At 62.2% G+C, this 55,398-nt stretch carries 58 protein-coding genes and 3 tRNA genes (1 of these 61 cut by a window edge); 44 read left to right on the forward strand and 17 right to left on the reverse strand.

Annotation, left to right across the window (positions count from 1 at the left end):
• Positions 1–128 precede the first annotated feature (128 nt).
• Both BUA36_RS09255 and BUA36_RS09260 read left to right on the forward strand, forming a co-directional pair.
• Positions 129–1,088, forward strand: coding sequence for a 23S rRNA (adenine(2030)-N(6))-methyltransferase RlmJ (locus tag BUA36_RS09255; protein WP_072783795.1), 960 nt, complete (start codon positions 129–131; stop codon positions 1,086–1,088).
• 46 nt (positions 1,089–1,134) lie between these two features.
• Complete coding sequence (locus BUA36_RS09260; protein ID WP_072783797.1) at positions 1,135–2,403, forward strand: EAL and HDOD domain-containing protein; 1,269 nt, start codon at positions 1,135–1,137, stop codon at positions 2,401–2,403.
• Here BUA36_RS09260 and BUA36_RS09265 read toward each other — a convergent pair whose 3' ends face one another.
• The 3 genes from BUA36_RS09265 to BUA36_RS09275 are packed head-to-tail and all read right to left on the reverse strand — an operon-like array spanning position 2,404 to position 4,980.
• The gene (locus tag BUA36_RS09265; protein ID WP_072783799.1) at positions 2,404–3,657 is read right to left on the reverse strand and encodes a lipoprotein-releasing ABC transporter permease subunit; all 1,254 of its coding nucleotides are present in this window, start codon (positions 3,655–3,657) and stop codon (positions 2,404–2,406) included. It lies immediately after the preceding gene.
• Positions 3,658–3,660: 3 nt separating this feature from the next.
• Positions 3,661–4,386 (reverse strand): SAM-dependent methyltransferase, encoded by a 726-nt coding sequence (locus BUA36_RS09270; RefSeq protein ID WP_072783801.1) that lies wholly within the window; start codon positions 4,384–4,386, stop codon positions 3,661–3,663.
• Between the two features lie 3 nt (positions 4,387–4,389).
• Complete coding sequence (locus BUA36_RS09275; protein ID WP_072783802.1) at positions 4,390–4,980, reverse strand: Maf-like protein; 591 nt, start codon at positions 4,978–4,980, stop codon at positions 4,390–4,392.
• Between the two features lie 124 nt (positions 4,981–5,104).
• Here BUA36_RS09275 and BUA36_RS09280 point away from each other — a divergent pair, with 124 nt between their 5' ends.
• The 28 genes from BUA36_RS09280 to BUA36_RS09415 all read left to right on the forward strand — a co-directional run bounded on the left by BUA36_RS09280 (position 5,105) and on the right by BUA36_RS09415 (position 27,625).
• Entirely contained in the window at positions 5,105–5,602 is a 498-nt protein-coding gene (locus tag BUA36_RS09280) for a YceD family protein (RefSeq protein WP_084560077.1), read from the forward strand.
• Between the two features lie 144 nt (positions 5,603–5,746).
• Complete coding sequence (gene rpmF, locus BUA36_RS09285; protein ID WP_072783806.1) at positions 5,747–5,929, forward strand: 50S ribosomal protein L32; 183 nt, start codon at positions 5,747–5,749, stop codon at positions 5,927–5,929.
• Positions 5,930–6,075: 146 nt separating this feature from the next.
• Entirely contained in the window at positions 6,076–7,137 is a 1,062-nt protein-coding gene (plsX, locus tag BUA36_RS09290) for a phosphate acyltransferase PlsX (protein WP_072783808.1), read from the forward strand.
• A gap of 16 nt (positions 7,138–7,153) precedes the next feature.
• Positions 7,154–8,137: a beta-ketoacyl-ACP synthase III gene (locus BUA36_RS09295; RefSeq protein WP_072783810.1), complete on the forward strand. Its 984-nt coding sequence runs from the start codon at positions 7,154–7,156 to the stop codon at positions 8,135–8,137.
• Positions 8,138–8,236: 99 nt separating this feature from the next.
• Entirely contained in the window at positions 8,237–9,172 is a 936-nt protein-coding gene (fabD, locus tag BUA36_RS09300) for an ACP S-malonyltransferase (protein WP_072783812.1), read from the forward strand.
• Between the two features lie 48 nt (positions 9,173–9,220).
• Entirely contained in the window at positions 9,221–9,967 is a 747-nt protein-coding gene (gene fabG, locus BUA36_RS09305) for a 3-oxoacyl-ACP reductase FabG (RefSeq protein WP_072783814.1), read from the forward strand.
• A 141-nt stretch (positions 9,968–10,108) separates the two neighbouring features.
• Positions 10,109–10,348, forward strand: coding sequence for an acyl carrier protein (gene acpP, locus BUA36_RS09310; protein WP_055936274.1), 240 nt, complete (start codon positions 10,109–10,111; stop codon positions 10,346–10,348).
• Between the two features lie 30 nt (positions 10,349–10,378).
• Complete coding sequence (fabF, locus tag BUA36_RS09315) at positions 10,379–11,632, forward strand: beta-ketoacyl-ACP synthase II (protein ID WP_072783816.1); 1,254 nt, start codon at positions 10,379–10,381, stop codon at positions 11,630–11,632.
• A 163-nt stretch (positions 11,633–11,795) separates the two neighbouring features.
• Positions 11,796–12,221, forward strand: coding sequence for a protein YgfX (locus tag BUA36_RS09320; RefSeq protein WP_167544271.1), 426 nt, complete (start codon positions 11,796–11,798; stop codon positions 12,219–12,221).
• A gap of 82 nt (positions 12,222–12,303) precedes the next feature.
• The gene (rpoE, locus tag BUA36_RS09325) at positions 12,304–12,903 is read left to right on the forward strand and encodes an RNA polymerase sigma factor RpoE (protein WP_202413562.1); all 600 of its coding nucleotides are present in this window, start codon (positions 12,304–12,306) and stop codon (positions 12,901–12,903) included.
• Positions 12,904–12,912: 9 nt separating this feature from the next.
• Entirely contained in the window at positions 12,913–13,185 is a 273-nt protein-coding gene (locus BUA36_RS09330) for a sigma-E factor negative regulatory protein (protein ID WP_072783822.1), read from the forward strand.
• Between the two features lie 114 nt (positions 13,186–13,299).
• Positions 13,300–14,784 carry a DegQ family serine endoprotease gene (locus tag BUA36_RS09335; RefSeq protein WP_371851432.1) on the forward strand — a complete coding sequence of 495 codons (1,485 nt, stop codon included), beginning with the start codon at positions 13,300–13,302 and terminating at the stop codon, positions 14,782–14,784.
• Positions 14,785–14,865: 81 nt separating this feature from the next.
• On the forward strand, positions 14,866–15,114 hold the full coding sequence (locus tag BUA36_RS09340; RefSeq protein WP_072784609.1) for a glutaredoxin family protein: 249 nt from the start codon (positions 14,866–14,868) through the stop codon (positions 15,112–15,114).
• A gap of 193 nt (positions 15,115–15,307) precedes the next feature.
• Entirely contained in the window at positions 15,308–17,101 is a 1,794-nt protein-coding gene (lepA, locus tag BUA36_RS09345) for a translation elongation factor 4 (RefSeq protein ID WP_072783827.1), read from the forward strand.
• A complete protein-coding gene (lepB, locus tag BUA36_RS09350; protein ID WP_072783829.1) occupies positions 17,098–18,015 on the forward strand; it encodes a signal peptidase I in 918 nt (305 codons plus the stop codon). Before lepA ends, lepB begins: the two co-directional genes overlap by 4 nt.
• A gap of 26 nt (positions 18,016–18,041) precedes the next feature.
• Positions 18,042–18,416 carry a DUF4845 domain-containing protein gene (locus tag BUA36_RS09355; protein ID WP_072783831.1) on the forward strand — a complete coding sequence of 125 codons (375 nt, stop codon included), beginning with the start codon at positions 18,042–18,044 and terminating at the stop codon, positions 18,414–18,416.
• 8 nt (positions 18,417–18,424) lie between these two features.
• The gene (gene rnc / locus BUA36_RS09360) at positions 18,425–19,225 is read left to right on the forward strand and encodes a ribonuclease III (protein WP_072783834.1); all 801 of its coding nucleotides are present in this window, start codon (positions 18,425–18,427) and stop codon (positions 19,223–19,225) included.
• A 12-nt stretch (positions 19,226–19,237) separates the two neighbouring features.
• Positions 19,238–20,143 carry a GTPase Era gene (gene era / locus BUA36_RS09365; RefSeq protein WP_072783835.1) on the forward strand — a complete coding sequence of 302 codons (906 nt, stop codon included), beginning with the start codon at positions 19,238–19,240 and terminating at the stop codon, positions 20,141–20,143.
• Positions 20,144–20,162: 19 nt separating this feature from the next.
• Entirely contained in the window at positions 20,163–20,993 is an 831-nt protein-coding gene (gene recO, locus BUA36_RS09370) for a DNA repair protein RecO (RefSeq protein ID WP_072783836.1), read from the forward strand.
• A gap of 15 nt (positions 20,994–21,008) precedes the next feature.
• Positions 21,009–21,770, forward strand: a complete 762-nt coding sequence (pdxJ, locus tag BUA36_RS09375) for a pyridoxine 5'-phosphate synthase (RefSeq protein WP_072783837.1) — start codon at positions 21,009–21,011, stop codon at positions 21,768–21,770.
• Complete coding sequence (gene acpS / locus BUA36_RS09380; RefSeq protein WP_072783838.1) at positions 21,767–22,162, forward strand: holo-ACP synthase; 396 nt, start codon at positions 21,767–21,769, stop codon at positions 22,160–22,162. The genes pdxJ and acpS overlap by 4 nt, the downstream gene beginning before the upstream one ends.
• 9 nt (positions 22,163–22,171) lie before the next feature.
• A complete protein-coding gene (uvrC, locus tag BUA36_RS09385; RefSeq protein WP_072783839.1) occupies positions 22,172–24,031 on the forward strand; it encodes an excinuclease ABC subunit UvrC in 1,860 nt (619 codons plus the stop codon).
• Between the two features lie 96 nt (positions 24,032–24,127).
• Positions 24,128–24,709, forward strand: coding sequence for a CDP-diacylglycerol--glycerol-3-phosphate 3-phosphatidyltransferase (gene pgsA, locus BUA36_RS09390; protein ID WP_072783841.1), 582 nt, complete (start codon positions 24,128–24,130; stop codon positions 24,707–24,709).
• A gap of 98 nt (positions 24,710–24,807) precedes the next feature.
• Positions 24,808–24,883 (forward strand) — tRNA-Gly (locus BUA36_RS09395).
• Between the two features lie 47 nt (positions 24,884–24,930).
• Positions 24,931–25,006, forward strand: a tRNA-Gly gene (locus tag BUA36_RS09400).
• A gap of 216 nt (positions 25,007–25,222) precedes the next feature.
• The gene (locus tag BUA36_RS09405) at positions 25,223–25,660 is read left to right on the forward strand and encodes a DUF305 domain-containing protein (protein WP_072783843.1); all 438 of its coding nucleotides are present in this window, start codon (positions 25,223–25,225) and stop codon (positions 25,658–25,660) included.
• A gap of 115 nt (positions 25,661–25,775) precedes the next feature.
• Entirely contained in the window at positions 25,776–26,300 is a 525-nt protein-coding gene (locus tag BUA36_RS09410; protein ID WP_229255652.1) for a DUF2231 domain-containing protein, read from the forward strand.
• Positions 26,300–27,625: a PQQ-dependent sugar dehydrogenase gene (locus BUA36_RS09415; protein WP_072784611.1), complete on the forward strand. Its 1,326-nt coding sequence runs from the start codon at positions 26,300–26,302 to the stop codon at positions 27,623–27,625. The genes BUA36_RS09410 and BUA36_RS09415 overlap by 1 nt, the downstream gene beginning before the upstream one ends.
• A 3-nt stretch (positions 27,626–27,628) precedes the next feature.
• Here the strand turns inward: BUA36_RS09415 and nhaA are convergent, their stop codons facing one another.
• Complete coding sequence (nhaA, locus tag BUA36_RS09420; RefSeq protein ID WP_072783845.1) at positions 27,629–28,792, reverse strand: Na+/H+ antiporter NhaA; 1,164 nt, start codon at positions 28,790–28,792, stop codon at positions 27,629–27,631.
• A gap of 78 nt (positions 28,793–28,870) precedes the next feature.
• Positions 28,871–30,190: a chloride channel protein gene (locus BUA36_RS09425; RefSeq protein WP_072783847.1), complete on the reverse strand. Its 1,320-nt coding sequence runs from the start codon at positions 30,188–30,190 to the stop codon at positions 28,871–28,873.
• Positions 30,191–30,268: 78 nt separating this feature from the next.
• Here BUA36_RS09425 and BUA36_RS09430 point away from each other — a divergent pair, with 78 nt between their 5' ends.
• From BUA36_RS09430 to BUA36_RS09460, 7 genes are all read left to right on the forward strand, one after another.
• Positions 30,269–31,336 (forward strand): hypothetical protein, encoded by a 1,068-nt coding sequence (locus BUA36_RS09430; protein ID WP_139260446.1) that lies wholly within the window; start codon positions 30,269–30,271, stop codon positions 31,334–31,336.
• Positions 31,326–32,540, forward strand: coding sequence for a cation:proton antiporter domain-containing protein (locus BUA36_RS09435; protein WP_072783852.1), 1,215 nt, complete (start codon positions 31,326–31,328; stop codon positions 32,538–32,540). Before BUA36_RS09430 ends, BUA36_RS09435 begins: the two co-directional genes overlap by 11 nt.
• Positions 32,533–33,561, forward strand: coding sequence for a YbdK family carboxylate-amine ligase (locus BUA36_RS09440; RefSeq protein ID WP_072783854.1), 1,029 nt, complete (start codon positions 32,533–32,535; stop codon positions 33,559–33,561). The genes BUA36_RS09435 and BUA36_RS09440 overlap by 8 nt, the downstream gene beginning before the upstream one ends.
• A 106-nt stretch (positions 33,562–33,667) precedes the next feature.
• On the forward strand, positions 33,668–33,970 hold the full coding sequence (locus BUA36_RS09445) for a hypothetical protein (RefSeq protein WP_072783856.1): 303 nt from the start codon (positions 33,668–33,670) through the stop codon (positions 33,968–33,970).
• Between the two features lie 56 nt (positions 33,971–34,026).
• The gene (locus BUA36_RS09450) at positions 34,027–34,227 is read left to right on the forward strand and encodes a DUF5985 family protein (RefSeq protein ID WP_229255653.1); all 201 of its coding nucleotides are present in this window, start codon (positions 34,027–34,029) and stop codon (positions 34,225–34,227) included.
• A gap of 7 nt (positions 34,228–34,234) precedes the next feature.
• Positions 34,235–34,504, forward strand: coding sequence for a DUF5985 family protein (locus BUA36_RS09455; protein ID WP_072783858.1), 270 nt, complete (start codon positions 34,235–34,237; stop codon positions 34,502–34,504).
• A gap of 29 nt (positions 34,505–34,533) precedes the next feature.
• Complete coding sequence (locus BUA36_RS09460) at positions 34,534–35,055, forward strand: MarR family winged helix-turn-helix transcriptional regulator (protein WP_072783860.1); 522 nt, start codon at positions 34,534–34,536, stop codon at positions 35,053–35,055.
• A gap of 18 nt (positions 35,056–35,073) precedes the next feature.
• Here the strand turns inward: BUA36_RS09460 and BUA36_RS09465 are convergent, their stop codons facing one another.
• The 5 genes from BUA36_RS09465 to BUA36_RS09485 form a co-directional block, all read right to left on the reverse strand.
• Complete coding sequence (locus BUA36_RS09465; RefSeq protein ID WP_072783862.1) at positions 35,074–35,847, reverse strand: transporter substrate-binding domain-containing protein; 774 nt, start codon at positions 35,845–35,847, stop codon at positions 35,074–35,076.
• Positions 35,848–36,029: 182 nt separating this feature from the next.
• On the reverse strand, positions 36,030–38,261 hold the full coding sequence (locus BUA36_RS09470; protein ID WP_084560078.1) for a patatin-like phospholipase family protein: 2,232 nt from the start codon (positions 38,259–38,261) through the stop codon (positions 36,030–36,032).
• A complete protein-coding gene (locus BUA36_RS09475) occupies positions 38,258–39,004 on the reverse strand; it encodes a CPBP family intramembrane glutamic endopeptidase (RefSeq protein ID WP_072783865.1) in 747 nt (248 codons plus the stop codon). The genes BUA36_RS09470 and BUA36_RS09475 overlap by 4 nt, the downstream gene beginning before the upstream one ends.
• Positions 39,005–39,018: 14 nt before the next feature.
• Positions 39,019–40,488, reverse strand: a complete 1,470-nt coding sequence (locus BUA36_RS09480; protein WP_072783867.1) for an acyl-CoA-binding protein — start codon at positions 40,486–40,488, stop codon at positions 39,019–39,021.
• Positions 40,481–41,779, reverse strand: a complete 1,299-nt coding sequence (locus tag BUA36_RS09485) for an MASE1 domain-containing protein (RefSeq protein ID WP_084560079.1) — start codon at positions 41,777–41,779, stop codon at positions 40,481–40,483. The genes BUA36_RS09480 and BUA36_RS09485 overlap by 8 nt, the downstream gene beginning before the upstream one ends.
• A 175-nt stretch (positions 41,780–41,954) precedes the next feature.
• On the opposite strand from BUA36_RS09485, the gene BUA36_RS09490 reads away from it, so the two are divergent.
• Together BUA36_RS09490 and BUA36_RS09495 are read left to right on the forward strand one after the other, a co-directional pair.
• Entirely contained in the window at positions 41,955–42,452 is a 498-nt protein-coding gene (locus BUA36_RS09490) for a hypothetical protein (RefSeq protein ID WP_072783871.1), read from the forward strand.
• Positions 42,453–42,493: 41 nt separating this feature from the next.
• Complete coding sequence (locus BUA36_RS09495; RefSeq protein WP_139260448.1) at positions 42,494–43,345, forward strand: hypothetical protein; 852 nt, start codon at positions 42,494–42,496, stop codon at positions 43,343–43,345.
• A 4-nt stretch (positions 43,346–43,349) separates the two neighbouring features.
• Here the strand turns inward: BUA36_RS09495 and BUA36_RS09500 are convergent, their stop codons facing one another.
• Genes BUA36_RS09500 through BUA36_RS09510 form a run of 3 tightly spaced genes read right to left on the reverse strand, consistent with a single transcriptional unit; the run spans position 43,350 to position 46,640 of the window.
• A complete protein-coding gene (locus BUA36_RS09500; RefSeq protein WP_072783875.1) occupies positions 43,350–43,766 on the reverse strand; it encodes a hypothetical protein in 417 nt (138 codons plus the stop codon).
• Positions 43,759–46,209: a mechanosensitive ion channel domain-containing protein gene (locus tag BUA36_RS09505; protein WP_139260449.1), complete on the reverse strand. Its 2,451-nt coding sequence runs from the start codon at positions 46,207–46,209 to the stop codon at positions 43,759–43,761. The genes BUA36_RS09500 and BUA36_RS09505 overlap by 8 nt, the downstream gene beginning before the upstream one ends.
• On the reverse strand, positions 46,188–46,640 hold the full coding sequence (locus BUA36_RS09510) for an META domain-containing protein (protein WP_084560080.1): 453 nt from the start codon (positions 46,638–46,640) through the stop codon (positions 46,188–46,190). Before BUA36_RS09510 ends, BUA36_RS09505 begins: the two co-directional genes overlap by 22 nt.
• 509 nt (positions 46,641–47,149) lie before the next feature.
• On the opposite strand from BUA36_RS09510, the gene BUA36_RS09515 reads away from it, so the two are divergent.
• Positions 47,150–47,225, forward strand: a tRNA-Gly gene (locus BUA36_RS09515).
• Positions 47,226–47,315: 90 nt separating this feature from the next.
• On the opposite strand, the gene BUA36_RS30950 is transcribed toward BUA36_RS09515, so the two are convergent.
• The gene (locus BUA36_RS30950; protein WP_139260451.1) at positions 47,316–47,567 is read right to left on the reverse strand and encodes a hypothetical protein; all 252 of its coding nucleotides are present in this window, start codon (positions 47,565–47,567) and stop codon (positions 47,316–47,318) included.
• A 943-nt stretch (positions 47,568–48,510) separates the two neighbouring features.
• On the opposite strand from BUA36_RS30950, the gene mqo reads away from it, so the two are divergent.
• Together mqo and BUA36_RS09525 are read left to right on the forward strand one after the other, a co-directional pair.
• Positions 48,511–50,229 (forward strand): malate dehydrogenase (quinone), encoded by a 1,719-nt coding sequence (mqo, locus tag BUA36_RS09520; protein ID WP_072783881.1) that lies wholly within the window; start codon positions 48,511–48,513, stop codon positions 50,227–50,229.
• A gap of 113 nt (positions 50,230–50,342) precedes the next feature.
• A complete protein-coding gene (locus BUA36_RS09525) occupies positions 50,343–51,338 on the forward strand; it encodes a 2-hydroxyacid dehydrogenase (RefSeq protein WP_072783883.1) in 996 nt (331 codons plus the stop codon).
• A 38-nt stretch (positions 51,339–51,376) separates the two neighbouring features.
• On the opposite strand, the gene BUA36_RS09530 is transcribed toward BUA36_RS09525, so the two are convergent.
• Positions 51,377–51,778 carry a hypothetical protein gene (locus BUA36_RS09530; protein WP_072783886.1) on the reverse strand — a complete coding sequence of 134 codons (402 nt, stop codon included), beginning with the start codon at positions 51,776–51,778 and terminating at the stop codon, positions 51,377–51,379.
• Positions 51,779–51,957: 179 nt separating this feature from the next.
• Between BUA36_RS09530 and BUA36_RS09535 the strand changes: the two genes are divergently transcribed.
• A complete protein-coding gene (locus BUA36_RS09535) occupies positions 51,958–52,416 on the forward strand; it encodes a nuclear transport factor 2 family protein (protein ID WP_072783888.1) in 459 nt (152 codons plus the stop codon).
• A 26-nt stretch (positions 52,417–52,442) separates the two neighbouring features.
• Here the strand turns inward: BUA36_RS09535 and BUA36_RS09540 are convergent, their stop codons facing one another.
• Together BUA36_RS09540 and BUA36_RS09545 are read right to left on the reverse strand one after the other, a co-directional pair.
• Positions 52,443–53,318, reverse strand: coding sequence for a hypothetical protein (locus BUA36_RS09540; protein WP_072783890.1), 876 nt, complete (start codon positions 53,316–53,318; stop codon positions 52,443–52,445).
• A 19-nt stretch (positions 53,319–53,337) separates the two neighbouring features.
• Positions 53,338–53,817: a hypothetical protein gene (locus BUA36_RS09545; RefSeq protein WP_072783892.1), complete on the reverse strand. Its 480-nt coding sequence runs from the start codon at positions 53,815–53,817 to the stop codon at positions 53,338–53,340.
• A gap of 258 nt (positions 53,818–54,075) precedes the next feature.
• Here BUA36_RS09545 and bcaP point away from each other — a divergent pair, with 258 nt between their 5' ends.
• Positions 54,076–55,398, forward strand: partial view of a branched-chain amino acid transporter BcaP gene (gene bcaP / locus BUA36_RS09550; RefSeq protein WP_072783894.1) — the 5' portion only. Its footprint extends 69 nt past the window's final position; only the first 1,323 of its 1,392 coding nucleotides appear in the window; the start codon lies at positions 54,076–54,078; its stop codon lies off the right edge, out of view.

Raw genomic sequence — 55,398 nt, forward strand, 5'->3', positions numbered from 1 at the left:
GTACGCGGCTGTACCATCTTAGACAGCACGCACGCGGGCGCTTTGATGCAAACGAGATGTGGGCTTTTTTGGCGGCCGGCGCGATCTGAGGGATAATGCGGGATTGAATCACTCAGGATCACCAGCTTATGTTCTCTTACCGCCATGCCTTCCACGCGGGTAACCACGCCGACGTGCTGAAGCACTTCATCACCATCCAGCTGCTGCAGTATCTGAACCAGAAAGACGTGGCGTACAGCTACATCGATACGCACTCGGGCGCTGGTGTCTATGAGCTGGATGGCGCGTTTGCGTCCAAAAATGCCGAATACGACACCGGCATTGGTCCGCTATGGAACCTGAGCGACCTGCCGGCGCCGATCAAGGAGTATGTGGACCTGATCAAGGCCATGAACCCGAGCGGCAAGATGCGCTACTACCCGGGCTCGCCGTACATTGCCGACCAGGTAGCGCGCGAACAGGACCGTTTGCGCCTGTTCGAGCTGCATCCGGCCGATTCCAAGCTGCTGGCCGATAACTTCCGCAAGCTCGATGAGCACGCGGCGGCGCAGGGTATCCGCTCCACCGTGCGCGGCAAGCGTGTGCTGATTACCCGTGGCGATGGCTTTGCCTCGCTCAAGGCGCTGCTGCCGCCGCCATCGCGCCGCGCGCTGGTGCTGATCGACCCGCCGTATGAAGACAAGCAGGACTACAAAAAGACCAAGGACGTGCTGGCCGAAGCGCTGGGCCGCTTCCCGAGTGGCACCTACGCGGTCTGGTATCCGCTGTTGCAGCGCATGGAATCGCGCCAGTTTGCCGACAAGCTCAAGCAGCTGCCCGCTGCCAACTGGCTCAACGTGACCCTGACCATCAAGACGCCGATGCCGGATGGTATTGGTGGTCTGCACAGCAGCGGCATGTTCATTTTGAACCCGCCTTACACGCTGGAGCCGATGCTGAAACAGGTCATGCCGTGGCTGGTGAAAGCGCTGGGACAGGACGCCGGCGCGCGCTTTACGCTGGAAAGCGGCACCCAGACGACGGGTACGCGCAACAGTAGCGAGCGCCGCCCACCGGTTCGTCAGAAAAATATTGTCAAGTCTGCATAGTTGGGTATAGTCTGGACGTAAGCAGATTGACAATGGGAGCAGCCCCATGATGTTAGCCTCTTCACCAGCGTCATCCAGACTAGCGGACAACTTCTTCCTTGCGCGCCAGCCCATCCTCAACCGGGGACAGCGGCTGGTGGCTTACGAACTTCTCTTCCGTGACGCCGGCTCGTACAACGGCGCGCACATCACCGACGACACCGAAGCCACTGCCACCGTCATTGCGCACGCCTCCGAGCTGGGCATGGGCCATGTGGTGGGCGACCAGATGGCGTTCGTGAACGTCGATGCGGTCGGGCTCATGAGCGATTTCATCCGCTTCCTGCCTAACGACAAGGTCATCCTCGAAATCCTGGAAACCGTCAAAGCCACGCCCGAGGTGCTGGAGCGCATACGCGAACTCAAGCAGGCCGGCTTCAAGTTTGCGCTGGATGATGTGATCGGCCATTCGGAAGATGTGCAGAAGTTCACGCCGCTGTGCGATGTGATCAAGGTGGATATCAAGGACATGCAGCCCGGTACGCTGCCGGCGCTGGCCAAGGTGCTTAAAAATCCCAAACAGAAGCTGCTGGCGGAAAAGGTGGAAACGGTCGAGGAGTTCCAGCAGTGCATGGAACTCGGCTTCGAATACTTCCAGGGCTATTATTTCGCGCGGCCGGTGATCCTGAGCGGCAAGAAGATCTCGCCATCGCAGTTGAGCGTGCTGAATCTGCTGGACCTGCTGGACCGCGACGCCAGCAATCAGGAAATCGAAGCCAGCGTCAAGCATGACGCCCTCATCACGCTGAACCTGCTGCGGCTGGTGAACACGCCAGCGGTGGGCGCGCGGCAACGCATCAACTCGGTCGGCCACGCGCTGATGGTGCTGGGACGGCGGCAACTGCGGCGCTGGCTGCAGATCCTGCTGTATGTGAAGAATGGCGGCACACAGGAATTCACTTCACCGCTGCTGCAACTGGCCACCACGCGCGGCAAAACCATGGAATTGATCGTTGAGCAGCGCAAGCCGGGGCAACGCGTGAGCGCCGACATCGGCTTCACGGTCGGCGTGATGTCATTGATGGACACCTTGTTCTCCATCCACATGCGCGACGTGCTGGAAAGCGTCAACGTGCTGGACGAGGTGAGGGCGGCGCTGCTGCACCGCAGCGGCGACTACGGCGCCATGCTGAGCCTGATCGAACACGTCGAGCGCGGCCGTGATGGCAAGGTGCTGGCGCAGATGCTGCATCAGCTGGACCTGCGCCCAGCCGAGCTTTACGCCATCCAGCTGGCCGCCATCGAGTGGGTGACGGAATACACCCGCGGCATCTGATTACTCGTAGCGCAGCGCTTCAGCCGGGTTGGTGCGGGTAGCCCACCAGCTCGGGTAGAGCGTGGACAGGAAGGACAGCAACACCGCCACGCCCACCACGCCACCCACATCGCTCCACAGCAGCTGCGATGGCACGGAAGTGATGAAGTAGATGTTTTTGTCCAGGATCTGCACGCCCAGCACATGCTCAATGCCACTGGCGATGCCGGGCAGGTTCCACGCCACCAGCACGCCAAACACGGTGCCGGCCAGCACGCCCAGCAGGCCGGACAGTAAGCCCTGCACCACAAATATCTTCATGATGGACGGCGGACTCGCGCCCAGCGTGCGCAGGATGGCGATATCGGCGCGCTTGTCGGTCACCGACATCACCAGCATGGCCACCACGTTGAAGGCAGCCACCGCCACAATCAGCGTCAGGATAATGAACATCATGTGCTTCTGGCTCTGCACGGCCGCAAACCAGGTGGCGTTGCGCTGGGTCCAGTCCCGCACCAGGTAGTTGCCATTGAGGCTGAATTTGAGTTCGCGCGCCACTTGCGGCGCCTGGTTGGCGTCGGCAATGCGCAGGCGCAGGCCGATGGGCGCGTCGACATGCAGCACCTGTTCGGCGTCTGCCAGATGGACGAAGGCCATGCCGGAGTCGAACTCGAAGTGACCCACGTCAAACGTGCCGGCCACAGTGAAACGGCGCGTCTGCGGCATCGCGCTGCTCAGCGAGGCTTGCTGCGACGGGATGGCCAGCACCACGTTGTCGCCGGTTTTGACGTGCAGCGCCTTGGCCAGTTCCGCCCCCAGCACGATCTGGAACGCGCCGGGCTTGAGCGCGGCCAGTGCGGCAGCGTTCTTGCCTTGCATGAAGTCGGCCACCCTGGTTTCCTGCTCGGGCAGGATGCCGCGCAGCAGGGCCGGTTTCATCTCGCCTTCCTGCAGCAGCATGCCGGGCAGCTCGACGAAGGGCGCGGCGGCTTGCACGGCCGGATTGCGTGCGGCATCGCGCGCGGTGGCCTGCCAGTCGTTGAGGATGCCGCGCGCGTCATAGATTTCAATGTGCGACAGCACAGCCACCATGCGTGCACCAACATCGCGCTGGAAGCCATTCATGATCGACAGCACCACGATCAGCGCCGCCACACCGAGGCCGACACCGGCGATCGACACCAGCGACATGAACGAGATGAAGCTGTTGCGGCCGCTTCGGCGACCCGCGCGCAGATAACGCAGGCCGATCTGACATTCGTAAGGGAGCTGCATCGCTTACTGGCCCAGCAGCAGGAACACGGTGGGCTTTTTATGGAAGTCCGGCGCGGACGCGGTTTTCCATTGTGCCGCCGTCATGGTGCGGATGGTTTCGCTCGGCAGGCTGAGGTCGGTAGCGACGCAGAGCAGCGTACCCGGCGCGCAGGCGGCCACCATGGCTTCCAGCAGCGCTGCGTTGCGGTAAGGCGTTTCGATGAACAGCTGGGTCTGCTTTTCCTTGCGCGAGCGCTGTTCCAGCTCCTTGAGGCGCTTGTCGCGCTGTGCTGCGTCGGTTGGCAGATAGCCGTTGAAGGCAAAGCTCTGGCCGTTCAGGCCGCTTGCCATCACGGCCAGCAGCAGCGACGACGGGCCGACCAGCGGCCGTACCGGAATCTTGTGCTGATGCGCCAGACGCACCAGGTCGGCGCCGGGATCGGCCACGGCCGGCACGCCGGCTTCCGACACCAGGCCGCCATCCCGGCCTGCCAGCAGCGGCGCCAGCAGGTCGTTGAGTGCGGCAGCCGGGGTATTCACGTTGAGTTCGGCGATGTTGATGTCCTGCATCGGCTTGCACAGCGGATGCTGGGCGCCCACCAGCTTCAGGAAGGCGCGCGCGGTCTTGGCGTTTTCCGCCACGAAGTAGTCCAGCTGCGAGGTGATGCGCTGGACCTGCTCGGGCAGTACGTTGGCAAGCGCTTCGGTCTCGCCCAGGGTGTTCGGAATTAAAAAGAGGGTGCCGGTCATTGTTTAGTTTTTGAAAAAAGTGACGCCAAGGTTGCGCAGCATGCCTGTCAGGGCGATTAATGGCAAGCCGGTGAGGGCGGTGGGATCATTGCTGTCGATGCGTTCCAGAATGGCGATGCCCAGCGCCTCGTTCTTGGCGCTGCCCGCACAGTCGTAGGGCTGCTCGATGCGCAGATAGGCGTCCAGCTCGTCATCCGGCAGATCGCGGAACTTCACCACGGTCTGGATGTCTTCTACCTGGGCCGTGTTGTTGCGGCCGTCCCACACGCACAGCGCGGTGTGAAAGATGACTTCGCGGCCGCGCATTTTCTGCAATTGCGCCAGCGCGTTGGCATGGTTGCCAGGTTTGCCGATTTGTTCATCGTCCAGTGTGGCGACCTGGTCGGAGCCGATGACGATGGCGCCGGGCATCTTGGCGGCGACGGCGGCGGCTTTTTCCCTTGCCAGGCGCAGCGCGGTGGCGCTTGGCGTTTCGCCCGCCAGCGGGGTTTCGTCGATATCGGGCACGGCCACCTCGAAAGGCAGTTGCAGGCGCGACAATAATTCCTTGCGGTAGGCGGAACTGGAGGCCAGTACGAGTAAACTTGATGTCATGAGGGGAATGTTATATGCTCTGTCGCCGATGTAGCCAGCGGCAAAAACGACGAGAAAATCGCTAAGGCTTTGACTTGAATGCGAAAACCCTGCTATTATCGCAGGTTTTCGGGGAAACTCTGTAATGAATGCTCTTGTGATCGACACCTTTGAATTCTGTCGGACCAACAGCAGCAAGGCAGGCGTGACGCCTGTCGCTGACATGACCCGCTTGGCCAAGGAGTGTGCAAATCCCTCCGGCGAGATTTCCTGGAAAGCAGTAGGAAGCACCCACAAACTGGGTTTCCCGCAGATGACACTGTCGGTCAACGGCACTGTGCAACTGGTCTGCCAGCGCTGCCTGCAGCCTTACGCTCACGACCTCGATTCGTCGACCGTGCTGATGCTGGGTAAGGATGATGAACAGGCGGACGAAATTGAAGAAACGATAGACGACGAATCGATCGATGTGATCGTCGGCAGTCGCAGTATGGAACTGATGTACCTGGTAGAAGATGAAGCGCTGCTGGCCTTGCCGCAATCGCCGCGTCATGATGTCTGCCCGGATGCCAGCCTGCTGGACAAGGCAAAAAGCGAGAAGATCTCGCCGTTCGACGCTCTGAAGAGCCTTAAATCCGAATAAGTAGTAGTAAAGAACGTGTCAATACGCGGCGAGTAAATCGAGTCTTGGCAAGTTAGCAGTGCAAAGTAGTAGGGCTCGATTCGCATGTTTTATGCCGGTCGATTGTGTTAGAATTTTAGAACTTAAGTATTAGGAGTCATTAACATGGCAGTTCAACAGAACAAAAAATCCCCATCGAAGCGCGGTATGCACCGTTCGCACGATTTCCTGGTTGCTCCGCAACTGGCAATCGAGCCAACCACCGGTGAAACCCATCTGCGTCACCACATCAGCCCTAACGGCTTTTACCGTGGTCGTAAAGTCCTGAAAACCAAAAACGACGAGTAATCGACGCTTTTGCTGGACCCAGAAACAGGCGGTGCTGACTTGTGTAGCATCGCTTTTTCTTTTTTCATCGGCTGCAATTTAGTTTTGCACACCGTCATGTTCCAACGCGGAGTCCGGCTGTTACGGTCCCGCTGCTTGCCATAACAATGACAATCAAAATTTCTATCGACTGCATGGGTGGCGATCATGGCCCGTCGGTCACTATTCCCGCAGCTGTTTCCTTCGTCAAACGCGAACCTGATGCCGAGCTGATCCTTGTTGGTCTCGAAGACGTCATCCGCGCTGAACTGAAGAAGCACCACGCCGACGCGCACCCGCGTCTGAGCGTCGTACACGCCTCCGAACAAGTTACCATGGACGATCCGCTGGAAGTGGCCCTGCGCCGCAAGAAGGATTCGTCGATGCGCGTCGCCATCGAGCAAGTCAAGGACGGCAACGCCCAGGCTTCCGTCTCCGCCGGCAATACCGGCGCGCTGATGGCAGTCGCCCGCTATGTGCTGAAGACCATGAGCGGCGTCGACCGCCCGGCGATCTGCAGCATCATGCCGAATCGAAAAGGCGGCCCGACCTATATGCTGGACCTGGGCGCCAACGTCGATTGCGAACCGCACCACCTGCACCAGTTCGCCATCATGGGTTCGGTGCTGGTGTCGGCCATGGAAAACATCGAACGCCCGACCATCGGCCTGCTCAACGTGGGCACCGAGGACATCAAGGGCAACGATGTGGTCAAGGCCACCAGCAAGCTGCTGCAAGCCGACCATGAGCGCGGCGCACTCAACTTCTACGGCAACGTCGAAGGCAACGACATCTTCAAAGGCACCACCGACATCGTGGTGTGCGACGGTTTCACCGGCAATGTCACGCTCAAGGCCGTGGAGGGTGTTGCCCGTTTCTTTGCCGACACCGTCAAGTCCGAATTCACCCGCAACCCGCTGACCATGCTGAGCGCACTGATCGGCCGCGGCGCACTGAACAACATCAAAAAACGTCTTTCGCCATCGCGTTATAACGGCGCCAGTCTGCTGGGCCTGCGCGGCCTGGTATTCAAGAGTCATGGCGGCGCTGACGCATATTCCTTTGAATGGGCGATCCGACGCGCGTATGATGCTGCAAAAAATGATGTGTTGCCGCATATCTCGACGTTGATCACCGAGTTGATGCCGCGTAGCACCGAAACTCCGGAAGTACCCAGCTCAACTATTTAGTGGACGGTAGAACGGCATGACCTTGTATAGCAAAATTATCGGCACCGGCAGTTATCTGCCGGCCAAGCGCGTGACCAATCAGGAACTGGCCGATCAACTCGCCGCCAAAGGCATCGAGACTTCGGACGAATGGATCACGAGCCGCAGCGGTATCAGCGCGCGCCACTTTGCCGCGCCAGATGAGAAGTCGTCGGACCTGGCGGTGAAGGCCGCCAGACAGGCGCTGGACATGGCGGACATGCAGCCCAACGATATCGACCTGATCATCGTTGCCAGCTCGACGCCGGATTTCTTCGGCAGCTTCCCAAGCACGGCCTGCATCGTGCAGCAAAAACTCGGCATCACCAACCACGGCGCTGCCGTTGACGTACAGGCCGTGTGCAGCGGCTTTGTGTACGCATTGTCCACGGCCGATGCGTTTATCCGCGCTGGCGTGCACAAGAATGTGCTGGTGGTTGGCGCCGAAGTCTTCTCCCGCATTCTCGATTTCAGTGACCGTACCACTTGCGTGCTGTTTGGCGATGGCGCCGGCGCCGTGGTGCTGGGTCCGTCGCAAGAGCCGGGCCTGCTGGCCAGCGCGCTGCATGCGGACGGCCGTCACTCCGACATCCTGTGCATGCCCAACACCTTTGCGGGCGCCACCGCTGGCGAGGCTTATCTGTACATGGATGGCCCGGCCGTATTCAAGATGGCGGTCTCGGTGCTGGAAAAAGTGGCCAATGAAACGTTGAAAAAAGCCGGTATGCAGCAAGACCAGATCGACTGGCTGATTCCGCATCAGGCCAATCTGCGCATCATGAGCGGCACCGCCAAAAAGCTGGGCCTGCCCATGGAAAAAATGGTGGTCACTGTCGATCAGCATGGCAATACCTCGGCAGCGTCGATCCCGCTGGCGCTGGACGCTGCGGTGCGCGATGGCCGTATCCAGCGCGGTCAAAATATCATGATGGAAGGCGTGGGCGGCGGCTTTACCTGGGGCGCTGTGCTGGCGCGTTTTTGACCTGAATTAGAATTAGAGTTCTAACGGACTCAACGGTAGTAGTGCTGTCATGTTTGCATGTTAGCTTTGCAGCCAATAATAAAAGAGATGGAAGAAGTTATGACTAAATTTGCTTTTGTATTCCCAGGCCAGGGTTCGCAAGCGATTGCGATGATGGACGGCTTTGCCGGTAATCCGGTGGTGGCGCAAACCATTGCGGAAGCGTCGGACGCGCTGCAGTTCGATATCGGCAAGCTGATGGCCGAAGGTCCCAAGGAAGAACTGGACCTGACCACCAACACCCAGCCGGTCATGTTGACTGCGGGCGTGGCCGCTTATCGCGCCTGGATCGCTGCGGGCGGCGCTGTGCCGTCGGTGGTGGCGGGCCATAGCCTGGGTGAATACTCGGCGCTGGTGGCCGCCGGCGTGATCGCGTTCAAGGATGCGGTGCCGCTGGTGCGCTTCCGCGCGCAAGCCATGCAGGAAGCGGTGCCGGTTGGTCAAGGCACGATGGCGGTGGTGCTGGGTCTGTCGGACGATGATGTGCGTGCTGCCTGCGCCGAAGCCACTGCGGCTGGCGGCGTGGTGGAAGCCGTCAATTTCAACGCGCCAGCGCAAGTGGTGATTGCCGGTGAAACCGCTGCCGTTGAGCGCGCCTGTGAGATCGCCAAGGGCAAGGGCGCCAAGCGCGCCATGAAGCTGCCGGTGTCGGCGCCGTTCCACTCGTCGCTGCTGAAGCCGGCGTCGGACCGTCTGCGCGACTACCTGGCTGGCATCACGTTCTCGGCGCCGCAGATCCAGCTCATCAACAACGTCGATGTGGCGGTGCTGAGCGACCCGGCCTCGATCAAGGATGCACTGGTGCGCCAGGCCGCCGCGCCGGTGCGCTGGGTGGAAACCGTGCAGAAAATCGCTGCCGATGGCATCACCAAAGTGGTAGAGTGCGGCCCGGGCAAGGTGTTGATGGGCCTGACCAAGCGTATCGATGGCAATCTGGTGGGCGATGCCATCTACGATCAGGCTACGCTGGAACGCGTATTGAGCGAGCTCAAGTAAGCGCTTGCGCTTTCAGGCACACTCCGTATTTACTGTAGAAGGACATACATGACTTTAGCAAATCAAGTCGCCCTGGTAACGGGCGCATCGCGCGGCATCGGCAAGGCCATTGCCCAGGAACTGGCGCGCCAGGGAGCGAAAGTGATCGGCACCGCCACCACGGAAGCAGGCGCGGAAGCGATTTCCGCCTACCTGGCCGAGATCGGCGCCGAAGCCGGCAAGGGCATGGTGCTCAACGTCACCAACGCGGAAGCCTGCACGGCGATTATCGACGACATCAGCAAGACCTATGGCGCGGTTGGCATTCTGGTCAACAACGCCGGCATCACGCAAGACCAGCTGGCCATGCGGATGAAGGATGAGGAGTGGGACAACGTCATTGCCACCAACCTGAGTTCGGTAGGCCGCCTGTCGCGTGCCGTGCTGCGCGGCATGATGAAGGCCAAGACCGGCCGCATCATCAACATCACCTCGGTGGTGGCATCGTCCGGCAATCCGGGCCAGATCAACTACGCTGCCGCCAAGGCCGGCGTGGAAGGCATGACGCGCGCGCTGGCGCGTGAAATCGGCAGCCGCAACATCACGGTCAACAGTGTGGCGCCGGGCTTTATCGATACCGACATGACCAAGGCGCTGGGCGAAGACCAGCACGCCGCCTTGCTGACCCAGATTCCACTGGCACGCCTCGGCAAGCCTGAGGATATCGCCGCAGCGGTCGCCTTCCTGGCGTCGCCGCAAGCCGCTTATATTACCGGCACCACCCTTCACGTGAACGGCGGTATGTATATGAACTGATTAGAATAGGCAAAATAAAGCTTATTCAAATCTTTTAGTAGTGATTTCAGAGTAGTTAGCAGCAGACACTGAAATTAGTTTTTCAGCGCGCAAACCTGATAAAATGCGCGCTTTCCGTAACAAACAAAATGGAGCCATAACATGTCGGATATCGAACAACGCGTTAAGAAAATCGTCGCTGAACAACTGGGCGTCGCAGAAGCAGACATCAAAACCGAGTCCTCGTTCGTCGACGACCTGGGCGCTGACTCGCTGGACACCGTTGAGCTGGTGATGGCCCTGGAAGACGAGTTCGAAATGGAAATCCCGGACGAACAAGCAGAAAAAATCACCACCGTGCAGCAAGCGATCGACTACGCTACTGCGCACGTCAAGGCGTAATTTCTGCCCGATCGACTTTAGGAGAATCGCTTGAGAGGTTCTAAAAACCGTCGTGTTGTCATTACCGGCCTGGGCGCCGTCACCCCGATCGGCAATAACATTGCCGATACCTGGGCGGCGGCGACCGAGGGCAAATCCGGTATTGCCACCATCACCAAGTTTGACGCAACAGCTTTCAGCACCCGCTTTGCCGGCGAAGTCAAAGGCTTCAATATTGAAGACTACATCTCGGCCAAGGAAGCCCGCCACATGGATACCTTTATCCATTACGGCATGGCGGCGGGGATTCAAGCTGTGAACGACTCTGGCCTGGTCGTCACCGAAGAGAACGCCGATCGTATCGGCGTGCTGGTCGGTTCGGGCATCGGCGGCCTGCCGATGATCGAAGAACAGAAGGAAGATTACGACAAGCGCGGTCCGCGCCGTATCTCGCCGTTCTTCGTGCCTGCCTCGATCATCAATATGATCTCGGGCAACCTGTCGATCAAATATGGCATGCGTGGTCCTAACCTGTCGATCGTCACGGCTTGCACCACCGGCCTGCATTGCATCGGCGCCGCTGCTCGTCTGATCGAGTACGGCGATGCGGATGTGATGGTGGCGGGTGGCGCGGAATCGACCGTGTCGCCGCTGGGCCTGGGCGGTTTCGCCTCGGCCAAGGCGCTGTCGTCGCGCAATGACGATCCGGCTACCGCCTCCCGTCCATGGGATACGGACCGTGATGGTTTCGTGCTCGGCGAAGGCGCTGGCGTGATGGTGCTCGAAGAGTATGAACACGCCAAAGCGCGCGGCGCCAAGATCTACGCGGAAGTGCTGGGCTTCGGCATGAGCGCAGATGCGTATCACATGACCTCGCCTCTGGAAGACGGCAGCGGTGGCAGCAAGTCGGCGCAAGCCGCCCTGGCCAACGCCGGCATCAATCCGGACCAGGTGCATTATGTGAACGCGCACGGCACCTCGACGCCGCAAGGCGACGTGGCGGAAGTGCAGGGCATCAAGCGCACTTTCGGCGACCATGCCAAGAAGCTGGTGGTCAACTCCACCAAGTCGATGACGGGTCACCTGCTGGGTGGCGCGGGCGGTCTGGAATCGGTGTTCACGGTACTGGCGGTACACCACCAGGTGTCGCCACCGACCATCAACCTGTTCAATCAGGACCCGGCCTGCGATCTGGACTTCTGCGCCAATGTGGCCCGCGACATGCAGATCGATTACGCGTTGAAAAACTCGTTCGGCTTCGGCGGTACCAATGGCAGCCTGTTGTTCGGCAAGTTCACTGGCTAAAAAGTTTAACTCCGCGTTGAACTAATTCTCCGCTCGCCTTGTCCAAACAAGGTGAGCGAGAATTCGGCGCCGGCATCCGCTGGCGCCAGAATTGCCCGGTTTTACATCGGCGCTCCTACGTCGTATTCCCCATTTTTTTTAATGTGTTTGTGGTGCTGCCGTCATGTCGATCGCGGTGTCTGCCATCGTTCGCCCCTCGCGTGGCCTGCGCTTAGCGCACGCCAGCTTGTGTTGCTGCGTGCTGGCGTCTGCCGCCGTGTGTCCCGGCGTGGTGGCGCCCTTGCTGTGCCTGTTGGCAGCGGTGCTGGGGTGGGTGTGCGGCCGTCCGCGCGCTATCGCGCGGCAGCTTGATATCTCGGGTATCGGCCAGCTGCGGCTGGCGTTATACCAGCACAGCGGCACGGCGTTGCAACTGCAGGATGGCTCGACCTTGTGGCCGCGCCTGCTGTTGCTACGCCTGGGCGATGAGTCCGGTTGCGTGCAAACCCTGGTGGTGCTGCCGGATAGCGTGGCGCCACACGAGTGGCGCGCGCTGGCCCTGGCATGCCGCGCCGCCGCGCGCGGCGAAATAAACACGCCGGCAGTGTGAACTTCTTGCAGCGGGCTAACTCTATAGCATTAGAGCCGCAAAACGCGGGCCGCGCTGCAGGCCACCAAGGAATGCAGGAGTGATGACAGAACGCGAGTGCGACCAGTTGCTGGTCGAGCGGGTCAGGGCGGGTGATAAGCAGGCGTTTGATTTGCTGGTGGCGAAGTACCAACGCCGGCTGATGCGCCTGCTGTCGCGCATCGTGCATGATCCAGCCGAAGCGGAGGATGTGGTGCAGGAGAGTTTTATCAAGGCCTACCGGGCGTTGCGGCACTTTCGTGGCGACTCGGCCTTCTACACCTGGTTGTACCGCATCGGCATCAATACCGCTAAAAACTTCCTGGCGACCCAGGGACGGCGCGCACCCACGTCCAGCGATGGCGAGCACGACCCGGCGGACGGCTTTAACGACGGCGAGCATCTGCGCGACATTAATACGCCGGAGTCCATGTTGGCCAGCAAGCAGATCGCCCAGACCGTGAATGCGGCGATGGATGCCTTGCCGGTGGATTTGCGTACTGCCATTGCCCTGCGAGAAATCGAGGGCTTGAGCTATGAGGAAATTTCCGACATCATGGCTTGTCCGATCGGCACGGTGCGCAGCCGTATTTTCCGTGCCCGCGAGGTCATCGCTGAAAAACTCAAACCCTTGCTGGACAAGCCGGTAGACAAGCGTTGGTAGGAAGGCGTGATGGACACCCACAAAAAACTGCGTGAGCATATTTCGGCGCTGGCTGACGGTGAATTGCCGGAGAGCGAGCGCGAACTGGCCCTGGCCGCACTGTCGACGCCGGAAGGGCGCGCTGCCTGGCAAGCCTACCAGCTGGCGGGCGATGCATTGCGCGCCGCGCCGGGCGCCGAACTGGGTGACGGCTTCCAGTCCCGGCTGGCCGCGCGCCTGGCGCTGGAGCCTGCCTGTGCAATGACCCCGGAAGAGCCGGTTTCAGCCATCATTGCTCCTTAAGTAGATACCTTTATAATCATTTCGCGCATACGGTAAGCGATTTTTCGCTTACCATGTGCTAGCCTCACGTCGCGCTTATTGTTTATAGAGTATTTATAGAGATCGATACTGTCCATGAAAAATAACTTCTCTGCTGGTCGTAAAACTCTTTCCGCGCTGGTATTCGGCGCAAGCTTGTGGATGTCCCTGGGCATGTCGCCCGCCACGGCGGCCTCGCCGGTCACCGGCGCTGTGATTGGCCTGCCGGACTTTGCCGACCTGGTGGACCGCGTCGGTCCGGCGGTGGTGAATATCCGCACCACCGAACGCCCCAAACAAAACAACCGTGCCAATGGCCTGCCTGCTGACGACGAGATGCAGGAACTGCTGCGCCGCTTCTTCGGTGGCAATATCCCGTCGCCGAATGGCCGCGGCCCACGCCGCCAGGCGCCATCCGATGAGCCGGTCCAGCGCGGCGTCGGTTCCGGTTTCATCCTGTCGGCCGACGGCTATGTGATGACCAACGCGCACGTGGTCGATGGCGCCGATGAAGTGTTCGTCACCTTGACCGACAAGCGCGAATTCAAGGCCAAGGTGCTGGGCGCTGATGCGCGCACCGACGTCGCCGTGCTGAAAATCGAAGGCGAAAAGCTGCCGTTCCTGCTGATGGGCGATTCGGACAAGATCCGCGCCGGCGAGTGGGTGATTGCGATTGGCTCGCCATTCAACCTGGAAAACACGGTCACCGCCGGCATTATCTCGGCCAAGGCGCGCGACACCGGCGAATACCTGCCGCTGATCCAGAGCGATGTGGCAGTCAATCCCGGCAACTCGGGCGGCCCGCTGATTAATATGCGTGGCGAAGTGATTGGCATTAACTCGCAGATTGCGACGCTGTCGGGCGGCTCGAACGGTATTTCGTTTGCCGTGCCGATCAACGAAGCCATGCGCGTTTCGGAGCAGCTCAAGAAGAGCGGCAAGGTGACGCGCGGCCGTATTGGCGTGCAGATTGGCGAAGTCAGCAAGGAAGTGGCGGAATCGCTGGGCCTGAAGTCGGCCCAGGGCGCGGAAGTTTCGCTGGTGGAGCCGGGCGGCCCTGCGGACAAGGCCGGCATCAAGGCGGGTGACATCATCCTGAAATTCAACGGCACCACCGTCAACCGTTCGTCCGACCTGCCGCGCCTGGTGGGCGACACCGAGCTCAACTCCAAGGCCACGATCACCATTTGGCGCAAGGGTGCTGAGCAGACGCTGCCGGTGACGGTGGCGGAGCTGGATGCCGACAAGCCGGCCAAGGGCGGCAAAGGCAAGGGCGGCAAGGCGGAGCCGGAGGTCAGCAAGGCCAACGCGCTGGGCCTGAAGGTCAGCGATCTGAGCGACGAGCAGAAAAAAGAGCTCAATCTCAGCGGCGGCGTGGTGATTGAAGCGACGGAAGGCGTCGCTGCGCGTGCCCAGTTGCAAGAGGGTGATGTGCTGCTGCAGCTGAATAACATCGAGATCAAGGACGCCAAGCAGTTCAACGCGGCGGTGGCCAAGCTGGATCCTAAAAAGCCGTCGGTGCTGCTGGTGCGTCGCGACGACACGACCCGCTTCATCTCGCTGCGTCCAACCGCAAAATAAACGTCTTCCCCGCGTAGGCGGGGATCCATGCTGAATTTGCTCCGTATGGATCCCCGCTGGCGCGAGGACGACGCGCCGCCTATGCAATTTACCCTGTATTCCCGCAGTTATTGCCATTTATGCCAGGATATGCTGGACGCGCTGCTGCTGTTGCAAACCCCGCAGCAGCCGTTCAGCGTGAACGTGATCGATATCGACCAGGCCAACGACCCCGTCCTGCTGGCGCGCTACGACGAACTGGTGCCCGTGCTGTTTGCCGATCTGGACCAGCCCGAGCTCTGCCACTACTTCCTGGACGAAGCCAAAGTGCGCGAATTGCTGAAAAAATAAGCATTACTGCATCCTATTTGCATTTCGCACTGCATAAGTCGGCCTTTCCCCTCTGAAATCCGGTAAAATGCCGGGGGTATAAAATGTCTTCAAGGCGCTCGCCAGGGCACAATGCCCCGCTCGGAGCGCTTTTTTTGTATTGCGCGAGCCTGCGCGCCTCTCTTCGTCGCTATTCGTTTTTGAATTTTTGTTAATGAACAACATACGTAATTTCTCCATCATCGCCCACATCGACCACGGCAAATCGACGCTGGCTGACCGCATCATTCAGCTGTGCGGCGGCCTGTCCGACCGCGAGATGGAAGCCCAGGTGCTCGACTCGATGGATCTGGAGCGCGAGCGCGGCATTACGATCAAAGCGCAAACCGCCGCCCTGCAGTACAAGGCCCGCGATGGCGTGGTCTACAACCTGAACCTGATTGACACCCCGGGCCACGTCGACTTCTCGTATGAAGTGTCGCGCTCGCTGTCGGCCTGCGAAGGCGCGCTGCTGGTGGTCGACGCCTCGCAAGGCGTGGAAGCCCAGACCGTGGCCAACTGCTACACCGCGCTGGACCTGGGCGTGGAAGTGGTGCCGGTGCTGAACAAGATCGACTTGCCGAACGCTGATCCGCCGAGCGCCATTGCCGAAATCGAAGACGTGATCGGGATTGAGGCGGGCGACGCCGTGCATTGCTCGGCCAAGACCGGCCTGGGCGTGGAAGACGTGCTGGAATCGATCATCGCCAAAGTACCGCCACCGAAAGGTGATCCGAACGCGCCGCTGCAGGCGCTGATCGTCGACTCGTGGTACGACGCCTACGTGGGTGTGGTGATGCTGGTGCGCGTGGTCAACGGCACGCTGAAACCAAAAGAAAAAATCAAACTGATGGCCACCGACTCGGTGCAGCTGGTCGAAGACGTTGGCGTCTTCTCGCCGCGCTCGTTCTCGCTGCCACAGTTGTCGGCGGGCCAGGTGGGCTTCGTGATTGCCGGCATCAAGGAACTGAAAGCGGCGAAAGTGGGCGACACCATCACGCTGGCGTCCGCGCCGGCGCCGGCGCCGCTGCCTGGCTTCAAGGAAGTGCAGCCGCAGGTGTTTGCGGGCCTGTTCCCGGTCGAGGCCAACCAGTACGACGCGCTGCGCGACTCGCTGGAAAAACTGAAACTGAACGACGCCGCGCTGATGTATGAGCCGGAAGTGTCACAGGCGCTGGGCTTCGGCTTCCGCTGCGGTTTCCTGGGCCTGCTGCACATGGAAATCGTGCAGGAGCGCCTGGAACGCGAATTCGACATGGACCTGATCACCACCGCGCCGACCGTGGTGTACGAGGTCGAAATGCGTGACGGCTCCGTCATCAAGGTGGACAATCCGTCGCGTATGCCGGAAACCACCAAGATCAACGAGATCCGCGAACCGATCGTCACGGTCAACCTGTACATGCCGCAAGAGTACGTGGGCTCGGTGATTACGCTGTGTATCGGCAAGCGTGGTGTGCAGATGGACATGGCTTATCACGGCCGCCAGGTCAAGCTGGTCTACGAAATGCCGATGGGCGAGATCGTGCTGGACTTCTTCGACAAGCTCAAGTCCACCTCGCGCGGCTATGCCTCGATGGACTACGAGTTCAAGGAATACCGCCCGGCCGACGTGGTCAAGGTGGACATGCTGATCAACGGCGAGAAAGTCGATGCGCTGGCGATTATCGTCCACCGTTCCAACTCGGCCTACCGTGGCCGCCAGGTGGCCGCCAAGATGCGCGAACTGATCCCCCGCCAGATGTTCGACGTGGCAATTCAGGCGGCCATCGGCGTCAACGTGATCTCGCGTGAAAACGTCAAGGCGCTGCGTAAAAACGTGTTGGCCAAGTGCTACGGCGGTGACGTCAGCCGTAAGAAGAAACTGCTGGAAAAACAAAAAGCCGGTAAGAAACGCATGAAACAAGTGGGCTCGGTGGAGATTCCACAAGAAGCGTTCCTGGCGATCTTACAAGTGGATGAGAAATGAACCTGCAAGTGATCTTAGGTAATTTTGCATTAATCCTGTTCGTGCTCATGGTCGTCACGGGCGTGATCTGGTTCCTGGACGTGTTCTACCTGGCCAAGCAGCGCCGTGCCGCGGCCGACCGCGCGCTGGCCGAGTATGACGCCCGCAACGCCAGGCTGACGGCCGATGGCGTCAAGGTCGATAACACCGGCAACCGCGCCCAGCTGGAAGCCGGCATCCTGCGCCAGCCGACCTGGATCGAGTACTCGGGCAGCTTCTTCCCGGTGATCGCGCTGGTGTTCTTCCTGCGCTCCTTCCTGTTTGAGCCGTTCAAGATTCCATCGTCGTCGATGGTGCCAACGCTGCTGGTGGGCGACCTGATCCTGGTGAACAAGTTCACCTACGGCATCCGTCTGCCGGTCATCAACCAGAAGATCGTGCAGATCAATAATCCGCAGCGCGGTGACGTCATGGTGTTTAAATATCCGATGGATATGAGCCAGGATTACATCAAGCGCGTGGTTGGCGTGCCCGGTGATAAAATTACGTATGAAAACAAGCGCTTAACCGTGAATGGCGTGGAAGTGAAATACACCACGCTGGATGACTACCTCAATGACGAGCGTCTTGTTTATAACAAGCAATTCGAGGAAAACCTGACGGGTGTCAGCCATCGCATTCTGAACGACGAAAGCAAGCCGACCTACAACCGCGACAGCGTGTTCCCGTTCCCGAACAGCGAAGCGTGCACCTACCGTTCGGAAGGCTTTAGCTGTGTAGTGCCGGCAGGCAACTACTTCATGATGGGAGACAACCGCGACAATAGTATGGACAGCCGCTACTGGGGCTTTGTGCCGGACAAGAATATTGTCGGCAAGGCAATTGTTGTGTGGATGAACCTGGGTAATCTGCGCCGCATTGGCAGCATTCACTAATCTGCACTGGGTCGAAAGGGACTAAGATGCAAACACGGCAGAAGGGTATTTCGCTGGTAGGCCTGATTGTGATTCTGGCGCTGCTGGGCATGGTGCTGGTGCTGGGACTGAAAATCGTCCCGACCTACACCGAGTACCGTGCGATCCAGAATGCCATCGTCACGGCCAAAGGGGCGGGCGGTTCTGTCGTGGACATTCAGAAGTCGTTTGATGCCAGTGCGGTGGCGGGCTATATCAGCTCGATCAACAGCCGCGATCTGATTATTGAAAAAGTCAACGGCGAAACGGAAATCAGCTTCGCCTACGAAAAGAAAATCCCGCTGGTCGGACCGGCCAGCCTGTTGCTTGAATATGAAGGCACCACCGCCAAGAGTGGCGCCAAACCCGCGAAAACCGAATAAAGAACACAATGAATCTCCAGTTATTGCAAACTCGCTTAAGCTATACGTTCCAGGATGCTGGTCTTTTACAGCAGGCCCTGACGCACCGTAGCCATAGCAGCGTGCATAACGAACGACTGGAGTTCCTCGGTGATTCGATCCTCAACTGCGTGGTGGCCTCGATCCTGTATGACCGTTACCTGGATATCGACGAGGGCGACCTGTCGCGTTTGCGCGCCAACCTGGTCAAGCAGCAGTCGCTGTTTGAGATCGCCCAGAAGCTCGAGCTGTCGCAGTTCCTGCGCCTGGGCGAGGGTGAGCTGAAATCGGGCGGCTTCCGCCGTCCATCGATCCTGGCCGATACGCTGGAAGCGCTGCTGGGGGCGATTTATATCGACGGCGGCTTCAATCAGGCGCGCGATGTGATCCGCTCCTTCTACATTCCGATCCTGGATTCGGTCGACCCGCAGACCCTGGGCAAGGATGCCAAGACGCTGCTGCAGGAATTCCTGCAGTCGAAGAAAATCTCCCTGCCGCAGTACAATGTGATCGCCACCCATGGCGCCGCGCACAGCCAGGAGTTCGAGATCGAGTGCCTGGTGCCCAAGCTTGGCATCCAGGTGTTTGGCCGTGGCGGCAGCCGCCGTGCCGGCGAACAGGCCGCTGCCAAACTGGCGCTGGAAGTCGCCGAACAGGCGCTGCAAAAAGCGCCTGCCGCAGTCCGCAAGTCCAAGCCGCGCGCAGCACAGCTCAAGCTGGCCGGCATCGCCACCGTGCAGACCAACGATGGCGCCAACCCGCCTTCGTCTGCCAAGGCAGCCAATAAATAAAAGAGAAATACCATGACCACCGAACAGACCTCCGCCGCCAACTACCGTTGCGGCTATATCGCCATTGTGGGCCGCCCTAACGTCGGCAAGTCCACGCTGATGAATACGCTGATTGGCGCCAAGGTCAGCATTACCTCGCGCAAGGCGCAGACCACGCGCCACCGCATTACCGGCATCCAGACCTACGACGATGCCCAGTTCATTTACGTCGATACACCGGGCTTCCAGACCCGCCACGCGAATGCGCTGAACAAGAACCTGAACAAGACCGTCACCAATACGCTGATCTCGTCGGACCTGATCCTGTTCGTGATCGAGGCAGGCACCTTTGGCCCGGCCGACCAGCAGGTGCTGGATCTGCTGCCAACCGAAGTGCCGGTGATCCTGGTCATCAACAAGGCTGACCGCGTCAAAGACAAGGCCGCGCTGATGCCGTTTGCGCAGCAGGTCGCCGCCAAGTTCAACTTCGCGGCCATCGTGCCGGTATCGGCCAAGCTGCGCTTCCAGCTGGATGGCCTGGAAAAAGAACTCAAGCAGTTCCTGCCGGAGAACGAAGCGATCTTCGGACCAGACGACATCACCGACCGCAGTGAAAAATTCATGGCCTCGGAAATCGTGCGGGAAAAGCTGTTCCGTTTTGTCGGCGACGAACTGCCGTACACCAGCACGGTGCTGATCGAGAAGTTTGAGCAGGAGGGCGACCTGCGCCGCGTGTTTGCCGCCATCCTGGTCGAGCGCGATACCCACAAGTCCATGATTATCGGGAACAAGGGGGCGCGCCTCAAGGAAGTGTCGACGCAAGCGCGCATGGACATGGAAAAGCTGTTCGGCGGCCCGGTGTACCTGGAGATCTGGGTCAAGGTGAAATCCGGCTGGGCAGATAACGAAGCCGGTCTGCGCGCCTACGGCTACGAGTAAGCGGGTTCACACCACTAGCATGTCCACCACGCCAGACGCCACCCTGGAAGCGCCGCCTGAAGCGGCGCCGGTGGCTGCTGTTGCACCTGCCGCTGCTGCAGCCAAGCGCCCGCGCGCACCGTCGCGCGAACGCACCGTCGGCACCAAGGTCGCTGGCCAGCCAGCCTTCGTCCTGCACAGTTATCCCTACAAAGAAACCAGCCTGATTATCGATCTGTTCACGCGCGACTTCGGCCGCGTGGCCTTGATCGCCAAGGGCGCCAAGCGTCCGCACTCGCAGCTGCGCGGCGTGCTGCAAACCTTCCAGCCTTTATCCTCCAGCTGGGTCGGCAAATCCGAACTGCGCACACTCACCGATGCCGAATGGGTCGGCGGCATGCTGCCGCTCGAGAAAACCGCGCTGCTGTGCGGCTTCTACCTCAATGAACTGCTGGTCAAGCTGCTGGCGCGCGACGACGCCCATCCGGCCCTGTTCGACCACTACGTCTCGACCTTGAACCAGTTGGCGCATAATGAACCTGCGTCCATCGTCTTGAGAAAATTCGAACGGACCTTACTTAAAGAGACAGGCGTTGCTGCCGACTTCACACGCTGTGTGGAGACGCGCCGTCCGGTGCAGGCCGACGTGGTGTATGTGGTCGATCCCGAACGCGGTCCGCGTCCGGAGCGCGCTGCGGATCCGTGGCCACGCGTGGCCGGCAAAACCCTGCTGGATATGGAATGTGAAAATTACGAGGACGCCGCCACGCAAGCCCAAAGCAAGCAGCTGATGCGCTTCCTGGTCGCCCACCATCTCAATGGCGCGCCCTTGAATACCCGCCAGATCCTGATCGATCTGTCCCAGTTATAGAACGAGATTACGACAATGAGCTTCCTGCAACCCTCTGGCACCATCATCGACCTTGGCGTGAACATCGACCACGTCGCCACCTTGCGCAACGCACGCGGTACGCAGTATCCGGACCCGATCCGCTCCGCACTGCTGGCCGAGCAGGCCGGCGCCGACTGCATCACGCTGCACCTGCGCGAGGACCGTCGTCACATCAAGGACGCCGACGTTATCGCGCTGGCGCCGCAGCTGCTGACCCGCATGAATCTGGAAGCCGCAGTGACGCAGGAAATGATCGACTTCGCCTGCAAGATCAAGCCGGCCGACGTCTGCCTGGTGCCGGAGAAGCGCACCGAAGTGACCACCGAAGGCGGCCTGGATGTCGTCGGTCACTACAACGCGGTTGAACGCGCGGTGAAGCAGCTGCAGGCCGAAGGCATCCGCGTCAGCCTGTTCATCGACGCGGAAGAAGCGCAGATGGACGCTACCGCGTCGCTGGGCGCACCGGTGATCGAACTGCACACCGGCCGTTATGCCGACACCGAAGGCGCCGAACAGGCGGCGGAACTGGAGCGCATCCACCGCGGCGTGGTGTATGGCGTCAGCAAGGGTCTGAAGGTCAACGCCGGCCATGGCCTGCACTACACCAACGTGCAGGCAATTGCTGCGATCCCGGAAATCGCAGAACTCAACATTGGTCACGCCATCGTCGCCCACTCGGTCTTCGTCGGCTGGGAAAACGCGGTGCGTGAAATGAAGGCCATCATGGTCTCGACCCGCATCGGCGCGCGCAAATGATTTACGGTATCGGCACCGATATCTGCAAGATTCCGCGCATCGAGGCCGCGCTGGCGCGCCACGGCGACCGCTTTGCGCAGAAGATCCTCGGTCCGCAGGAGTTTGAAAAATATTTGGCGCGCAAGGCCAAGAACCCGGTACGCGGCATCCGCTTTGTCGCCACACGCTTCGCGGCCAAAGAAGCCTTCTCCAAGGCCATCGGCCTGGGCATGCGTATGCCCATGACCTGGCCGTCCGCGCAGATGCTCAATGCGCCCAGCGGCAAGCCGGTCATCGTATGCAGCGGCATACTAAAAGAGTTCATGGAAAAGAACAAGCTGACCGCACAGGTGACCGTCAGCGACGAGGAGGATTACGCCGTCGCTTTCGTCATCGTCGAGCAAGCCCATTGAGACGAAGTAATGACTGATCTGGAAGCCAAGCCGGACCCGCGTGAGCAGGTCCTCGCCACCGTCGCCAAACTGCCCAACCTGCCGGGCGTCTACCGCTATTTCGACGCCGAGGATAAAGTCCTCTATGTCGGCAAGGCGCGCGACCTGAAGAAGCGCGTCTCGAGCTATTTCCAGAAAAACCTGAGCAGCCCGCGCATCGCCATGATGGTCGAACGCATCGCGCGGCTGGAGACCACTGTCACACACAGTGAGGCGGAAGCGCTGATCCTTGAGAATAACCTCATCAAGGCATTGAGCCCGCGCTACAACATCCTGTTCCGCGATGATAAATCGTATCCGTATCTGAAGATCACGGGCGGCGATGCGCCGCGCATGGTGTACTACCGCGGCGCCGTCGACAAGAAGAACCAGTATTTCGGGCCTTTCCCGAGTTCGTGGGCGGTCAAGGAATCCATGCAGATCCTGCAGAAGGTCTTCCAGATCCGCACCTGCGAGGAGAGCGTCTACGCCAACCGCACGCGCCCCTGCCTGCTGCACCAGATCGGCCGTTGCAGCGCGCCGTGCGTGGACCTGATCAGCAAGGACGACTACAAGCTGGACGTGGAAAACGCCGCGCGCTTCCTGCGCGGCCGTCAGTCCGAGGTGCTGGAAGACCTGGAAAAGAAAATGCACGCCTATGCGGCTGACCTGAAGTTCGAGCAGGCGGCATCGGTGCGCAACCAGATCCAGTCGCTGTCGCGCGTGCTGCACCAGCAAAGCATGGAGACCACGGGCGACGCCGACGTCGACATCATCGCCGTGCTGGTACAGGGCGGGCGTGCCTGCGTCAACCTGGCCATGGTGCGCGGCGGCCGCCACCTGGGTGACCGCGCCTACTTCCCGACGCACCTCAGCGATGCCGAGGCGATTGCCGAAAATGCGATTGAGGTGGAAGTGCTGGCCGCCTTTCTGGCCCAGCACTATGCCGACAAGTTCATCCCCGGCACGCTGATCCTGAACATCGAGTTTGATCATCCGGCACTGATACAGGCCTTGCAGGAACAGTGTGGCCACCGCATCAATCTGATCTTCCAGCCGCAGGACCAGCGCCGCAAATGGCTGGAGCTGGCGCAGAAGGGCGCCGAGATCTCGCTGGCGCGGCTGCTGTCCGAACAGGGCTCGCAGCAATCGCGCACGCGCGCACTGGTTGAAGCCTTGCAGCTGGAGCCGGAAGATATCGACACCTTGCGCGTGGAGTGCTTCGATATTTCGCATACGCAGGGCGAAGCGACGCAGGCTTCGTGCGTGGTGTTCCATCATCACCAGATGCAGAACGGCGAATACCGCCGCTACAACATCAACGACATCACGCCAGGCGACGATTACGCCGCCATGCGTCAGGTGCTGTACCGCCGCTACGAGAAGGTCGCCAATGGCGATGGCGTGATGCCGGACGTGGTGCTCATCGACGGCGGCAAGGGCCAGATCGAAATGGCGCGCCAGGTGTTTGCCGAGCTGGGGCTCGACATCAGCCTGATTGTCGGTGTCGCCAAAGGGGAAGGGCGCCGTGTCGGACTGGAGACGCTGATGTTCGTCGACGGCCGGCCGTCGCAGGAACTGGGCAAGGAGTCGGCCGCGCTGATGCTGGTGGCGCAGATCCGCGACGAAGCCCACCGCTTTGCCATCACCGGCATGCGCGCCAAGCGTGCCAAGACGCGCCAGACCTCGCGCCTGGAGGAAATCGAAGGTATCGGCGCCAAGCGTCGCCAGCGCCTGCTGGCCCGCTTTGGTGGCCTGCGCGGCGTTGTGAACGCCAGCGTGGAAGATCTGAAAACAGTTGAAGGTATCTCCAGCGCCCTGGCGGAAGAGATCTACAAACAGCTGCATTGAGTGGGCAGCAAAGCAACGGTGCTGGTTTAATATGCCACGTCAAGGTAGACTAGCGGCGCATTATAAATTTTCACGGCCGCACTTTATTTTGAGCTTATGCCCTTCAATATTCCGATTCTGTTGACCTGGTTGCGCGTTGCGCTGATTCCGCTGGTGGTGGGCGTCTACTACCTTCCCACCAATGTGCTGCCGGTGGCGGATCAGAACCTGGCGGCCACGCTGGTGTTCATCATCGCCGCAGTGACCGACTGGTTCGATGGCTTCCTGGCCCGCCGCTGGAATCAGACCTCGGCGTTTGGCGCCTTCCTCGATCCGGTGGCCGACAAGCTCATGGTGGCCGGCGCCTTGCTGGTGCTGGTGCAGCTGGACCGCGCCAATGCCGTCATGTCCTTCATCATCATTGGCCGCGAGATCGCCATTTCGGCGCTGCGCGAGTGGATGGCGCAGATTGGCGCGTCCAAGTCGGTGGCCGTGAGTTCGCTGGGCAAAATCAAAACCACCGCACAGATGACCGCGATTCCGCTGCTGCTGTTCCACGACGTGCTGTGGGGCGCCATCGACAGCCAGTTCTGGGGCGCGCGCTTGCTGGAGGTGGCGGCGGTGCTGACTGTGTGGTCGATGTTCTACTACCTGCGTCTGGCATGGCCGCTGATCAAGGAAAAATCCGGCCAGATCTAATCGTATAAACAATATTTTTGATTCGGCAAATTTTTACCATTGACAGGCTCCATAGAACCTCTATAATGCTGGCCTGTTGTTGATGACGACGAAGCAAAGCGGGAGTAGCTCAGTTGGTAGAGCGCAACCTTGCCAAGGTTGAGGTCGAGAGTTCGAGACTCTTCTCCCGCTCCAGTTTCTCCGGAAGCTAAGTGGCGTAGTAAAAAGTAGTAACACTCCATGCGGGAGTAGCTCAGTTGGTAGAGCGCAACCTTGCCAAGGTTGAGGTCGAGAGTTCGAGACTCTTCTCCCGCTCCAGTATTGAAGAAGGGCAGCCCGGTGGGCTGCCCTTTTTGCATTAAGTCCAACACGTCTTCCCAAAACTTCGGACCATCAGTGAGGTAGTGCGGCTGCTTATCGTTCAATCGCGGAAGGTGAGGTCAAACATGAAGCAGATGTAAACCCTGCGGATGATGCTCGCGCGGCGGTGGGCGCTAAGTTGCTACCATGTGCGTTTTCTACGAGGAGGACGACATGAGCTATGCGAGATTCTTCCAAATGATCGGCGCTGGTACCGTCATCATGTTTGGCTTGATGTATCTGAACACCTATGAACCTGACCATGTGTTCTTCAGCGAAACCCGTGCCTATATGGCGCTGATCATGACGCTGGTTATGTTGGCCTTCATGTGGAAAATGTACCCGCGCCGCAGCGTCAACCTGGCCATCGTCGCCGGCAGCGTGGCGGTGTTCGGCGTGTCGCTGTGGCTGGTCCGCAGCCAGGACACAGTGGACGACCTGTCCTATCTGCGTGCCATGATTCCGCACCACTCGATCGCCATCCTGACCAGCAGCCGCGCCCATCTCCATGACCCCCGCGTGCGCCAATTGGCCGACGGCATCATCACTACCCAGCGCAAGGAGATCGGCGAGATGAAGCAATACATCGCCGACCTGGACAAGACGCGCTGAGGCTGGCCATCCCGTCGCAGGCGACGATGTCCGCATTGCGTGCGATGCACCACAGACGCTGGCGCCACGGCGGGCTATGTTAAATGTCTCACCCACGTTTTGCGAGGAGGTTGACATGGTCACCCAAGCCGCATTCCCCCACGCAGCGGAGCGGCGCAGCGGCGCCGTCCCGCTCGCCCCAGCGCCAGTAGCAGTGCGCCAGCTTGACGCACCACCGCGCTCGGGTTTGGCCCAGCAGCCGGTCTACGCGCTGCTGGTGCAATTCCCCGCCGTCTGCTTCACCGGCGCCTGGATCGCCGATCTTGCCTACTGGCGCACCACACTGTACATCTGGCAAACCTTCTCGGTGTGGCTGCTGGCCGCCGGTTGTGTCGCCGCGGCGCTGGCGGCCGTCGCCGGCCTGCTGACCTGGATCCTGCACGCGCCCGTGCGTGCGCCGCGGTTCGCCGCTGCCCATGCCGGCACCAGCGCCGTGGCGCTAGCCGTGTCGGTGCTGAATCTGCTGGTCCACAGCCGCGACGGCTACACGGCGGTGGTCCCGGGCGGCATCGCGCTATCCAGCGTGGCGCTGCTGTTGATGCTGCTGGCGATCTGGTGCGGCTGGCCGCGCACGGCGCCGGTGCGCGGCGGGAGCCAGTGATGGGCGCGCTGATCACGCCCGCGCTTGGCCGCGCGGCAGGCGCATTGCTGGCCGGGGCTGTGCTGCTGGCGGCCTGCGACCGCGGCGACCCGTCGCAGCAGGCCGCCCAGTACGGCGCCGCGCCGATGCTGCCGGCGCCCAAGGCCTATCTGCTGCCGCCGATGAAGGTGGCGCCGGCCGCCGGCTGGAAAGTCGGCGAAACGCCGACCGTGGCCGCGCCGCTGCATGTGCTCGCGCTGGCCACCGGCCTGCAGCACCCGCGCGCGGTATATCCGCTGCCCAATGGCGACATTTTGATTGTCGAGTCGAACGGGCCGCACGCGCCGGTGTTCCGGCCCAAGGACCTGGTGATGGGGCCGATCAAGGCGTATGGTGGCTCGGCCGCCAAAGGCGGCAACCGCATCACGCTGGTGCGTCCGGCCGGGCCCGGCGTGGCGGCACTGCGCAGCGTGTTCCTCGAGAACCTGCACTCGCCGTTCGGCGTGGCGCTGGTCGGCAATGAGCTGTACGTGGCCAACGCCGACGCCCTGATGCGCTATCCCTACACGGAGGGCGCGACCCGCATCACCGCCGCCGGCACCAAAGTGCTGGACCTGCCGGGCGGCCCGATCAATCACCACTGGACCAAGAGCCTGCTGGCCAGCGCCGATGGCAGCAAGCTGTATGTCGGCGTGGGGTCGAACAGCAATATCACGGAAAACGGCATGGCCGCCGAACTCTACCGCGCCAACATCCTGGAGATAGACCGTGCCAGTGGCGCGCTGCGCATCTTCGCCAGCGGGCTGCGCAACCCGAATTCGATGCAGTGGGAGCCCGACAGCCACGCCATGTGGGTGGTCGTCAACGAACGCGACGAGATCGGCCCAGACCTGGTGCCCGACTACCTGACTTCGGTGCGCGAACGCGGCTTTTATGGCTGGCCTTACAGTTATTACGGCGCCCATCTCGACCCGCGGGTCCAGCCGCAGCGGCCCGACCTGGTGGCGCAAGCCATCGTGCCGGACTACGCCCTGGGGTCGCACGTGGCGCCGCTGGGACTGGCCTTTAGCGGCCAGTCGCCCGCCATGCCGGCCACGCTGCGCGCCGGCGCGTTTGTCGGCGAACATGGCAGTTGGGACCGCAATCCGGTCAGCGGCTACAAGGTGGTGTTCATCCCCTTCAGCGGCGGCCGGCCGGTTGGCCAGCCGGTGGATGTGGTGGGCGGCTTCCTGGTAGATGGCCGCATCCGCGGCCGCCCGGTGGGCCTGGCGATGGACCGCCGCGGTGCGCTGCTGATTGCCGACGATGTCGGCAACACGGTGTGGCAGGTCAGCGCGGCGCCGTGAGCGCTAGCGCTGGCGCCCGGCGCTGAGGCGCAGCCATCCATAGCCAGCCATGCCAGCGATCAGCGAGGCGCACAGGACGGCCAGCTTGGCACCGCTGACCACCGCCGGCGCCGCAGGGAAGGCCAGGTTGGCGATGAAGATGGACATGGTAAAGCCAATCCCGCCGAGCAGGGCAGCGCCGGCCAGATGGCGCCACGCCAGTCCCGCCGGCAACGGGCACAGGCCGCTGGCGACAGCAAGGCCGCAGGCGAGGCCGATGCCGGCCGGCTTGCCGATGCACAGGCCAAGAATGATGCCGAGCGCGTTGGGGCTGGTCAGGCCGTGCAGCCAGTCGCCGCCCAGTGCGATGCCGGTATTGGCCAGTGCGAACAAGGGCAGGATCAGCCACGCTACGGGCTGGTGCAGCGCGTGCTCGAGCCGGTGTGACGGCGAGGAGGTGTCGTCGCAGCGCGACGAATACGGGATGGCAAACGCCAGCAGCACGCCGGCAATGGTCGCGTGTACCCCGGACTTGAACATCAGCAGCCACATCACGGCGCCGCCCAGCAGATAGGGCCACAGTGCTTGCACGCGCGCCAGCCGGTTCAGCAGCAGCAGCCCGGCCCATACCAGGAAGGCGGCGGCCAGATACGCCAGCGCGACGTCGGCGGTGTAGAACACCGCGATGACCACGATCGCGCCCAGATCGTCCATGACCGCCAGCGCGGCCAAAAACACTTTGAGCGAGGCCGGCACGCGCTGCCCCAGCAAGGCCAGCACCCCCAGCGCAAACGCGATGTCGGTGGCCATGGGGATGCCGAGTCCGGCCTGGGTGGTGGTGCCGCGGTTCAATGCGAAATGGATCAGCGCCGGCGCCGCGATGCCGCCGGCAGCCGCCAGCCCGGGCAGCAGGGCGCTGCGCAGGTCGGACAATTCGCCGTTGTACAGTTCGCGTTCCAGTTCCAGCCCGATGAGCAGGAAGAAGATGGCCATCAGGCCGTCATTGATCCAGCGTTCGACGCTGAGCCCGCCAAGCGGGGCGTGCCACAGATGGCGGTAGGCCTCGCCAACGGCGGAGTTGGCGAGCGCCAGTGACAGCGCAGTGCAAGCGATGAGCAGGAAGCCGGCGGTTTTTTCCGAGCGGACGAAGGCGGTGAACGTGCGGGAGAGCAGGGTGTCGAAATGCATGGGCGCGACCTTATCGCGCGGCGGCCCGACCAGCGCAATCCCTGTTTCGCCCCGATGGCGGAAACACCCAGCGCGTGATTATACCCGGCTGGCGGCGTTGGCGAGCTGCTGCTGGGCCAGCACGGCATAGAGCGGCGCGCTGATCACTTTGGCGATGGTGCGCGCGATCATGGCGCAGGCCATCAGGCTCAGCACCATGGCGTGGCCGTCGACCATCTCCATCACGATAATGAACGAGGTCAGCGGCGCCTGGGTGGCGGCCGCCAAGAAGCCGACCATGCCCAGCGCGATGAGCGCGGTGGCGCTGGGCAGGTGAAACCACTGGGCGACGTCATTGCCCAGTGCGGCGCCGATCGCCAGCGACGGCGCGAAGATGCCGGCCGGCACGCCGGACCAGGTGGTCAGCCAGGTCGCGGCGAATTTGAGCAGAAAGAACAGCGCCGGCACCGCTTCGCGCCCCGCCACCATGGCGCGCGTGTGGCCATAGCCGCTGCCAAAGGTGGCGCCGGCCGAGACCAGCCCGATGACAGCCACCAGCAGCCCGCACAGCACCGCAAACGCGACCGGATGGGCAGCGCGCAGCCGCGACAGCCCATCCTTGCCCTGGCCCAGTAGTGAGGCTTGCAGCAGCCGTGAAAAGACGCCGCCGGCCAGCCCGCTGAGCACGGCCACCACCAGGCCGGGCAGTAGCAGCGACCAGTCGATGCCGGTGGCGCGGATGATGCCGAAGTATGTGGCGTTGCCGTAGATCGAGACGGCCATCAGGCCGGCCAGCACGATGGCCGACATCAGCAGGCCGCTATTGCGCTGCTCCGGCGTGCGCGACAGCTCCTCGATGGCGAACATGATACCGGCCAGCGGTGTGTTGAAGGCAGCGGCAATTCCGGCCGCGCCGCCGGCCACCAGCAAGCCGTGCGCGCTGACCGCCGTGCGCTCCGGCAGCCAGCGGCGCGCGCTGAGCATGATGCCGGCCGCGACCTGCACCGACGGCCCTTCGCGGCCGAGCGACAGGCCTGCCAGCAAGCCCCAGGTCGTCAGCGCGACTTTGGCGATACTGAGCCGGATGGACACCAGCCGGCTGGTGACGGCCGGGGTGGCGCCGGGATCCAGGGCCGCCATGACCTGGGGGATGCCGGAGCCGGCGGCCGCGCTGAACCAACGCCGGGTGATCCAGACGATGGCGCCGGCACAGCAGGGCGTCCACACCAGTGCCGCCACCGGTTGCCCGGCAAACAGGCGCATGAATAGCTCAATGGCGCTTTCGCCGGCCCAGGTGAAGGCGGCGACCATCAGGCCGGCCGCGCACGCCGTCGCCATCACCACTGCGCGGGTTGCCCAGATCCGCCAGTTGCGGAATTCCCGCGCGAAGGTGGCGGCGGTGTTGTGGTGGATTTTCATGGGGCGTGCGGGGCAGCGAGCGGGCCGGCGGTGAAATACATTTGTGCAAATGTACTTTGCTGCCATATGATTTGTCAAATGGAACGACATCAACCAGGGATCGGCGCCCCTGCTTGGCGCCGGCATGTGGTCGCTGCGCTCACCTTGTGCGGGGCGGCCACTGCAGCGTCGGCAGCCACGCCAGCAGCTGGCGCGGGGTTGCCGCTGCTGGCCAGATCGTTTGCGGCCATGAGCGCGCAACGTCCGCTGTTTTGCGAGGCGCCCGCCGCCGGTCCCGACGGGGGGCTCGGCGCGCCGGTGCAATGCGCTTGGCGCCAGCGCCTCATGATGCAGCGCTGGGTGTTTGATCAGGGCCGCGCGACCGGCTGTATCAGTGCTGCTGCGCGGTGGTGGCACTGGCGCCGCCAGACCGATGCCGCCTCTGGCGTGGCGCCGGTCTGGGATGCCGCCTGGCAGCGCCAGACCTTGCTGGTGGACGATGCCAACCCGCGCGCACCACAGCGCATGAGCCTGATCGCCATGGAGGCCGATGGCAGCTGGAGCGCCACGACCTGGCGCTGGTCGCCGCCCGAGCGGGCCGTGACCCGGCGCTGGGAACAACAGCGCTGGGACCAGTTAAAGCAGGCATTGCAGCAGTTGCCGACACCGGCCGACGCCGACAGCAGCGCGCCGGCGCTGGCGCTCGGCTACCGTGGCCTGCAAGAGCGTGCCGCCGAACGCACCGGCGCAGCGCTGCTGTGGGCGCTGGGCGGCCAATGCCTGCGCCTGAGCGCGCTGCCGCAGGCCGATGCGCAGGCGTTGCCGCTGCCGTATGCGCGCGAGGACAGCCGGCTGGAACAACGCGCGGCGATCCAGGTCCAGCTGGCGCGCACCGATCCGGCGGCCACCTGGCCTGCCGTGTTCCACCTGATGCTGCCGAGCTTGCCGCACCAGCGCAGCGCCACCTATGCGGCCGTGGCGCGCAGCCATCTGCGCCTGATCGGCCATCTGTGGCTGCCCGCACGCAGCGCGCCGCCCTGGCACTTGCAACTCGATACGGCACTGGCGGCAAAGCCGGAGTCGGCGGCGGCGCTGCGCGTGATGGCGGTGCTGGAGCGCGCAATGGCGGCGCTGGCCGGGATCTGGGTGGCCGACCATGAGCGCTGAGCTGCAGGCCTGGCCGTTGTGGCTGACCTCGCCGTTGGCGCTGCTGGGCGCCGGCTTGCTGCTGGCCCAGGTGCTGGGCCTGTTGCTGGCAGCGCGCGGCCTGCCCAGGCTGTACGGTGCGGTGGCCTCGGGCTTGCTGCTGGGCGTCAGCGGCGCGGGCCTGATCGACGCTGCCGTGGCGACCCAGTTTCAGGAATTGTTCAACGCCGCCACGGCGCTGGTGCTGTTCGAGGTCGGCCGCAAAATGGATCTGGCCTGGTTGTGGCGCAGCCGGCGCCAGGGCGCCAGCCTGCTGCTGGCGTGCCTGTTGCGCGGCACGGTAGTGTGGGCGCTGCTGGCGGCGTGCGGCTTGCGTGCCGGCGAGGCTGGCTTCATGGCGGCGATCCTGAGCGCGTCGAGCCCGATTATCCATTCCTCCATGGTGGCCGATGCCCGCGCCAGCGGCGTGACGGTGTTCGCCGGCGCCAATCTGGTCGGCCTCGGCAATGTCTTGGCGCTGCTGGCCCTGGCCCCGAGCATTGCCTGGCTGCGCACCCAGGTCGACACCGAGACGGCCGGCTATGGCGCCGAGCTGGTCAAACAGCTGGGGCGCCTGGCGTGGGGGGCGGCGATTGCCCTGTTATGTTATGGCTTATACGCGCTGGCAACCCGGCTCAGCCGTGCCCGCGCGCACCTGCGGCCCGGCATGCTGCTGGCGGCGCTGCTGATGGACCTGGGGCTATGCTCGGTCAGCGCGGCCAGCGCGCTGCTGTCGCTGCTGCTGATGGGCGTGTTGCTCCGCAATGCGGAAAAACGTGATAACGTCTTCCAGGCCGAATTGCGCACCGGCCAGGACATCGGCTATGCCCTGCTGTTCATGCTGTCGGCCTCGCTGGTGCAAGTCGAGCAGCTATGGCATTGGCAAACGCTGCTGGTGGCGCTGACGGTGTTTGCGGCGCGGGTCGCGGTGACCCGGCTGGCGCTGGCGCCGGCGACCGCGTGGGGGCGCCGCAAGAAGCCTGCGCTGGCACTGTCGATGTATTCACTGGTCAGCTTCGGTTCGCTGATGGTCGACAACTCGATGGCCGGCTACCCGGGCCTGAGCGAGCCGGCGCAACAGATCATGGCAGCGCTGCTGGCCCTGAACGTGCTGCTGGCGCCGGGCTTGACCTGGTACGGCCTGCACCTGGCCGGCGAGAATCACGAAGAGGAACTGCATGAATGAGTCTACCGTCACTGCCGCCGCCGCCCAGGCGCTGGCCGTTGCCGGCCAGGGCCCGGCTTACTTGCCGCCCTTCGCACAGGCCCGGCTGGGCACCATGGGCATCGAGCTCGAATTGATGGTGCTGGATCGGCTGACCTACGACCTACTGCCGGCGGCGCCAGACATCTTGCAGCTGCTGGAGCAGCAGGACAAGCGCTGGGTGGCCACGCCGGAGATCACCACCTCGATGCTGGAGGTGGCCACCTCGATCCTGGACAACTACCAGCAGGCGCTGGCCGAACTCGAGGATATACGCCACCGCGTCGAACGCGCGGCGTTTGCGGTGGGCGCGGTGATTTCCGGCGGCGGCGCCCACCCGTTCCAGCAGTGGCGCGACCAGCGGATTTACCCGAAAGCGCGCTACCGCGAATCGGCGCGCAAGTTCGGTTATCTGGCCAAGCTGTTTACCGTGTTCGGCATGCACGTCCATATCGGGGTGCCGAGCGGCGACGAGGCGGTGCGCTTGTGCGCCTGGCGGACCCAGCGGGCGCCGCTGTTTATCGCGCTGTCGGCCAACTCGCCGTGCTGGCAAGGCGAAAATTCAGGCTTTTGCAGCGCCCGCAGCAACGTGGTGGGGGCCTTCCCGATGAGCGGCACCATGCCGGCGCATATCCGGTCCTGGCAGCAGTTCGAGCAGCATTTTGCGCGCCTTGCCGCGCTGGGCATTGTTACCAGCGTCAAGGATTTTTACTGGGATGTGCGGCCGAAACCCGAGTCTGGCACGATAGAATTGCGCGTGCTCGACACCCCGCTCCATCCGTCCTTTGCGGCCGCGCTGGCGTGTTACGCGCGCGCCTTGTGCGTCGAAGCGAGCCGGCCGCCGGAGCGCTGGCCCGTCGATGACGGCCTGAACTGTACACCTGGAACCGCTTCAACGCCGCCCGCGACGGCGTCGCTGGCACCTGGATCGATCCGGAGACGGGCGCCGCGCGCGGCATCGCCGAGGCGCTGCTGCGCGATGGCGGCCAGGCCCGCGGGTTGACGGCACAGTTGTCCGCCGGTTATGGCATTAACGATCTGGCGCGGCATGCGAGTGAACTGTTTGGCCAGCCTTCGCCGCGCTGGCCGGCCTATGCGGGAGCGCGCTGATGGTGGCGCCAACCGTGCCCGATGATCTGCGGCGTTTCATTTTCACCAGCATTGCCTCGGTCCCGCACCTGGAGGCGCTGTTGCTGGCGCGTTCGGCGCCGGCGCAGGAGTGGGATACCGCTGCAGTAGCGCGGCGCCTTTACATCGCCGATCGCCTTGCCCGCAAGGTGCTCGATTATTTGCGCGCGATTGGGGCGCTGAGCGCGGCCGGGGCCGCAGCCTCGCCGGTTTATCGCTATGCGCCACGCACGGCGGAGCTGCAGCAGTTTGCCGACGCATTCACCTGGAAAAAGGAGGTCTGAGATGGCGCAACTGATCTACGGGCTCTGCACGCTGACCTCTGGCATGCGCCTGGCTGTTGCTCAGTACGTACCGGCGCAACCGGGGGCGCTTGCTGTTCTGGAGCGGCCTGTGTTTTATCGGCATGTCGGTCAACAACATCCTGCTGGTGCTCGACAAGCTGGTGTTTCCCGAGATTGACCTGTTGCCGTTGCGTCTGGTCAGCGCGCTGGTGGCATTGCTGCTGTTATTGTTTGGCCTGATTTACGAAACCAAGTGAGGCTCGGATGATCTTATTTCTGACAGGCGCCATCGTCATGGCGTCGGCCGTCATCAGCTTGTTTTTCCTGCGCTTCTGGCGCAGTACCGGGCAGCGCTTCTTTTTGCACTTCGCCCTGTCGTTCCTGGTCGAGGCCCTGCACCGCGCCTACTCAGCCTGGGACGGCGCCGTGCACGAGGACTCACCCTACCATTACCTGGTGCGCCTGCTGTCGTACGGATTGATCCTGTGGGCGGTGGTGGAAAAGAACCTGCCGGGCCGCGCGCCCCACCGCTGAGACGCCGGCATTTGCGCTATCATGCGGGCATGCTGCCGAACCCGCCTGACTCCCCTGACGCCGATCCCGCTGCCGACGAACGGTCGCGTGAACCCCCGCCCGCCACGCGGGTACTCCGGCAGTTCCGCATTGTCTTCAATGCGGTGAAGAGCCATTTCCGCAACGTGGAAAAAGCAGCTGGCATCGGCGGCGCGCAAGTATGGGCGCTCAGTGTGGTTGCCCAGCATCCCGGCATCGGTGTTGGCGAACTGGCCAAGGCGCTCGATATTCACCAGACGACCGCAAGTAATCTGGTCAAGACGCTGGCGGCCCAAGGCCTGGTGGCGCCGGGGAAAAGCGAGCACGACCGGCGCGCGGTCGCGTTGCGGCTGTCGGAAGCGGGAGCTGAGCGCCTGGCCAAGGCGCCCGCGCCGTTTGCCGGGGTCTTGCCCGGTGCGCTAGCCTCAATGGATGAGCAGGCCCTTGCCCGGTTGGAGCAGGACTTGCACGTTTTGATCGAGATTCTCCAGGCCGAGGATACCGGGGCCAATACCCCGCTGGCCGATCTTTGACGGCCAGCTGACTAGGACCTAGTTTGCGGCCGTCGATTGCCGCCGCATTGCCTGCCAAAACTGCCGGGTGTATTCGGGGTAGCTACCATAAAACCCTATACTCACCGGCGCATAGCGGTCAATGCTACTGACCTGTGGTTCCAGTTTCCGAATGCTGGCGCGTTGTTCTGGAACGGTATTCAAGTATGTTTCAAACCAAACGTCGGGCTCTAAGATGGCGTCAATCCGATGCGCTTTTAGTTTTGCCAGATTACTTTGCGGATTTCCCGCCTCGTCGACAAGCCAGCCTCGCTTTTCCGCCTCTACCTTAGTCGCTGCGATCCCAGCTGATATGCCAATTCGAGGCTGTGCTATGTTGAGATGCTTACCGTTCCACTTTGTTGCCAGGTCATCGGCGCGGACGTAAAGCGACAAGCGATCGTGAATTATGATCAAACTGACATCCAGCTCCTTACCGCGCCTTGGGAAGACCAACACCGCTAAGTTTGGGGAAGTCGGTGCAAAGCCCGGTGCTACATCCACTGTATTTGCCTTTAATTCGGCCAGTAAGCGTTTGACAGGTAAGCGCCGAATAGAAATCAAAGGCTTGCAGTCACCGCTAGAGAGCGCACTACGAGCCCAGATCACCATACTGCCAGGCGGCTCTTCAACTTCAGTGGTGCCATAAATAAGAGGTGGCACAGGAAAATTTGGCAGCGCGACTCGAACTGCCTTGGGGCAACCCGAGGCGACGGAATAACCAGGCGCTAGGCAAAGCATGGACATGAAAACGACCCCAGCAATCAGCTTCATACAATTCCTTGAAAAGACAATTGTGCGTCTGCATCGCAGCTAAGCAGTCTGCAAGAAGCATAAAGCCACGTAATGCGCTCGGTCAACGTCCTTGGCCTTGTCATCGTCAGCGACTTGGCCGGTTGCTGCCCTTTTTTTCATTGGCGGCGGCACAGATGCGCTCATCGATGCTGACGCGCTACTCAGGGCTTGCCCAATAAGAGATAGACAGCGCTTTGATGACGCGAGGCGCGGCCGGCGCCAAAATACAGGGGACCCAGCGGGGTATCGATCGCGATGTAGGCGGCGTTGCTGCGTACGGTCGCTTCCCGGTCTTGCGCATCGATGGTATTGCCCATTCTTCCCAACTCCGCCGATAAACCGAGATACACCCCATCGAGCCAGCCGGGGCCGGTGACGCGGTAGTTATAGACGAGGCGACCAAAATGCAGACTGTCGCCCACCAGCTGCCCGGTGCGGTAGCCGGAGAGCCGCAGGAAACCGCCAAACGGGATCAATTCCTGGTCCGGCAGTTTGTCCGTGCCGATGCGGCGCTGTATTTCGGCTGCGCCTTGCAGCGAATGCGCCCCGTGGGCAAAAGCGGTTAAGGCCGTGAGCGTCATTTTGCTGTAGTTGGTATCTGCGCCAAGGGCGGTGCGGGCGGAATACACTTGCAGATCGGCCTCCACGCCGTCGCGCGGGAAATGCTTGTTGTCCAGGGTGTCAATGCGCAGCCGCGCATTCAGGCCGCCGGTGCGCGCGCGGGCAAATAACAGCGACGGCGGCACGAAGCTGGTATCGCTGAGCAACTGCGCATGGCCGCGGGTAACGCCGATCCGCGCTTCCCCCCATTCTGCCAGCGGCACGCCCAGGTCCAGTCCGGCCGTGACCGATTCGTTGCGGTAGCGTGCCAGGCGCTTGCCTTCGAGGTAGATATCGAGCGGCGTGCGTTCGGCCGACAGGTGGGCGCTGGCGAACAGCCGCTGTGCCGGCGTCAACGGTTGCAGCCATTCCGTGCTGAGACGGTCGGTATGGCCAATTTCGACGTCGTTGCGCCACTCCCCGCCTAACGTGTTGAGCCAGGTCCAGCGGTGCGAGGCCCGCAGCGAGAAGAAGGAGTCGCCCGAAAAGTCGGTCGAGACGCCCAGCCCCAGGCGCAAATACTGCGGCCCCCACGATTTTTCGCTGACCGTGGTGGTCATCTGGCGGCGGCCGTCGGCCAGGGTGTCGAGTGTGTAGCTGACGTGTTCAAAGTCGCCGCGGCCGAACAGGCGGCGCATGTCGCGTTCGGCGGTGGCGGCGTCAAACAGCTGTCCTTGCTGGGTTTCCATCATGCCGCGCAGCGACGCCTCCGGCACCCGCCGCGCGCCTTCGATCTTGAGGGCCGACAGCAGCACGCCTTGCGATGGCGGCGGCTGATGGCGCCCGGCCAGATAGGCGGCGTACTGGTTTGCCGGCAAAGCATAGCGTTGCAACTGCTGCACCGCCGCGCGGCCGGCTGCCAGGCCCCGCGCTTCGGCCTCTTTCAACAGGTCGAAGTTGGCGGCGTTGATCGTCGCCAGGTCCGGTGTAATCAGCACGTCGCGCTGTGGATCGAGCTGCGCCAGCGAGGCCCGCACATTGCTGGCGATCAGCAGGCGCATCATTTGCTCCGACATCGACAGCACCGACTTGATCTCATCGCGCTCCAGCAGTGGCGTGCCGATGTTGACGGCGATGATGATGTCCGCCCCCATGGCACGTGCGACGTCCACCGGCAGATTGCGGGAAATGCCGCCGTCGACCAGCAGGCGTCCCGCGCTTTCCACCGGGCTGATCACCGCCGGAATCGCCATGCTGGCGCGGATCGCCTGCGCCAGGTTGCCGTGGTCGATGACCACCATGTCGCCGCTGCTGACGTCGGTGGCAACGGCGCGAAACGGCATCGGCAATTCGTCGAAGTTGCTGCTGCCCTGGCGCGCGGTCAGGCGCCGCAGCACCGCTTCCAGCGCGACGCCGGCCACCGCGCCCTTGGGCAGTGCCAGTCCGGCCGGACCGATACCGATTTCCGGACCCGCGTAGCTGGCCTCGGCATCGGTCTTGCGCGCCACCGACAGGTCGCGGCGTTCGACGTCGTGAAACAGGTTGGCGGTATTGACGCTTTGCATTTCGCGTTCGATTTCGGACAGCGGCATGCCGCTCGCATAGGCGGCGCCGACAATGGCGCCGGCGCTGGTGCCGACGATCATGTCGACCGGGACCCGCAATTCCTCCAGTACCTTCAGTACGCCAAGGTGGGCGCCGCCGCGGGCGCCGCCGCCGGACAGCACCAGCGCGATCCGCGGCCGCTCGGCCGGCGCCGCCGGTATCTGCGGCTGCGCGGCAACGCCCGCGCCATGCAGTCCGATCAGGCCAAGCAGGCAGCCGGCTAGCAGGCGTCGCAACGGAGGTCTCATGCGCTGGTCCTGCGGCGTAGCAGCGCCGGCACGGCGGCGATGGCCAGTAGGTAGGTGGCGAACTGGCAGTAGACCGCGTAGGCCGAAGCACCGCCGCTGGCCTTCAGGCACAGTGATGAAAAATCCCACAGACCATGCAGCGCCATCGGCAGCCAGAGTGCGCCGCTGGTGCGGCGCAAGGCATACAGCGCCCCGCCCATCACAAACGCCAGCGTGCCCTGCAGCACCCCGGCCGCCAGCGGCATGCCGAACAGGGCATTGGGGACGTGCATGGCGCCAAATAGCAAACACGACCAGAACCACACGCCGGCCTCGCCCACGCCCGCGCCGCGCAGGCAGGTAAGCACCACACCGCGTGTCACCAGTTCCTCGTTGAAGCCAACCAGGGCGCAAGCTGTGATGAGCATCAGTACGTGCGCGGGCGCCAGCGCTGCCCAGGGGACTGCGGCCAGATTGGCGGCGCTCAATGCCAGCATGGCCGCTGACAACGCCCACAGCGGCCAACGTGCGGCCGGCCGTGCCAGAGTTTCAGTTGTGGCCGGCCGCCACCAGCCCAGCCAGGTCACCGCCAGCGTCACCAACAGCGTGCCCAGTCCCATCGGCAGCAGCAGTTGGGTGAGGGCGTTCTCGGCCGAGCTGAGGTAGCGGTAGTCGGCGCCAAACGCGGCCCAGGTGCCAAAAACAATCGCGTTGTAAAGCAGCAGCACCATCAGCGCGACGCGCCAGCCCGGTTGGATACGCATGCTTGCTCCTGTCGTTATTGTGGATCGGCCGCTTTCAATTGCTGCACCAGTCCCACATACTCGTCGATGGCCTGCTGCTGGGTATTGCCTTTGCGGGCGCACCAGGCCTCGTACTTGGCGCGGCCGACCACATCCAGCGCCCCCGGCCTGTCACCCTGGACGTCGCCGATGGTGGCCTGCTTGTACAACGCATACAGGCGTAGCAGGGTGGCTTCGTCGGGCGACTTGCGCAAGGTCCGCGACAATGCCGCGGCCGCCGCCAGCGCCTGTTCCGACGGGCTGGGGCCGTCGGGCACCGGAACGCCGCCGAAATGGCTGTCTTCCAGTTCCGGCGCGTCGGGGAACCAGCGTGCTTCGAGCAGACGCCCCTGGTATAGCATCACTTCCACCACCCCATGCGAGGCCAGCGTGCCGTTGCGCAGCGTGGCCGGCAGCATCGCCATGCCGGCGTTCAGCACCGCGGTGCCGAACGCGGTGAAGGCCAGGCCGTCGCCAGCCCAGGCCTGCAGGCGCGCCAGGCCTTTGGCGCCGCGGAATATCCCGGTACTGCGGTTGTGGCCCGGCTGATACCAGGCGAAGGCCGGGATGCCGCGCCCGTACAGCGCAGCGAAGTCGCCGCGCGCGAGGTCGCCCTGCACGGCGGCCAGCAAGTCGGTGATTTGTGCCGGCGACATGCCGGCGTCGTCGCTGCGGCCACCCTGGCCCGGCGCGTTGACGCCAAAGAACTCCAGCGTGCGCTGGGCCAGCAGTTCCTTGTCGTTGTCGACGCAGATCAGGTGGTAGCTGTTTTCTAGAATCACCATGCGGGCCTGGCCGGCCCGCTTGCCGCCGCCGATATGTTCGACCAGGAAATTGGCCGAGCGCAGGCTGGTCAGTTCGTCCTCGCGCGCATGGATGACCAGGGTCGGGCAGGGGATGCGCGACAAGCCCTTCATCACGAAGCGGCGCAGGCGGTCGACTTCGCGAATGCAGGCCAGCGGCACCCAGCTGTAGGCGAAAGCGTCGCCGCGCTCGAACTTGGCGCGCACAATGGCGCGCAATTGGTCGTTCTTGATGCCGTAGGGATCCTCCTCGTCGACCCGCATGTGTTCGGCCACGCCGGGAATCCAGTACAGCAGATGACGCAGGCCGCGATACCAGGGCGTCGACCAACCGTCGATGAACACCGGCGGCGCCAGCGCCACCAGGCGGCCTTTGCTATGTTGCTCGCGCTTGCAGGTCTCGATCGCCAGCAATGAACCCATGCACATGCCCATCACATGCAGCACCTCGTGCTGGGCGCCGATTTCGCGGTATTTGAGCCGGACTGCCTCCAGCCAGTTTTCGGCGCGCACGCCCAGCAGGTCGGCGGGCTGCCCGCCGTGGCCGGGTAGGGTGATCGAGTAGGTGACGAAGCCGGCATTCTTGAGCCGCTTGTGCATCGACCCCAGATCGTACTGGGTACCGCCAAGTCCGTGGATCAGGAACACCGCCGGCTCAGCCATGGGACGGCTCCGGCCTGACCACTTCCAGCAGCGCGACGATGCGCTCGACCCGGCCGTCGCCGCCTTGTACGGCTGCCAGGCGCTCGCGCACGCGGCGCGTCGCGCCGCCGGCCAGGTGCAGCGCATACGATTGCTCGCTGGTGCTGCGCTGGCCAGCGCTGACCTGCTGCCAGGCGGCCTGCACCAGCCCGCGCTCTGCGGGGTCGATCAAGTCCAGCCAGGCGTCCACGCTGTCGGCGGCAGCGGCGTCGGCGCCCAGCACCTCGGCCGCGCCTTCGCCCCAGGTCGCGCCGCCGGTCACGGTGTCGTATTCGACGCTGGCGACGCCCACCGCGCGCAGCGTGCGCTCGTAGCGCAACTGCCAGTCGCGGGCCCGGTGCAGGGCGCTGCGGCGGCCCTCCGACAGCGCGCTGGCCAACAGCAGTACCACCACCCAGGCGGTGATGAAGCCCTGGACTTCGATCACCGACTCGCCTGGGAAGCCTTCATGGAGCGCGAACGGACCGCCGCCCTGAGCGGTGCGATAGATGATCAGCATCGCCCCCAGCAGCGTCGCCACGGTGCCGCCGCGCGCCCCCCAGAGTAGGGCGGCGGCCAGCAGGAACGGCATGGGGACGTAGGCCAGGGTGGCGGCCACGCCGCCCCAGCGCTGCTGCGCCTGCTGCGAAAACACCAGCAGGACGGCGGCCACAAACGCCGCAAAGGCGGCGCCGCCGCCCAGGAACGGCGCCATCGGCAAGCCGCCGGAACGCCGCACGCGGAAGTCGCGATAGGCGCTCGCCAGCGGCGCAATCAGTAGCAGCCCGACTAGCGTTGACAGGAAGCCGACGCGCCATTCCAACACCAGATCGGCCTGTGGGCGTTGTTCGGCCCAGACCGCGCACGCCAGCGTGGCGGCCAATAGCGACGCCAGCACCGCGCCGCCCAGCAGGGCCAGCGTGGCCGACGGCGAAGCGGGCGCCTGCCGCGACCGGGTGACCACCCAGGCGCCGGCCGCCATGCTGACCACTTCCACCGCGCCGTAGGCCAGCGCGGCGCCCAGCGTCAAGCCGTGCGCAGCCACCGCCCACAGCACGGCCGCGCAGGCGGCGCCCGCCAGCAGCGCGGGCCAGCGCCAACGCGCCGCCAGCAGCAAGGCTGAGAATGTCACGCCACTGCTGAGCCAGACCGGTATCGTCTGGGTGGTGGTGTGGGCCATCGCGTGCGACCAGGCCGCCGCCCCCAGCCATAATGCCGCGACCAGCGCGGCGCGCACCAGCGACCGCAGGAAACCATCAGGAGAGTCCATCATGCGCCATCCGTTCTAGTGAGATTGCCAACACCGTCATCGCCGCCCATTCTGTCACAGGAAATGAAACATTGTCACTCAAGAAATAATAGAATACTGTTGCGTTTGTGATAAACCGTGCTGCGGGTTTCAGTTAGAATCTGGGCAATACTGCTGTCAATGCGCTGAGGAGAGATGTATGAAGGTCTGCGTTAGCTTGCTGTCGACTCTGTCCCTGTTGGCCTGCGGCGCCGTGGCGGCCCAGGACGACCGTTACCGCGATGAGCGCGGTGAAGATATCCAGCTGGTTTGCTATGGCGGCGCCGAAAAGCCGACAGCGGAAGTGCGCTCCGGCTTTGAATGGGACGCGCAACAGCACAAGTACGTACCCAAGCAAAGCGTGGAAACTGGCAAGTCGAATTTCCAGGCCACCATCAATGTGTCGATCCGTGGAGATCGCGCCGAGATACAACTGCCGAACAGCCTGATCCCGCCGCTGCATGGCGACAGCGACAATGGCTGGTGGCGTCTCACTGACCTGATCGTCGGTCACGATGAAATCCGTGGCGAGTTCCGCCTCAACGCGCTGAATCAGCCGCGATTGTCGATCAACCGCCGCAGCGGCGCCATCACCATCGACGGCATGATCAAGTTCAGCGGCCGCTGCGATCCGGATGACGGCCATCGCCGCTTCTGAACCGGCGCCATGGTGTCCAACCTTTTGCCGGGTAGTCAGTAATGGGCCGATCCTCCGCCATGTGCACCCTCATCGTCCCCATGCTGTTGTCCGCCTGCAGCGCGGTGCGGCATGGGATGCCGATGCCGCCAGAGGTCAGTGCCAAAGGGCTGGTGTTGAAGCGCGCCTTGCCCGAGCAGATGCCGGAGCAGAGCGCGCCGGTGCCTGGCAGCCAACTGGTGCTGGTTCCCAGTGAGAACGCGGCAGGGATGCTGGTGCCGATTCCGTTCGTGAGTGAACTTGCGATCGGCGCCTACAACCAGTCGCAGGCGTCGGGACTGGGCAAGCATTACGCTGCGCTGGACGTGTTCGGGATTGTGCAGGGTACGATGGCCGACAGCCCGCTGCTGCGCAATGGCGGCAGCAAGATCAGCCTTTATCCGATAGTCTATCTGGCCGAATGTAGCGATGGGCAATATCGGCTGTCGTTGGCCGGCCGCATCGAATCGGGCGGCTGGGTCGGGCGCTATGTCGCGCATTTGCCCACCACCTATGGCGACACCGAACTGGCGGCCGCAGCACCATCGACCATCACCACGATGCAGCGCGAACTGCAGGCTGCGGCCCTGACGCTGCGCCAACTGATCGAAAGCGACGCGCGCGGCGATTTTGGTAAGGCGCAATACCGGGCCGATCTTGGCAGCCTGCACCTGGCATGTGCGCGTGTCGGCGGCCTGGTGTCGGCGGACCTGATGCTGGCGCGCGATGCCGAGGTGGTGGAAGAGGACGCCGGGCATGTGGTGGTCCGCATCGCCGGCGATCTGAGTCAGGCGGGCCCCTCTGGCGGCCTGATGTATGGCCTGCATTATCTGCGCAAGCAGCAGTTGCACACATTCAAGAAAAAACCCGGCTAGCTGCTTAGCGTGGCGTCGGCGGCGCGCTGGCGACGGCTTCCAGCACATAGCTGGCCTGTTCGTTACGCCGCGCGGCATTGCGCATCAGATAAACGCTGACGTTGTAGACAGCGCCCGCAGGCGCAGCGACCGTGATGTGGTCGCCATCCCGCGATCCGACAAACAGCGCTTCCTCGGCGCCCTCGGCGCTGACGTTAAAATTGGCTGAGCGGTTGGCCGTCTTGAGTTTGAGACTGAGCGCGCCGCCCGCAGGCACCGCCATGTGGTATTCGACCGATTCATCGCCCTTGATCTTGCCGCTGAGTTTCTTCAGTGGCCCGCCTTGGGCAAGCTCGACCTTTTCGTGCCGCACCGGATCGGCTGCTGCGGCGCTGCCGCAGGCCAGCCAGGCGCAGGTCATCAGGGATACCAGTTTATGCATGGGTTTCTCCAGGGAAGTTACGTAAATGGACATCGATCCGTGGATACGGAATCGTCATGCCCGCTGCTTGCAATGCCGCCAGCACACGCTGCAGCAGTTCGCCGCGCACCTGCGTCCAATGGCTGACGTCATTGGTCCAGGCGTGGATGGCAAAGTTGAGCGCGCTCTCGCCGTAGCCCGTCATCAGCACCACCGGCGCTGGGTCGGCGACCACGCCGGGCGTGGCGCCAGCGGCGCCGGCCAGGATGGCGAGCACCTTCTCCGGGGCGGCACCGTAGGCAACGCCGACCGTGATCTCGAAGCGGCGGCGACGATCGAACATGGTCCAGTTAGTCAGATTTGCACTCAACAGCAGGCCATTCGGCACCACCGAATCCGCGCCATCGAAGGTGCGGATGGTTGTGGCGCGCAGACGAATCTCGCGCACGGTGCCGGACACGCCCGCAGCGTCAATCACATCGCCCGGTTGGATCGGCCGTTCAAACATCAGCACCACGCCCGACACGAAATTATTCACCACATTCTGCAAGCCGAAGCCGATACCGACACCCAGCGCACCGAACACCAGCATGAGCTGGCTGAGTTTGAAGCCCGCCGCTGACAGCGCTACCAGCAAGCCCAAGATTAGCACTGCGTAGTAGCTCAGCGAAGCAATACTGTTCCCTACGCCGCGTGGTAATTTGCTATGGCCAGGCAGTTCCTCCCGTAGCAAGCGCCGCAGCGCACCGGCGAGCCAAGCCGCCAGCCAGCTGGCAAACAAGAACACCAACACATCGCCAATGTGCACCGAGACTTCGCCCACCTCGATGCCCGCACCGAGCAATGTGGCGCTAGCGCCCTGCAACGGCCGCAACAGCCGGAAGCGGGACAGGCTGTACAGCAGCCAGCCGATCACGGCGCCCAACACCAGCAGGCGTTTGAACACCGCTTGCAGTACTGGCCCTTGGCGCAGCAGCAGTTGGCGTGCCGCCAGTTGCGGCTGACTCAGGATCACGCTGAGCAGCCCCAGACAGGCCGCCACCCCGGCATACAGCATCAGCGCCATGTAGCCGCTGTCGATGACGCCACTGGTGAGCGTCTCGGCCAGCGACACATTGCCGGCCACGTTGCAGACCAGTGCCACGGCCAGCATCACAAGCACCAGCCAGCCCAGCACGCGGCGTGGCCATTGCAGCGTCTGGCTACCGCCGTCTGACAGTGCAGGCTGCCGCCGCAACATCCACACGGTTAAGCCGAGCGCCAGCAGGTTTAGCAGCAGCAGGAACAGACGGTAGAGCCCTATGTCCGCCACAGCGGCGACGCCGAGGCGGTCCAGCGCGTACAGGGCCACGGCTACAGAAGGGGACAGGCCTAGCCAGGCGACGGTGTTCGACGGAAGCAGGCGCAACACCGGAACCAGCGCCAACGCCAATGCCAATTCCTGCACCAGCAGCGGTGCGTCTGGCTCAAACACCAGTACCGATAGCATGGCCAGCAACAGCCATGCAGAGAACGGGCGCTGCAAAGCGCTCACCGCCGCGCCAGCGGGCGCGCCGCCATGCCGGCTGCGCCGAACCAGCCAGATAATTAATGGCAGCAGGAGTACTTGCACCACGCGCAGGGCTTGCTGGTTGGCGGTGCCGGCCGCATTGTACTCAAGGGCAAACTGGGTTTCAATTTCCAGACCCCGCTGCATGACCTCGACAGCCGACTGCGGGTTGGTATTCAGGTTCAGGCTGCGCCATAGCGGCGGCGCGTCGATGCGCAACAGCTGCTGGTCGACCTCGTCAATTGCGGCGGCGACGTCGGACTGGCCTGCGCGGATGCGTGCCTGAAGCACGTTGGCGCGCTGGCTCAGTTCAAGCTGGCGCTTCAGTGCAATGCCCAGGGCCGTCTCGCTGGCGTCGATTTGCGCCAGCATGGCATCCACGTGCTCGGACATCGCCGGCGGCAGCCCATCCAGCAAGCCGGCAGCGCGCGTGGATGACCACGCGAGGCGCCGTTGTGCCAGCTGCATCGCAGTTTGTTCGTAAGGTGCAAATGCATGGCGCGCCATTGTCTGCCAGCGCGCAAAACGGTTGGCATCGAATTGCCAGTGCCGCGCCAGGCTTTCCAGCCGCATGATGGGCAGTCCGCGCAGCACAGCGCCGCTGGCGTTGTGCTGCTTGGCGTCCACCGGGGCGGCGATCTCATCGAGCTCGCGGCCTAGCCTCTCAGACAGTTGCGGGCCGAGCAGCAATTGCCTGGCAAACTCAAGCTGCTGCTGGTCCTCGCTGGCGCGCGCCAAGATGTCCTGCACGGCGATCGGGCCGACTGTGGACGGCGAGATGGCGAGATCGGCCGGCGCTGGCGGGGCGGGCGGCGCCGCGTGAGCGCGTGCCGCAAACAGCAACGCGGCCGCCAGCAGCCTGCACGCCGTGAGAAACCGGCTGTCGCGCGCCGTCATGGCTGAACGCGTGTCCAAATATAGGTGCCCGCGTTGCCGGCCAGCTCCAGTTGCAGCCGGCCATTGACGATGCGATAGGAGTGTAACGCGTCCAGGTCCTGCGGCAGACGCTGAGCCAGTGGGTCGGTTGGACACATCATGCGCGTGAGCGCGATCGGGCCAAGGCGCAAGGCGCCACTTGATCCGGCCGGCGTCGCTTGCCAAGTGCCGCTGCCCCGGTTGCAGTCCACCTGCGCTACCAGGCGTCCGTCGGCCTGGAATGACAGGCGGTACTGATCCGGGCGCATCGGCCGAATCTCGGCGGCGTCACCGGCCCCCTGGCGAAAGGCCATCAGCGTCCAACTGCTTCCTGCCAGACTGTCTGATTGCTTTGACGCCGAGGAACCGGCTGCGCAGCCAGACAGCAATAGTGCTCCCGCTAAAACGCCCCCAACAACCTGATGCATCATGACACCTCCGGGTTAATTGCCGGGCGCGGCGCGGCCAGGCCCAGGGAATATTCTAAATGAAAGCATTGCCATCGGCCGCACACTGTCGCCAGCCAAAATCGAGCTCAGGCCGTCAGCGGCTGCAGCGGCAACGTTGACTCGCACGCAGAGCGAACGTGCCATGTAGGCACATAGGCAGCACCGTCAGTGCCGCAGCAAGCGACAGCTCGGAAAATGCGCCGTTGCTGTCGGTATTCAGTGCTGCCGTTACCAGCAAAAAGGCCCCGAGGCCATGCACGCGGACTCAAGCCCGCATTGCGCCGAGGGCCGGACAGGCAGCTGAGTGCTGTTGTCATACAAATGTAGCCTTTTATTGCTGAGGCTTGAGGGCGGTCAAGGTGTCGAAAATCGCGGGCTGGTGCGGTGTAAAATGGGGCATTACCGTAAGTCTTTGATTTTTATAGGTGGAATGCGGCCTGCAAAGCCGTCTAGGTCGGTTCGACTCCGATCCTCGCCTCCAAAGCTCCTCAGCGGGAGTAGCTCAGTTGGTAGAGCGCAACCTTGCCAAGGTTGAGGTCGAGAGTTCGAGACTCTTCTCCCGCTCCAGTATTAAAGAAGGGCAGCCCAGTGTGGCTGCCCTTTTTGCTTTTGCGCCCCATCTCGGGCCTTCGCCTTATCGTCAGACACGGGCTGAATTTACATCAAAGCCAAATCTTTTAGTTTATATAGCACTGCATATGGCGGTTCCTCATCATCGTGTGCTGCACCTCTGAAATAGAAGATACAGTTTTCTCTCTCAATCGTTCGATGAACAAATTTACCGTCAATCGCAATGCGATAAGACGCAGACTCCTGGCATACTTTCGGACTTACCTGCTTAAGTTCGCTAAAAATAGAACCATATTCAGGATGCGCCGTACCCGGTAACGCACCATCCGATACTGACAACAGTACCCCTTTATCATCTTCAATAGCGAGGTCAAATGAAGCGCTTCTTAATAGGCTTGGCAGGCCTGTTTTATGGCTTACTATTGGTGGGGATTTATATTCTAGTTAGCTCGCATCACAACTGGTCGCCAGTAGATAAGCTGCCAGCAAGTTGCCAAGTGGGTGATTGTCATTTTTCGATCCGGCTATTACTCTTCTTTGATATCTTTGGCCCCGCCTTCATATTTTTTATCTTGAATATATGGGCGTGGAAACGATGGACGCTAAATAAATGGATAAGACGGTCAGCGGCATTAACGGTACTTGTTTGTTGTTATTGGTTATTTGGTTATATCTCACAATGACCGATTCTTAAGATCTGTCCAGTCTCATTGTTAAACCAGATATTTTCCGCGATGGGGCCAGTCCTGCCGCACTTGCCGTAAGTAGTGCCGATAAAGCCGATCTGGCAGCGGACCTGCGAATTCTGGGCGTCTGGAAAGGCGGCAAGATGAAGAGCAAACGCTATCGAGACCAGGCTTGTCGTTCAGTACCTACTGCCTACTTTGAGAGAGTTTGTGACAATGTTCTAGCGCGCATCTGCTCATCCAGCCTGGCGCGCTAGTCGGCATCCTCTGCCACAATGGCCTGCATGTCCCAAGGTATTCACTTTTTCGGGATTTGCCAGAATTTCGGTTAACCACAATAGTTCAATCATGTAGCATCAACTAATATGTTGCCCAACATAACTGCACGCTCGTGCTCCAATGTTCAACGGAGCATGCCCACAGCAACACATTTTTGCCACCCAAGCGCACTTGCGCGATTTGCAAGGCTGCCGGCGCCAAGGCAACCAGATTCTACACAGCGTCATACCTTGACCAAGACCAGGCTTTTGCCGGGCATGCTGCATCGCTTGTGAACCTGGTTGCGCGTTTCAACACTTCTTAAGAGGACAAACTCCATGAGTCAAAAGGACAACAAAACTAGCGCAGCCGATGGCAAACGCGGCCGCTTCTCGCGTCGCCAGTTTATGGGTGCGGCGGTTGGCGCCGCAGCCGTATGGGGTGGCTATTCGGTGTTCTTCGGCGGCCAATTCCGTGCCGATAAGGCCGATCGCAAAGTGGATGTGCTGCTCATCGGCGGTGGCATCATGAGCGCGACGCTGGGCGTCTATCTGTCCGAACTGGAGCCGGCCTGGACCTGCGAGGTGTTCGAGCGCCTGGACAAGGTTGCGGAAGAAAGCTCCAATGGCTGGAATAATGCGGGCACCGGCCACTCGGCGCTTTGCGAACTGAACTACACGCCGATGGACGACAAGGGCAAGGTGCAGATTTCCAAGGCGGTGGAGATCAATGAGAATTTCCAGGTGTCGCGCCAGTTCTGGTCGCATCAGGTACGCAAGGGTGTGCTGGGCAATCCGCGCGAATTCATCAATTCGACGCCGCATATGAATCTGGTTTTCGGTGAAGAAAATCGCGCGTTCATTCGCAAGCGCGTCGAGGCGCTGAAAGCATCGCCGCTGTTTGCCGGCATGGAGATGACGACTGATCCGGCCCAAATCAAAGAGTGGATTCCCATCATGATGGAAGGCCGCAAGCCGGAAGACATCGTGACGGCCACGCGTTCCCCGCTCGGAACCGACGTCAACCTGGGCGCGATCACCCGCCAGTTTTACCAGCACCTCAACCAACGCGCCGGCGTCAAGATTTCGACGGGCTATGAGGTACGCTCGATCACGCGCAACAGCGATGGATCGTGGCGGGTGTCGGCGTTCGACATCAAGGACAAGTCCAGGATTCAGACAGTCGATGCGCGCCACATATTCATTGGCGCTGGCGGTGCGGCATTGCCGCTGCTGCAGTTGTCGGGTATTCCTGAAGCGAAGCAATATGGCGGTTTCCCGGTGGGCGGCGAGTTCCTGGTCACGGATAATCCGCAGATCACTTCGCGCCACCTGGCGAAGGTCTATGGCCTTGCCGATACGGGCTCGCCACCGATGTCGGTGCCGCACCTCGATACCCGCGTGCTGGATGGTAAAACGGTGCTGCTGTTCGGCCCATTTGCCACCTGGTCCAGCAAGTATCTCAAGAATGGATCCTACTTCGACATGGCGAAGGCCACGACGCCGTCCAACATCATTCCGCAACTGCAGGTCGGCATGCATGAGTTTGCACTCGTCAAATACCTCGCGCAGCAACTGGAGCTGTCCAAAGAAGAAAAGATGGCAGCGCTGCGCCATTACATGCCTGAGGCAAAAGATGAAGACTGGCGCCTGTGGCAGGCGGGTCAGCGCGTCCAGATCATCAAGAATATCCCTGGCCAGGGCGGCGTGCTGAAGCTCGGTACGGAAGTCGTGGTGTCCGAAGACCGCTCGGTGTCCGCTCTGCTGGGCGCCTCGCCAGGTGGATCGACTTCACCGGCCATCATGCTGTCGCTGCTGGAGAAAGTCTTCCCTGACCAGATGAAATCGGCGGCATGGCGCAGCAAGATTCTCGAGATCGTTCCGTCGTACGGGAAAAAACTCAATGAGAATCCGGCACTGCTGGCCGCAGAATGGGCAAGCACTGCTGAAACCCTGCAACTGGCGATTGCCTCGCCTAGCCTGGAAGGATTCACGCCGGCCGCCGCTACGGCCGACAAGCCGGGAGTGGTGAAAAAAGTGCCGGATATCGCGCTGTAAGGCTGGTCAGTGCCAGCAGCGCGGCCTTAAAGTGCTGCACAAGTGTCAGCGACTCAGCCATAGTTAGCATATGATGGGCAGGACTCTATTGATTCCCCAGAAAGGGCGAGACGATGAAAACTGCCGTATTCAGCACGCGCCGCTATGACAAAACCATGCTGGTCCGGGCCAATGCCAGCGCCGGGCATGAGCTGCGTTTTCTGGAGGACCGCCTGAGCGTCGCCAGCGCGCCGCTGGCGGCCGGTTGTGAAGCGGTGTGCGTGTTCGTCAACGATACGGTGGATGCTGAGGTGCTGGCGATCCTGGCGCAGCAGGGCACGCGGCTGGTGGCCACGCGCTCGACCGGCTACAACCAGATCGATGCCGCGGCGGCTGAACGGCATGGCATTGCCGTGGTGCGCGTCACCGACTATTCACCATACTCGGTGGCGGAGTTTGCGGTGGGCCTGCTGCTGGCGGTCAACCGCAAGATTGCGCGCGCTAGCGTGCGTACGCGCGAAGGCAATTTTGATCTCGATGGCCTGATGGGTTTTGACCTGCACGGCAAGACCGTCGGCGTCATCGGCACCGGCAAGATCGGTAGCATTTTTGCGCGCATCATGATCGGCTTTGGCTGCACCGTGGTTGGCCATGACCGCTACCCGTCAGCTGCGTTCGAGGCGCTGGGCGGGCGCTATGTGTCGGTCCAGGAGCTTCTGGCCTGCAGCGATGTGGTGTCGCTGCATTGTCCGCTGACCGATGAAACCCGCCATATCGTCAATGCCGCGTCGCTGGCGCGCGCCAAGCGCGGCAGCATCCTGGTCAACACCAGCCGTGGCGGTCTGGTCGATACCGAGGCCGCGACGGAGGCGCTGAAGACCGGCCAGTTGGGTGGCCTGGCGATCGACGTCTACGAGCAGGAAGCCAATCTGTTCTTCCAGGACCTGTCGTCCACCATCATCTGCGACGACGTGATCCAGCGCCTGGTGTCATTCCCGAACGTGATTGTCACCGGCCATCAGGCGTTCTTCACCGAAGAGGCGATCGGACAAATCATGCAGACCACCATCGACAGCATCTCCGCCTTTGAGCGCGGCGAGGCGCTGCTGAACCGCATTCCCAAGTCCTGAGAACGCCGCGCTAAACAGCGTGATACAAGAAAACTGATCTACTTAGGCTTGTCGATAATTTGAACCGCAAGCGCCTTGCGGCTCGCTACCGCTTTCTCCAGGAAAGGGGCTGCCAATGCACGGTCTTTAGGTAAGTCGAGCTGCGCAACCTGACTCTCGAAGACAGCGATGTTCCGCAACGTCGCGGCCCGGTATTTCTCTTGGAGTTCGCTTGCATCGTGAATTGTTTTTACGTCCTTCAACTCTTCATAGAACCTGGAGGTAATCACAATCGGTTCGTATGCCTGAAGTATTCGTTGGGTTTCCCTTGCCTCGAATATGGCTTGTGTTGCGACGCTGCGTGCCTCTCCGAAACCAGCATGGAAAAGGTAGCCGGAGATAAAGCCTAGAGAGGTAGCGACCCCAAGAGCGACTGCTGCAGAAACAGTTAAATTTTTCATTCTTCCCTTAACGTAGCAGTGCCGCGATGGCTGAACGTAGGGCGTGAGGATAGCACCTTGCTCGCTGGAAAAATGCGCGAAATCTCACCTCGGATTGGCGCTGTCATACACAGTGATTTATTGCAGGGGGCCGGTTTTTATGTTTCCATACCTGTGCTATCTACTTTGCAAGGTGACCCATGAAACGCTCGTTCATGCTTTTGTTGTGCGCGGTATGGCCGCTGGCGGCGCAGGCGGCGGATGCCACCGATGATCAGTTGATCGAACGCGCGGTGCGCGACTATATCGAGTCGCAGCACAAGACCGATCCGGCACGCATGGAGCGCAGCCTTGATCCGCAACTGGCCAAGCGCACTTACTGGCGCGCGGCTGATGGTTCGGAATTTATCATGAACACCGATTTTGACACCATGGTCAAGGTCGCCAAAAACTATAACAGGGACGGCACGAAGTTCCCGGCAACGCCGAGGGTCGATATCAAGATTCTCGATGTGGATCAGCGCGTAGCAACCGTCAAGCTGACCGCGGATGAGTGGGTTGACTATATGCACCTGTACAAGAACCAGCGCAGTGAGTGGAAGATCGTCAATGTGCTTTGGCAGTACCACGACACGGCACGCCAGGTCAGCAAGAAGTAATCAGGCTGACCACTGCAACGCCGTTGTTATTTCGGTGCGCTTCGGCAGGCGCCGTCGGCGAGCTGGGTGCCGAGTGTTAGCGCGGCAGCGGAGTCGGCTTCATTCAGGTCTTCCCCAAACTGGCGCTTCCATTGTTCAGGTGTCTTGTCACCGCCCCGCGCACGCGCGGCGGCAATGCCGTAGGCCATGACCAGCCCTGGATCACGCTCGACCATGCTGCCCATATCATACGCGTTGGACAGCAGGGACAGCGCATAGGCATTGCACTGCGCACCGGCAGTGCGCAAATACCCCATGGCGTCTTGTTTCCATTGCTTCACCGCTGGCTCGTCGGCGTTAGCGGCGAGGTCGACCGGCTTGCCGCCTGGGCCTTCCATGAAATAGTCCACCTGCGCATCGGCATTGCCGGCATCGGCTGCCAGCTTCAGGTAGCGCATGCGTTCCTGCACCTGGGACGGCGAGATGGCGGTGCATAGCGCGCGCTGGCGTGCCTGTGCGCGGGCGATCTGCTCGCGGTCGGCGCTCTCCGTGGTTTCCGGCAGCGGCTCGTCCGTATTGGCGCACAGGGACTCGGCCTGATAGACCTCGTAGGCGGCCTTGATGTTACCCAGCCTGGCCGCGCCTTCGCGTTGGGCGACGTATTGCGCAACGCTGAGGCCGCCCAGGTCCACGATGCGGCCATTGCGGCCGACCAGTGGCGGTTCGGACGCCGTCACCGCAGCGCTGGCAGTGCTTGCGCCGACTGGCATTGCGGCCAGGCGGGACAGCACGCTGGCTGCCGCGACAGCGGTGTGCTCAGGCACAGGAACGGCGGCCGGCTCGTCGTGCGGCCACAGGCAATAGGCCGCCACGCAGGCCAGGGCGCCTGCGACGATCAGCCAGGGTGACAGGCGTTGATCCATGTGCCGGGCTGCCGCGTGCTTAGTTCCAGAGGTAGCAGTAGGTCTGGCTGCGTTCGAGGTTGGCGCCAACGCTGCCGCTCGACGAAAGCTGCTTGACCCAGCCGTTCGGTGCCGTGGCGGTCGGCACTGCGCCGCAGTTCGAATGCACCCAGTGAATGCCCACGCCACTGGTGTACTTTTCGCCGCACACTTCAAGACGGCTGCCCACCGTGATGGCTTTCAGCGAGTTCGGCACGGCCTTGGCATTTTTCACGTAGTCCACGGCGTAGACATTGTCCATCGCCACGTCATAGGTTTTGCCGTCCTGGTCGGCTTTCAGGTTGACGTGGGTGTGCGACGTTTCAACGCCGTCGATAGACGAACCGGAGGCAAACTTTGGTGCGCTCGTGACGGTGCCGGTCAGGAACGCGCCCTTGTTGGCGCTGCAAGAGGACTGCTCGCTGGCAGCGGCGGTCAGGAAGGGCGATACCAATAACAACAGGGCGAGGATTCGAGACATGTCAATTCCATGGGTGATTGTTGATCGGAAGGGATTGTGAACTCCCGTGTCCTGCTCAGGACACATCTGCATACTAACGGACAAAAGTTTCAAATTTGTGACTTTTGTTTGATTGTTGCATCTTTGCTACGCCGTAGAAATACGCGTCGCCGGATCGGACTGTTATTGACGCTTGGGTTTGTGTCATACTGCCGCGCTTTGGCAGCGATGCCAAAGAATCATTTAAAACAATTAGAGCGAGTAACGGAGGTAGCAGTCGTGAGTATTTTTAGAACGAAGGATTTCGATGCCATGCGCGCAACCAGCGCCAGTGGTGGACTGAGGAAGGTGCTCGGCCCCGTGGACCTGGTGTTGATGGGGATAGGCGCCATTGTCGGTACCGGCATCTTTGTGCTGACCGGCAGCGGCGCCACCACGGCGGGTCCGGCGCTGGTGCTGTCCTTCGTTGTGGCCGCGTTTGCGTGCGGCTTTGCGGCGCTGTGCTACGCCGAATTCGCGTCGATCCTGCCGGTGGCCGGCGGCATCTACACCTACAGCTATGCGATCCTGGGCGAGATCATCGCGTGGATGATCGGCTGGGACCTGATCCTGGAATACGGGCTGGTGACGTCCGCCGTGTCGGTGGGCTGGTCCGGCTACTTCCAGTCCCTGCTGGGCGGCTTCGGGCTGCAGATTCCGGTGGCGCTGTCCGCCGCGCCTGGCGCGATTCCCGGCGTGACCACCTTCTTCAACCTGCCGGCTTTCCTGATCATGATGGTGCTGACCATCATGCTGTCGCTCGGCGTGCGCGAATCTGCGCGTATCAACAACATCATGGTGGCGGTGAAGATCGGCGTGGTGCTGCTGTTTATTTTCGTCGGTGTGCGCCACGTGGCGCCGGCCAACTGGCATCCGTTCATGCCCTACGGCGCGACCGGCGTGATGAGCGCGGCGGCACTGGTGTTCTTTGCCTTCATCGGCTTTGATGCGGTGACCACGGCAGCCGAAGAAGTGAAGAATCCAAAGCGCGATCTGCCAATCGGCATCATCGGCTCGCTGGCTGTGTGTACCGTGCTGTATGTGGTGGTGACCGCCATCATGACTGGCATCGTGCCGTTCACGCAGTTCAAAGGCATAGACCATCCGGTATCGCTGGCGCTGCAATTCGCGGGCGAAAACTGGTTTGCCGGTTTCGTCGACCTGGGCGCGATCCTGGGCATGAGCACCGTGATCCTGGTGATGGCGTTTGGCCAGACCCGCGTGCTGTACGCGATGTCGCGCGACGGCCTGCTGCCTAAGCGTCTGTCGGCGCTGAGCGGCAACGGCACGCCTATCGTGGCGACCTGGCTGGTGGGCATCGTGTTCGGCCTGCTGGGCGCCCTGGTGCCGCTGCAGGTGCTGGGCGAGCTGGCGAATATCGGCACCCTGGCGGCATTCTGCCTGGTGTCGGTGGCGGTCATCGTGCTGCGAAAAAAACGTCCTGACCTCAAGCGCGCATTCAGCTGCCCAGGCGTGCCGGTGATTCCTGGCCTGGCGATCCTGTTCTGCGGCGCGTTGATGGTCTTCCTGAGCGCAGTGACGTGGATTGCTTTTGCTATCTGG

The sequence above is a fragment of the Duganella sacchari genome (assembly GCF_900143065.1).
GTDB classification, from domain to species: Bacteria; Pseudomonadota; Gammaproteobacteria; order Burkholderiales; family Burkholderiaceae_D; genus Rugamonas; species Rugamonas sacchari.

Coding starts and splice junctions, on each gene's coding strand:
- BUA36_RS09415 (WP_072784611.1), top strand. CDS start 26,300: ATGGGCGCGCTGATCACGCCCGCGCTTGGCCGCGCGGCAGGCGCATTG.
- BUA36_RS09280 (WP_084560077.1), top strand. CDS start 5,105: ATGAATGCTCTTGTGATCGACACCTTTGAATTCTGTCGGACCAACAGC.
- BUA36_RS09355 (WP_072783831.1), top strand. CDS start 18,042: ATGCAAACACGGCAGAAGGGTATTTCGCTGGTAGGCCTGATTGTGATT.
- BUA36_RS09335 (WP_371851432.1), top strand. CDS start 13,300: ATGAAAAATAACTTCTCTGCTGGTCGTAAAACTCTTTCCGCGCTGGTA.
- BUA36_RS09470 (WP_084560078.1), bottom strand. CDS start 38,261: ATGAGACCTCCGTTGCGACGCCTGCTAGCCGGCTGCCTGCTTGGCCTG.
- BUA36_RS09330 (WP_072783822.1), top strand. CDS start 12,913: ATGGACACCCACAAAAAACTGCGTGAGCATATTTCGGCGCTGGCTGAC.
- BUA36_RS09485 (WP_084560079.1), bottom strand. CDS start 41,779: ATGATGGACTCTCCTGATGGTTTCCTGCGGTCGCTGGTGCGCGCCGCG.
- BUA36_RS09455 (WP_072783858.1), top strand. CDS start 34,235: ATGATCTTATTTCTGACAGGCGCCATCGTCATGGCGTCGGCCGTCATC.
- pgsA (WP_072783841.1), top strand. CDS start 24,128: ATGCCCTTCAATATTCCGATTCTGTTGACCTGGTTGCGCGTTGCGCTG.
- fabD (WP_072783812.1), top strand. CDS start 8,237: ATGACTAAATTTGCTTTTGTATTCCCAGGCCAGGGTTCGCAAGCGATT.
- BUA36_RS09295 (WP_072783810.1), top strand. CDS start 7,154: ATGACCTTGTATAGCAAAATTATCGGCACCGGCAGTTATCTGCCGGCC.
- BUA36_RS09465 (WP_072783862.1), bottom strand. CDS start 35,847: ATGAAGCTGATTGCTGGGGTCGTTTTCATGTCCATGCTTTGCCTAGCG.
- pdxJ (WP_072783837.1), top strand. CDS start 21,009: ATGAGCTTCCTGCAACCCTCTGGCACCATCATCGACCTTGGCGTGAAC.
- BUA36_RS09510 (WP_084560080.1), bottom strand. CDS start 46,640: ATGATGCATCAGGTTGTTGGGGGCGTTTTAGCGGGAGCACTATTGCTG.
- BUA36_RS09265 (WP_072783799.1), bottom strand. CDS start 3,657: ATGCAGCTCCCTTACGAATGTCAGATCGGCCTGCGTTATCTGCGCGCG.
- recO (WP_072783836.1), top strand. CDS start 20,163: ATGTCCACCACGCCAGACGCCACCCTGGAAGCGCCGCCTGAAGCGGCG.
- lepA (WP_072783827.1), top strand. CDS start 15,308: ATGAACAACATACGTAATTTCTCCATCATCGCCCACATCGACCACGGC.
- BUA36_RS09475 (WP_072783865.1), bottom strand. CDS start 39,004: ATGCGTATCCAACCGGGCTGGCGCGTCGCGCTGATGGTGCTGCTGCTT.
- BUA36_RS09255 (WP_072783795.1), top strand. CDS start 129: ATGTTCTCTTACCGCCATGCCTTCCACGCGGGTAACCACGCCGACGTG.
- BUA36_RS09480 (WP_072783867.1), bottom strand. CDS start 40,488: ATGGCTGAGCCGGCGGTGTTCCTGATCCACGGACTTGGCGGTACCCAG.
- BUA36_RS09535 (WP_072783888.1), top strand. CDS start 51,958: ATGAAACGCTCGTTCATGCTTTTGTTGTGCGCGGTATGGCCGCTGGCG.
- acpS (WP_072783838.1), top strand. CDS start 21,767: ATGATTTACGGTATCGGCACCGATATCTGCAAGATTCCGCGCATCGAG.
- BUA36_RS09320 (WP_167544271.1), top strand. CDS start 11,796: ATGTCGATCGCGGTGTCTGCCATCGTTCGCCCCTCGCGTGGCCTGCGC.
- rpmF (WP_072783806.1), top strand. CDS start 5,747: ATGGCAGTTCAACAGAACAAAAAATCCCCATCGAAGCGCGGTATGCAC.
- BUA36_RS09270 (WP_072783801.1), bottom strand. CDS start 4,386: ATGACCGGCACCCTCTTTTTAATTCCGAACACCCTGGGCGAGACCGAA.
- rpoE (WP_202413562.1), top strand. CDS start 12,304: ATGACAGAACGCGAGTGCGACCAGTTGCTGGTCGAGCGGGTCAGGGCG.
- era (WP_072783835.1), top strand. CDS start 19,238: ATGACCACCGAACAGACCTCCGCCGCCAACTACCGTTGCGGCTATATC.
- BUA36_RS09340 (WP_072784609.1), top strand. CDS start 14,866: ATGCAATTTACCCTGTATTCCCGCAGTTATTGCCATTTATGCCAGGAT.
- fabG (WP_072783814.1), top strand. CDS start 9,221: ATGACTTTAGCAAATCAAGTCGCCCTGGTAACGGGCGCATCGCGCGGC.
- BUA36_RS09525 (WP_072783883.1), top strand. CDS start 50,343: ATGAAAACTGCCGTATTCAGCACGCGCCGCTATGACAAAACCATGCTG.
- BUA36_RS09490 (WP_072783871.1), top strand. CDS start 41,955: ATGAAGGTCTGCGTTAGCTTGCTGTCGACTCTGTCCCTGTTGGCCTGC.
- BUA36_RS09440 (WP_072783854.1), top strand. CDS start 32,533: ATGAATGAGTCTACCGTCACTGCCGCCGCCGCCCAGGCGCTGGCCGTT.
- BUA36_RS09445 (WP_072783856.1), top strand. CDS start 33,668: ATGGTGGCGCCAACCGTGCCCGATGATCTGCGGCGTTTCATTTTCACC.
- BUA36_RS09410 (WP_229255652.1), top strand. CDS start 25,776: ATGGTCACCCAAGCCGCATTCCCCCACGCAGCGGAGCGGCGCAGCGGC.
- BUA36_RS09405 (WP_072783843.1), top strand. CDS start 25,223: ATGAGCTATGCGAGATTCTTCCAAATGATCGGCGCTGGTACCGTCATC.
- mqo (WP_072783881.1), top strand. CDS start 48,511: ATGAGTCAAAAGGACAACAAAACTAGCGCAGCCGATGGCAAACGCGGC.
- uvrC (WP_072783839.1), top strand. CDS start 22,172: ATGACTGATCTGGAAGCCAAGCCGGACCCGCGTGAGCAGGTCCTCGCC.
- lepB (WP_072783829.1), top strand. CDS start 17,098: ATGAACCTGCAAGTGATCTTAGGTAATTTTGCATTAATCCTGTTCGTG.
- BUA36_RS09275 (WP_072783802.1), bottom strand. CDS start 4,980: ATGACATCAAGTTTACTCGTACTGGCCTCCAGTTCCGCCTACCGCAAG.
- BUA36_RS09530 (WP_072783886.1), bottom strand. CDS start 51,778: ATGAAAAATTTAACTGTTTCTGCAGCAGTCGCTCTTGGGGTCGCTACC.
- acpP (WP_055936274.1), top strand. CDS start 10,109: ATGTCGGATATCGAACAACGCGTTAAGAAAATCGTCGCTGAACAACTG.
- BUA36_RS09495 (WP_139260448.1), top strand. CDS start 42,494: ATGGGCCGATCCTCCGCCATGTGCACCCTCATCGTCCCCATGCTGTTG.
- BUA36_RS09545 (WP_072783892.1), bottom strand. CDS start 53,817: ATGTCTCGAATCCTCGCCCTGTTGTTATTGGTATCGCCCTTCCTGACC.
- BUA36_RS09435 (WP_072783852.1), top strand. CDS start 31,326: ATGAGCGCTGAGCTGCAGGCCTGGCCGTTGTGGCTGACCTCGCCGTTG.
- BUA36_RS09260 (WP_072783797.1), top strand. CDS start 1,135: ATGATGTTAGCCTCTTCACCAGCGTCATCCAGACTAGCGGACAACTTC.
- BUA36_RS09540 (WP_072783890.1), bottom strand. CDS start 53,318: ATGGATCAACGCCTGTCACCCTGGCTGATCGTCGCAGGCGCCCTGGCC.
- BUA36_RS09430 (WP_139260446.1), top strand. CDS start 30,269: ATGGAACGACATCAACCAGGGATCGGCGCCCCTGCTTGGCGCCGGCAT.
- rnc (WP_072783834.1), top strand. CDS start 18,425: ATGAATCTCCAGTTATTGCAAACTCGCTTAAGCTATACGTTCCAGGAT.
- nhaA (WP_072783845.1), bottom strand. CDS start 28,792: ATGCATTTCGACACCCTGCTCTCCCGCACGTTCACCGCCTTCGTCCGC.
- plsX (WP_072783808.1), top strand. CDS start 6,076: ATGACAATCAAAATTTCTATCGACTGCATGGGTGGCGATCATGGCCCG.
- BUA36_RS09500 (WP_072783875.1), bottom strand. CDS start 43,766: ATGCATAAACTGGTATCCCTGATGACCTGCGCCTGGCTGGCCTGCGGC.
- BUA36_RS09425 (WP_072783847.1), bottom strand. CDS start 30,190: ATGAAAATCCACCACAACACCGCCGCCACCTTCGCGCGGGAATTCCGC.
- BUA36_RS09460 (WP_072783860.1), top strand. CDS start 34,534: ATGCTGCCGAACCCGCCTGACTCCCCTGACGCCGATCCCGCTGCCGAC.